This window comes from Cupriavidus sp. FW216-B1, assembly GCF_058789195.1.
In genome coordinates this window covers 83475-141145 of sequence record NZ_JBYTEL010000004.1, presented here as the reverse complement: position 1 = coordinate 141145, position 57671 = coordinate 83475, and the positions used below count along the sequence as shown (strand labels likewise).

Genomic DNA, 57671 nt, shown 5'->3' with positions numbered 1-57671 from the left:
CGGGGAGGCCGGCGCTTCCGCACTCATTCCGCGGTGATGTTGGCTTGCTTGATCAGCGGTGTCCATCGCTTGTCCTCATTGGTCAGGAATTGCTTGAATTGCTCCGGCGTGCTGCCGCGCGCTTGCGCGCCCAGCGCTTCGAACTTGCCCTGCACGTCCTTGTCGGCAAGGATCTGCCGCAGCGCGCCGGACAGTTTCTGCACGATGTCCTGCGGCGTGCCGGCCGGCGCGAGCAGGCCGGTGAAGGTTTCCACCGTCATGTCGGGGAAGCCGGATTCCTGGAAGGTCGGCACGTTGGGCAACTGCGGCAGGCGCTTCGCGGAGCCCACGGCGAGGGCGCGCGTGCGGCCCTGCTGGATGAAAGGCAGCGCGACGGAAAGCTGGTCGAAGTTGAACTGGACCTGGCCGCCGAGCAGGTCGGTCGTCGCCGGCGCGTTGCCCTTGTAGTGCACGGTGATCCAGTGCGCGCCGGTCTTGTGCTGCAGGTATTCGCTCGCCAGGTGGTTCTGCGTGCCGGCGCCGGGCGAGGCCATCGTCAGGTCGTTGCCGGGCTTCCTGGCGGCGGCGATCAGCTCGCCGACGGTCTTGAACGGCACCGCGTTGTTGACCTGCAGGATCACGGGCGTGAACGACACCGAGCTGACGGGAATGAAGTCCTTCTTCCAGTCGTAGTTGTTCTTCCTGTAGATCATGGGCGAGAACAGGATCGGGCCGTTGGCGCCCAGGAACAGCGTATAGCCGTCGGGCCGCGCTCTCGCCACCGCTTCCGCGGCGATCATGCCACCGGCGCCGGGCTTGTTGTCGACCAGGAACGGCTGCTTGAAGATCTCCTGCAGTTTCGCGCCGATGATGCGGCCGGCCGAGTCCACGTTGCCGCCCGGCGGATAGGGCACCACCACGCGGACCGGCTTGTCCGGCCATGCCTGCGCCAGTATCGGTGAAGCGAGGGAAGCCAGGATTGCGGCAACGGCGGCCCTGGCCGCGCTGCGCGCAAATTGCGCTTTGGTCATAGTGTCTCCGTTATGTCATCTGTTCGCCGGACGCTTCGATCCGGCCTGTGACAGCCTCACTTTACAAATCGGAGCGGATCTGCTGCAATGCAAAAACACCCAGATAGTCCATAAAGTGGACTATCGACGCATTGCGGGTTTCCGGCGCCACGGCCGCGTGGGCAGAATGGCCCCATTCCAACCCGAATGCAGGAGACAAGATGCAAGTCCTCGCCGAATCGCTCTCGCCGGAAGCCACCTACCGATTGATGAGCGGGGTCGTCGTGCCCCGCCCCATTGCCTGGATCACCTCGCAATCGCCCGCGGGCGTGGTCAACCTCGCGCCTTTCTCGTGCTTCACGTTCGTCTCGAACAAGCCGCCGCTGATCGGCGTCAACATCGGGCGCAAGGCCGGCGTGCGCAAGGACACCGGAGCCAACATCCACGCGAGCGGCGAGTTCGTGATCAACATCGGCGATGCCACGCAACTGCAGGCGATCCACCTGAGCAGCGAGGAACATCCCGCCGACGTGAGCGAGGTCGAAGTCCTCGGCCTGGCCACCGCGGCGTCCACCCTCATTCGCACGCCGCGCCTGGCCGACGTTCCCGTCAGCATGGAATGCAGGCTGGAGCGCGTCATCGCGTTCGGCGAGACCGGCGCCGAATTCGTCGTCGGCGAGGTCCTGGCGTTTCATATCCGCGACGACCTGTACCAGGACGGCAAGGTCGACACGCGCGGGCTGAATCCGGTGTGCCGCATCGGCGGCCCCAACTACGCGAGCCTGGGCGAGATCGTGACGCTGCGCGCGGTGGCGCAGACGGCGAAGTCGGTCTTGAGCGGGAATGGCCAGGCGGGCTAGCGCGGCGGCATCGGCGGCCGTGGCAACCGGCGACGGCGGCAACCGGAACATGGAGATCGAGGTGGTCGACGTGGCGGAGAAGGGCAGGGGCTCCGAGGGAGCGCAGAGCATCCGCCGCGCGCTTGCCATCCTGCGGATCGTCGCCGCGGGGCAGGAACGCGGCGTGCGCCTGATCGACGTGGTGACGAGCACGGGACTGAGCCAGCCCACCGTCCACCGGATTCTGCGCGTGCTGATCGAAGAGGGCGCGGCCGAGCAGAATCCGAAGACACGCCGCTACGCGATCGGCAACGAAGTCACGCTGCTGGGGCTGGCCCGCGTGGCCCGCTTTCCGCTGCGCGCGGCGGCCGAGCCATACCTGCAATACCTGAGCGAGACCCTGGGCGACACCATCTTCCTGACGATCGCGAACGGCGACGATTCCGTCTGCATCGGACGCTGGCCGGGCAGCTATCCGGTCAAGGTGCTGTCGATCGACGTCGGCGCGCGGCGCCCGCTCGGCGCCGGCGTAAGCGGGCTGGTGCTGCTGTCGTCCCGGACGGACAGCGAGATTCAGGCCATCGTCCAGCGCAACGCGAGGCGACTGGCCGCCCTGAAGGTCGATCCCGCCGCGCTGATCGAGCGCGCGCACGAGGTCCGCAAACAGGGCTACAGCTATACCGCCAAGGGCGTGGTGCAAGGTTCGAGAGCGGTAGCCGTGCCGGTCTACGACGGCACCGGTGCCGTCGTCGCCGGGATCGCGCTGGCCACCATCACGGCGCGCCTGCCCGCCAGCCGGCTCTCGCCGGTGATTCAGGAAATGCAGAAGCAGGCGGAACTGCTGCGGCAACGCATCGCGGAGATCGGGCGCTCGCGCATCTGAGCCGCGCTCCGGCCACGGAAGATCACGGAAGATGCTGGCCGGCATCGCGGGCGGGCTGGCGGTCTCGACGGCGCGCGGCGGGGCTGGCGGCGACTGGTTTTCACGAGCCGCCGAACCAGTTGTAGCCCTGGTCCACCCAATACCCGCCCGGATAGGTATTGGTCACGAACAGTTCCATGATGTGCTTGGGGTTCTTGTAGCCGAGCTTGGTCGGCATCCGCAGCTTCATCGGGTAGCCATACTTGGGCGGCAGGCGCTCGCCGTCGTAGGTGAAGGTCAGCAGGGTCTGCGGATGCAGCGCCGTGGCCATGTCGATGCTTTCGTAATAGTCGTCCGCGCATCTGAAGCCCACGTATTTCGCCGTGGTGTCCGCGCCGATGCGCCGGAGAAAGCCCGCGAACGGCGTGCCGCCCCAGCGCCCGATGGCGCTCCAGCCCTCCACGCAGATATGCCGGGTGATCTGCTCGGCCTTGGGCAATGCGTAGAGCGCGTCGAGCGTCCAGTTGCGCTTGTCCTGCACCAGGCCGCCGACCTTGAGCCGGAAGTCGTCGCCGTTCACCACGGTCACTTCGTCGATGCCGTAGAACGCATTGAACGGAAACGGGCGCGTGATCTGCGCTTCGGTGTAGGTGGGCGCAAGCCGGTTCGGGTCGAACAGCCAGCCCTGCACCTTGTCGTTGACGCGCGAGACGCGCGTGAGGAAGGTCTCGACCGATGCCTCGTCGCTCAGGCTGCAGCCGGTGAGCATGGCGAGGCCGCCGAGCGTGAGCAGGCGCTTGCCGAACAGCCGGCGCGCGGGCTGGTCGAGTTCGCGGCGCACGTCGATGATCAGCGACGCGCGGTCGATCGCCGCGCGCTTCAGCCCTGGAGGTTTCGGGTTCACGGTTCGGGCTCCTGTGTCCTGGGTGGCGATGCGGTGATGGGGCGGCGGGGCGATGGGACGATGTGGCGATGGGGCGTCAGCGTCCGCGAATCATCGTCAGCAGGCTGCGCGGCACCAGCGCCACCATCACCAGATGCACGACGACGAAGGCGGCCAGCAGCGACATGGCGCAGAAATGGACCACGCGCGCGAAGTCGTAGCCGCCCATGAGCTCGCGCAGCAGCGGAAACTGCACCGGCTTCCAGATCGCGATGCCCGACAGCACCAGCACGAGCAGCACGGCCATCACGAACAGGTAGGCCAGTTTCTGCACCGCGTTGTACCGGCTCGGGTCGGCGTGGGAGAGATGGCCCTTCAGCGCGGCCGCCAGATCGCGCAGCACGGCACGCGGCGTCACCGGAAAGAACTTCCTGGCGAGCCGTCCCGTGACGATGTTCATGGCCAGGTAGAACAGCCCGTTGAAGAACAGCAGCCACATGGCCGCGAAGTGCCATTGCAGCGCGCCGCCTAGCCAGCCGCCCAGGGTGATGCCGTCTGCAAAGCGAAAGCCCGGAAAAACCGGCGAAGCGTTGTAGATGCGCCAGCCCGACAGCAGCATCACCACCGCGGCCAGCGCGTTGAGCCAGTGCGCAATGCGCACCCAGCCGGGCTGGATCACGTGCGGGGCGGAGGGCGGGGCGATCGCGTGAGGAGCGGTTTCCATCTCGGTCTCCAGAGTCCGGGCGCCGCGCGAGGCCTGTCCCCGCGGCACCCGGTCCAGCTTGTTGGTCCTGCCTTACTTGCCGGCGCCGCCGGACATGGCGTCGCCGTCCTTGCCCATCTTGTCGTGCGGCTTCGACTTGCCCATCTTGTCCTTGTGCATGGCGTCCTTCGACATCGCGTCCTTGGCCATGCCATCCTTCGACATGGCATCCTTGGACATCGCGTCCTTCGACATGCCTTCCTTGGACATCGCGTCCTTGGCCATCGAGCCGCCGGTCTGGGCGAATGCCGGGGCGCCGCCCATCAGGAAGGCGGCGGAAAACACGGCGATTGCGATCTTGTTCATTCGTAACTCCTCATTGTGGTGACATCGGCCGGGACTGCCCCGGCCTCCGGAACGTCGCGCCGGCCAAAGGGGGGGCCGGGGCCAGATTCACACGCTGTCGTGTGCGTCTGAAGGGGAATTCGCCGCCGGCGCGCGGGCGGTTACAGCCGGCGGAAATTTTTTCGCGGGCACGCCGTCCGGCCATTTCCTGGTGAAGCGCCTCGCACCACACACGACGGCAAGTGCGGCGTAGAATTCGGGCAAATCAACCGGCCCGGTGTAACCAACGCGAGCGATGGACCGAACTACAGACCAGGGAGCACTGCAAAGGCGCGAGGCGCACCTGCAGTCTCTCTTCGCGAACGGTCTGGCGGGAGATCAGGCCGCCTACGCGCGCTTCCTGGCCGAGCTGGCCACGTTGCTGCGCGGTTATCTGCGCAACCGGCTGCGGCGGCAGCCCGAAGACGTCGAGGATCTGACCCAGGAGGTCCTGCTGGCCGTGCACAACGCACGGCACACCTACCTGCCGGGCCAGCCGCTGACGGCGTGGGTGCACGCCATCGCGCGCTACAAGCTGGCGGACCACTTCCGCGCGCACGCGCGCCACGACGCGCTGAACGATCCGCTGGACGAAGCGCACGAACTGCTGGCCGCCCCCGATCTCGAGCCGGCGCAGGCCCGGCGGGACCTGAACGTGCTGCTCGACGCGCTGCCCGACAAGCAGCGCCTGCCGATCGTGCACGTCAAGCTGGAGGGGCTCTCGGTCAGCGAGGCCGCGCGCATGACCGGCTTGTCGGAGTCGGCGGTGAAGGTGGGGGTGCACCGCGGGCTGAAGGCGCTCGCGGCGAAGATGCGAGGAACGCGATGAAAACGGACGACCTGATTTCCATGCTCGCCACCGGCGCCACGCCGGTGGAGCGGCACCCGCTCGCGCGCCGCTTCGGTACCGCGATCGCCGCGGGCGCCGCGATGGCGGCCGTCCTGGTCGCCGCCACGCTCCACGTTCGCGCCGACCTTGCCGAGGTCGCGGCCACGCCGCTGTTCTGGGCGAAGGTGGCGCTGCCGTTCTCGCTGCTGCTGGGCGCGCTGTGGATGGCCACCCGGCTGGCGCGGCCCGGCGTGGCGCCAGGCGCCAGCTGGCTCGGCATCGGCGTGCCGTTCGCGTCGATCTGGCTGGCCGCGCTGTACGTGGCCGCGCGGACGCCGGACGGCGAGCGGATGGCGGCGGTATTGGGGCAGACCTGGCGGGTCTGCCCGTTCAACATCGTCATGCTGTCCGTGCCGGTGTTCATCGCCGTGTTCTGGGCGCTGCGCGGCCTGGCCCCGACGCGGCTGGCGCTGACCGGCGCCGTGGGCGGCCTGCTGTCCGGCGCGGTGGCCACGCTGGCCTACTGCCTGCACTGTCCCGAGATGGGCGTGGCGTTCTGGGGCGTCTGGTACGTGCTCGGCATGCTGCTGCCCACGGCGATCGGCGCGCTGCTCGGGCCGCGGTTGCTGCGCTGGTGAGCCGGCGGCGGCGCCGGCCGGGCGCTGTCGGGCTTTGCGCAGATCATGCGCATCGCATGACGGCCGCCGGCGTGGCGGGAAGCGGATACCGCTAAGATACGGATGTTCTTGGCAAGGTATCCGCACATGACTACGTTAGCCGGTCGCCCCAACACAGCAGTCATCGTCATCGGTCTCGGCGGGGTCGTCGAACCCGTCGACGCCGGTTTCGCGCTCCGCGCTTCCTGACGCGAAGGCGTGACGACCGCATGACGGCTTCCGATTCCACCACCCAACCTCCCGCCATCGGCCTCGGCAGCGCGGCGCGCGACCTCTATCGCGCGCTCTGGCGCCACGCGCACGGCGTCCGGGCCCACATGCTCGGCGCGGCCGGCCTGCTGTCGGCGGCGCAGTTGCTGCGGCTGACCATGCCGTGGCTGGCGGCGCAGGCGATCAACGCGCTGCAGCGGGACAGCATGGAGACGGCCGGGCGCTGGATCCTCTACCTCATCGGCATCTATCTGTTGTCGTGGCTGCTCCACGGCCCGGGCCGGGTGCTGGAGCGCAACGTCGGCGTGCGCGTGCGCGAGCGGCTGGCCGACCAGCTTTATGCGCGCATCGCGGCGGCGCCGCTGGCGTGGCGCGACGGCCGCCATTCGGGCGAGCTGCAGCACCGTGTGGTGCAGTCCAGCCGGGCGCTGTCCGACTTCGCGCAGAACCAGTTCGGCTACCTGCAGAGCGCCTTCAACTTCGTCGGTCCGCTGGTCGCGCTGGCCTTGCTGTCGCGCACCAGCGGCGTGATCGCGGTGAGCGGCTACATGGTCATCGCGCTCATCATCCTGCGCTTCGACCGCGCGCTGATGCAGCTAGCGCGCGCCGAGAACGACGCGGAGCGCCACTATGCCGCCGCGCTGCTCGACTTCATCGGCAATGCCGGCACCGTGATCGGCCTGCGGCTGCAAGCCGCCTCGCGCAAGCTGCTGGACCGCCGCATGGCGGCCGTGATGGCGCCGCTGCGGCGCGCGGTCATGGTCAACGAAGGCAAGTGGTTTACCGTGGACCTGCTCGGCATGGGGCTGACCTGGATCCTGGTGGTGGTCTACGTGCTGCAGTCGCGCCAGCCGGGGCAGGCGGTGCTGCTGGGCACGATCTTCATGATCTACCAGTACGCGCAGCAGGCCGCGTCGGTGGTCGGGGCGATGGCCTCGAACTTCCAGAGCTTCGCGCGCATGCACACCGACTACGGCAGCGCCGGGCCGATCTGGGAAGTGCGCTGCGATCCGGATGCGCCGGTGCCCGCCGTGGTGCCCGACGCGCCCTGGCACACGCTGGAGCTGCATGGCGCCACCTGGCGCCACGGCGACGACGCGCGCGGCGGCCTGCATGGCATCGACCTGCTGCTGCGGCGTGGCGCGCGCGTCGCGCTCATCGGCCCGAGCGGCGGCGGCAAGAGCACGCTGCTGCGTTTGCTCGCCGGCCTCTACCGCCCGCAGCACGGCGAACTCCGGCGCGACGGCGCGGCGCGGGACTGGACCGAACTGCGCACGCTCGCCACGCTGATCCCGCAGGAAGCCGAAGTGTTCGAGGCCAGCGTGCGGGAGAATCTCACCTTCGGCGAGCCGGCCGACGCGGCGGCGCTGGACGCCGCGGTACACACGGGCGTGTTCGACGAGGTGCTGCAGCGCCTTCCCGAGGGCCTCGCCAGCGCGCTCAGCGAGCGCGGCGCCAACCTCTCCGGCGGCCAGCGGCAGCGGCTGGCACTGGCCCGCGGCGCGCTGGCGGCGCAGGGAAGTTCGCTGCTACTGCTCGACGAGCCGACCAGCGCGCTCGACCCGCAGGCCGAAGGCCGGGTGTTCGACCGCATGTTCGCCGCGTTCCCGGCGGCATGCATCGTGGCTTCGGTGCATCGGCCGGGCTTGCTCGCGCGCTTCGACACGATTGTCGTGGTGGAGGCCGGGCGCGTGGTCGATGCGGGGCCGCGGGACGAGGTGCTTGCCAGGCGCGCGGGATGACTGGCGGGATGGCTGGCGGGACAAGCGGGATGCGCATTGGGCGCGGCCCGGTCATCCACACCGCATCAAGCGCGCATCTGGACATCCTGTACTGACATCACGTGGAGTGGCGGGGCCGCAATCCACGCCGGAACCGAACGTCCCCGCGTATGTTCCGCTCAGTAAGCCAGCCGCGCCTGGATGTACACCATGCGGGGCGCGCCGACCATGCGGCCGCCGTTGGTGTCGACATTGCGCGAGTAATAGCGCCGGTCGAACAGGTTGTTGATGCCGAAGGCGAGGTCGCTGCCTTTCCTGCCCGGGATCTTGTAGTTCACCTGCGCGTTCCACACGCTGAAGCCAGGCACCCGGCCATTGGTTGCGTCCGCCGATTCCTGCACGGTGTTGGCCGTGTCGGCGTATTGGCTGCTCTGCACCGTGGCAAACACGTTGAGCGCCCAGTTCTGCCTGGTGTAGCGTCCGCCCCATGTCGCCGTCTGGCGCGAGTAGAACGGCACGTCCTTGCCGTCGAAGTCGCCCGACTTCTGAATCGCGCGCACATAGGTGTAGTTGGCGTACAGGTTCAGGCCGGCGAGAAGACTCGCCTTGTCGAAGTCGTAGTCGATGGCGAATTCCACGCCGTTGTGGTTCGTCGCGCCCAGGTTGCGGAACACGGCGGGGTTGGTGCCGGGAATCGAGAGGATCTGGTTGTCGAAGCGCAGGTCGAAGGCCGTCAGTTCGGAGTGGACCTGTTCGCCGGCGAAGCGCGCGCCGACCTCCACCGTCTTGGCGACTTCCGGCTTCAGCGGATTCGCCGCCGACATCGAGTTCAACTGCGTGTACTGCACGGCGCCGAACGACGTGCTGTACGAGGTGTAGAGCGTGAGCTTGTCGTTGACCAGGTAGGCGACGTTCAACGAGGGCAGCCCACGGCTATTGCCGACGTCGAAGGGGGTGTCGTTGGTGGTCCCGCTCGGTTGCCGGTCGCTGCTGATTTTCTCGTAGCGGATGCCGGGCGTGACGCGCCAGCGCCCGTAGGCGATCCGGTCGTCCAGATAGACCGAGTGCGCGTTGGTCCCGTTGTCGAAGACCTGCGACGGACCGACCTGGAGCCCGGTGGCCAGCGACGTGGCGTAGCGCGTGTCGGTGCCGCTCTCGTGGACATAGCGGTAGCCGACCGTGAAGTCGTGCGTGGTGGGACCGAACTGCAGGCGCTGCGTGTAGCGCGGCTCGATGCCCAGCACCTGGTTGTCGCGCGGCTGGAAGTCGTTGCGGCCCTGGTCCGGGTTGATCAGGGAGCTCTTGCGCGAGCTCTCGTAGTAGTAGCTGCGGATCTCGAATTCCTGCGTGTCGGAGATCGAGTTGACGTAGCCGATGTCGACCTGGTCGCGCTTGCCCCGCCAGGAGTCGGTGGGGTGGGTATTCTGGAACGGATTCTGCCGGTACTGCGCCGCGGTCAGGCCGCCGGGCGTCATCGACTTGACGTCGTAGTGCGAGAGCTTGCCGTAGACCTCGGAGGTCGGGCTGATGGCGTAGCGCCATTTCAGTGCCACGTCGTTGTAGTTGTCGTGGCTGCCGTCCCGCCACTGCTCGCCGTCCAGGCCCGAATAGAGCAGGGCCACGCCGAAGCCGTTGTCCATCTGCGTGCCGGCGAACGCGCTGTACTGCTTGTTGGATCCGCCGTGGCTGTAGATGTTGTAGCGCGCGGACCCGTCCGCGGTCAGGCCCGGCGCGTTCGGAATCGCGCGGGTCTTGAAGTTGATGATGCCGCCGACGTTCTGCGGGCCGTAGCGCACGGCGCCGCCACCGCGGACGACGTCGATCGAGTCGAGATTCCCCATGCTGACCGGCGACATGACCAGGTTGGGCTGGCCGTAGGGCGCCATGGCCAGGGGAATGCCGTCGATCAGCATGGTGGAGCGGAACGAGTTGCGGGGGTTCAACCCGCGAATCCCGACGTGCAGGCCGACCGAGCTGCCGGTGGCGCTGGTGCTGCCGCTGATTTGCACGCCCGGGATGCGGCGCAGCACATCGGAGATGTTCGACGCGCCGCTGTTGACGATCTCATCGCGTTTCACCAGCGTGCGGGCGCCGCCGAACGTCTGCACGCTGTTTTCCAGGCCGGTGCCGAGCCAGTCGCCGCTGACGGTGATGGCTTCGAGGGTGGAGACATCGGATTGGGGATTGGCCTCGGCGGCCGCCTGCGCGCGGGCGGCTCCGTTTGCCGGAGCCTGGCCGGCCTGGATCACGAAGCCTTCGCGAGCTTGCGGTACGGCCCGCAGGCCGGTGCCCGCCAGCAGCGCCGCCAGGCCCTCGGCCGCCGTGTACCGGCCCTGCACGCCCTTCGTGGTCAAGCGCGCCGCGTCCTCGGGGCGGAAAGACACCGTGACGCCGGCGTCCCTGGCGAATGCCGAGAGCGCGTCCGCGAGCGGGCCGGCGGCAATCCGATAGTCCCGGGTTTCCTGCGCGGCGGCCTGCGCATGCGCCTGCGGCGCGTGCATCGCGGTACCGGCCGTGATGCAGGCTGCAATTGCCGTCAGCGCGAAACGCCCGACGGTCTTTTTCCTGACGCGGCGTGCTCCGGCTGCGCTCCCAATGGCTTCAAAATGCGACGGCACCACTTCGTTTCCTCTCTGTGTACTTCGTTGACGCCCTGTATGCCGAACGACCGGGGCAAAAGGGGACACGAAGTCGGGCAGGAAACGAAAAAAAATCCGGGCGTCCTCCCGCTCACCGGGTATTGGATGTCACCGTGACCCAGTACGCGGTGCGTCGGACGATCCGCACGGGAAGCGTCTCGCCGATGATGTCGAGGATGTGGTCGGTATCCCCGAGCACGAACATGCCGGAGACCCGGAGGCTCGCCACCTCCGGCTCGCAGCGCAGGATCCCCGGGCGGTAGCGCGCCAGCTCCCGCAGGAAGGCGTCGAGCCGCGCGTTGTCCGCCTGCAGCATGCCTTTGGTCCAGCTTGGCGCGGCGGCGGACGGCTGGCCGGGAGGCTGCCGCGGGGACTCCGCCGCTTCGAAGGCCTGGTCCGAGAAGACGACGGTTTCACCGGCGCCGACGATCCTGCGCGAGCCGCTCGACTTCAATGTGATTTCGACGCGATGCTCCAGCACGGTCAACGCGGTCACGTCCTTGTCGCCCTGCGCCAGTTCCCTCACCACGAACCGCGTGCCCAGCGCGCGCAGGCGGCCCTGCCTGGTTTCCACCAGAAACGGCCGTGACGGGCTCCGGAGATCGGCGGCGGTCTCTATATAGATCTCTCCTTGCCGCAATTGCAGCACGCGAGCCTCGTCGGAATAGCGCACCGCGATGTCGGTCGAGGTATTGAGCTGCACCAGGCTGCGATCGGCCAGGGCGACGCGCCGGTTCTCGCCCACGGCCGCGCGGTAGACGTCGCCGGTTTCGCCGCGCCACAGGCTGGCGCCCAGCCATCCGGCCGGCGCCACCACGCCCAGGATCGCGAGCGTCTTCACCACGGCACGCCGGTTGACCGTGCCCTGGCGCGTGAGGACGGGCACGCCGAGCGCGGGAGATACCGCCCCGAACTTCGCGCTCAGCTTTTCGGCGCGCTCCCAGGCCCGTTCGTGATCCGGGCTGGCGCGGCGCCAGCGTTCAAACGCTTCATGGTCCGCGGGACCCGCTTCCCCGGAATGGAGGCGCACCAGCCAGCCCGCGGCCTCGCGGATGACGGCAGGGTCCAGCGCGGTGGTGGAATCGGTGGTGGAATCGGGGGTGGGCACGGCAGGTCAGCGCATCAAGTCAGCACATCAGGGTCAGGCACAACGTGAAGCCCTGCGCCATGTAGCGCTTGACGGTGCGGTCGCTCAGCCTGGTGCGATCGGCGATCTGCTTGTAGGTGAGGCCCTCGAGCTGCGACAGCACGAAGACCTCGCGGGCCTTGGGGGCCAGCTCAGCGAGCATGGCGTCCAGATGCTGCAGCTCTTGCTGCATGGATACCAGATTCTCGGGGGACACGGCCATTTCGACGGGCAGCGCGGCCAGCGCTTCCAGCCAGGCTTCCTCGAGGGAGCGCCGGCGCCAGTGGTCGTTCAGCAAGCCGCGGGCGATGGTGGTCAGGAAGGCGCGCGGTTCGCCGATGCCGGGGACTTCGTCCGGCCGGCGGAGCAACCGCAGGAAGGTGTCGTGCGCCAGGTCCACGGCTTCGTCGCGGCAATCGAGCCGGCGGCGCAACCATTGGCAAAGCCAGTCATGGTTGTTCTCGTACAGAACTCGAATGGTGGTGGACATGGTCGTTGACCGGAGACACGGTGCTGAGCGCTGGATAATATCGAGAATTGTTCTTATTTGCAATACGGGACCGGGGCGATTTGCTGGGACGATTCGGAGCGCTGCCCCGTGCTGGCCGCTCCCCGGCATGGTCGGAGCGGCACTCACTCCATCTCATGATATTTACATATTGACATATATCAATATGTAAATTAGAGTGAAAACACAGCGCATATGGATGGCGCTAGCTTCCTGGGCCCGGAACGGCAGAGCAGTCGGGGCCCTGTTCTCAAACTTCTGGAGGTACGCAGTGCAAACCTTGAAAGACATTCCGCCGAGCTATGTTCCGGACCGCAGCTATGGCCTGTTCATCGACAATCAGTGGGTTGATGGTGCAACGGGCGAGACGCTGGATAGCATCAATCCTGCCAACGGTGAGTTCCTTACCCGGATTCCGAACGCGTCTGCGGAAGATGTGGATCGTGCCGTGAAGGCGGCCACCCGTGCATTCCGCACGTGGCGTACAACCACAGCGATCGAGCGTTCCACCGCGCTGCTGAAGATCGCCGACCTGCTCGAGGCGGATGCCGAGCGTTTCGCCACGCTCGAAACGCTCGATGTGGGCAAGCCCATCCGTGAAAGCCGGGCTATCGATGTGCCGCTCGCCATCGATCATTTCCGATACTTCGCTGGCGTCATCCGAAGCCATTCGGACGAAGCGGTGATGCTCGATGAGAAGACGCTCAGCATTGTGCTGAGCGAGCCGCTAGGCGTTGTAGGGCAAGTCATTCCATGGAACTTTCCCCTTCTGATGGCGGCCTGGAAGATTGCTCCGGCAATTGCGATGGGCAACACCGTTGTGATCAAGCCGTCCGAGATGACGCCCGTCACCATCCTCGAACTGGCAAAGATCTTTGCCAAGGTGCTACCCGCGGGCGTCGTGAACATCGTGACGGGTACGGGTGTTTCGGCCGGCCAGCCGCTGCTCGACCATCCCGACATCAGGAAGCTGGCGTTCACTGGCTCGACCCGTATCGGCGAGGCCGTTGCCGTCGCGGCTGCAAAGAAGATCATTCCCGCCACGCTGGAGCTGGGAGGGAAATCCGCCAACATCGTGTTCCCCGATGCGAACTGGGACAAGGCCGTGGAAGGCGCCGCGCTCGCGATTCTCTGGAACCAGGGCCAGGTCTGCGAATCTGGCGCCCGCCTGTTTGTTCATGCGTCGATCTACGAGCGGTTCCTCGAAGAACTGAAGGAGAAGTTCCGGGCAGTGCGTGTCGGCGATCCGATGTCGCCGGAGACGCAAATGGGTGCTCAGGTCAGCAAGACGCAGATGGAGCGAATTCTCGGCTACATCGATATCGCCCAGGCTGAAGGTGCCCGCGTGCTCGTTGGCGGCGGCCGGCTCGTCGGTGGCGACCATGACGCCGGATATTTCATTCAACCCACCATCCTGGTGGACGTGCGAAACGACATGCGCGTTGCGTACGAGGAGATCTTTGGACCGGTTCTTTGCGTCATCCCGTTCAAGGATGAAGCAGAAGTCATCGCCATGGCGAACGATTCCGAGTACGGGCTGGCGGGGGGTGTCTGGACACAAGACCTCAACCGTGCGCTGCGGGTTGCCCGCGCCGTGGAAACCGGGCGGATGTGGGTGAATACCTATCATGACATTCCTGCTCACGCGCCGTTCGGTGGCTACAAGAAGTCCGGTCTGGGGCGCGAGACGCACAAGTCCATGCTGGAGGCGTACAGCCAGAAGAAGAACATCCTCGTGAGTCTGAGCGAGACGCCGCACGGTCTGTTCTAGGCAACGATGCTTTTCGACCCTAAACATCTATTATTCTCAATATCTAGGAATGTGAAAATGAAAGCTACCTCACTGTTTTCCGCGACGAGACTGGGGCCATACACGCTGAAGAACCGGATCGTGCTCCCGCCGCTGACGCGCTCGCGGAGCACGCAACCGGGCAATATTCCCAACGATCTGATGGCGACCTACTACCGTCAGCGCGCCGGGGCTGGTTTCATGGTCACGGAGGGTACGCAGATCGAACCTCGCGGCCAGGGCTATGCCTGGACGCCAGGCATCCATAGTCCCGCGCAGGTTGAGGGATGGCGGAAGGTCACCAAGGCGGTTCACGACGAGGGCGGCGTCATTTTTGCGCAGCTGTGGCACGTCGGACGGGTTTCGCACACCTCGCTGCAGCCGGGCGGCGAAGCGCCTGTGGCGCCATCGGCCATTCCGGCCCAACAGGTCAGTGTTTTCATCGAAACCGCCCCCGGGGCAGGCACGCTGGCGCCGCCTTCCGAGCCGCGTGCCCTGACCACCGCGGAAGTCAGGGAGCTAGTCCAGCTCTATGCGCAAGCCGCCCGCAATGCCCTGGCGGCGGGGTTTGACGGTGTCGAACTCCATTGCGCCAATGGATATCTGGTCAACCAGTTCATCTCCGCGCATAGCAACAAGCGTGATGATGAATATGGCGGCTCGCTGGAGAACCGTCTGCGGTTCCTGCGCGAGATCGTGACGGCCGTTGCGGAAGTGGTCGGCAAGAATCGACTGGGCGTGCGGTTCGCGCCGTTGTTCGAAAGCACGGACGAAGATCGCGTTTACCTGGGTCTTGTCGAAGCGGATCCGCATACCACGTACATCGAAGCCATCAAGCTCCTGGAGCAATCGGGCATTGCCTATCTGTCGATTGCCGAGGCCGATTGGAACAACGCTCCTGACCTGCCAGAAGACTTTCGGCGAGCAGTCCGCGAGACGTTCAGCGGTCGCATCTTCTACGCGGGCCGATATACCGCCGAACGCGGTGTGCGCCTGTTGGATGCCGGTCTCGCGGATCTCATCGCTTTCGGTCGCCCATTCATCGCCAATCCGGACCTGCCGGCACGCATCGCGAACAACTGGCCGCTGAATCCGGTAGATCCCGGCACCATGTACGGAGGCACGGAGAAGGGCTACACGAGCTATCCGACCTATCAGGAGTAAGAGCCGGGTCCTTGCCCTGCATCAGGGCAAGGACCCGATTGGGTTCGGGTCGGACCTCGAGCCATAGCCGCTTTTCGTGGAGACGTGGCGCCAAGAAGTTCGTAAGCAATCTGGTGAGGCGTACAAGTCTTTCCTGCAATCGTTCGACATCGATCTTGATACTTCGCCATCGTTGCCGCCGTTACCGATGCATTTGGGATATAGGGCCGGAGTGGAATATGTTTTCGAGTTGCCGGAGGCGTTTCGGAGCGTCGGCGTGGATCGTATTATCTTGAATCTAAAGTACGGTCGCCGGCCCGCGGATGAGGTCATGGAAAAAATGGTGCAAAAATCCTGCCCCGATTCCATAAGTCATTTTGAAATTGTTAATGATGACAGGATGTGATGCATCGTTTGCGCGGGCAAGGAGCTTGGCATTCTCATCCCGTTAGGCGGTTGCAGGTTGCTATCGCATTGCGATCATCAGCCGACATCGGGGCCGACAACGCGAGCATTGGGTAACGGTCGCTTCTGGTGAGGCCTGGCGCGGGGTTGCTGTCGTAATGGCACGCAGGCCGTCGTTGCCGTCCTCGGCGCGATGGTAGCGATGCCTGATACTATACAGTCCGGAGGGATGGTATCGATCCCAGGTTTATTTTTCTCAAGCTAATGTGCAACTTATGAGCATCGATGTCGGCGAGGTACTGAAGGCTCTGGATAATCCAACTCGTCTGGCGATATTGGGTTGGTTGAAAGACCCGGGGAAGAGTTTTCCAGACCAAGAGTTTGACGCGGACAAATATGGGGTCTGCGTGAGCAGCATTCAGGAGCGGGCAGGACTGTCCCAGTCCACGGTGTCCCTGTATCTCGCATCGTTGCAGCGGGCTCAACTGGTCACTTCGCAACGCATGGGCCCGTGGACCTACTATAAGCGGGAGGAGAAGAATATCGCCGCGTTTCTGAAGAAGCTCGGGGGATTAATCTGATGCCTAAGGGGCTTGCGAGCAGATGAGGCTGGCTGTCCGACATTGCCTGGGCGGAAAGAGAGCGCCATTCCAGGCGCCAGGCAAGCTGGCGAACTCCGACGACTTACCCATGACCAGTAGCCGGCTGCAAGAATGCCATTCGGAAAATGCCGTGTTGCTTACTCGGCTGTGACGCCTGAGCTTCGGATCACCGCGGCCCATTTGGTGACTTCCTGCCCCAGATGCTTGCGCATTGCCTCGGGCATCCCGCCTTCAGGGGACGCACCCAGGGCAGCCAGATTGCTGCGCACGGAAGCTTCCTGCAAGGCGGCATTGATCTGCTGATTCAGCGCGTTCACGATCGCCGGCGGCGTGCGGGCCGGGGCAAACAGCCCATACCACGACTTCACCTCGTAGCCCGGCAGCGCCGCACCGCTTACCGTTGGCACCTGCGGCGCAAATGCCTGCGGCTGGCTGCTGGTAACGGCAAGCGCGCGCAGTTTGCCACTGCGGATGAACGGCAGCACCGACGGTGCGTTGTCGAACATCACCTGAACCTGGCCGGCCATGAGGTCGGTAAGGGCCGGCGCACTACCTTTGTACTGGACATGCTCCATCTTGATGCCAGCCATCGACTTGAACATCTCCGCTGCCAGGTGCGTGGACGAGCCGATTCCCGAGGACCCGTAGTTCACGCCGTCCGGGTGCGACTTCGCGTAGGCGATGAACTCGCCAACAGTCTTCACAGGCAGTGCGGGATTGACCACCATGACGTTCGGGAAACTTGTCACCAGAGCGACGGGAGCGAAATCCTTCTGAATGTCGAAGGTAAGCTTCTTGTAGAGCGTGGTATTGATGGCATTCGCGTTGGACCCAAGGAACAGCGTGTACCCATCGGCAGGCGAGCGTGCGACGCCGCTGGCGGCGATGCTGCTAGCTGCTCCGGGGCGGTTCTCGACCACGAACGATTGTCCCATCTGGATCGAGAGCCGGTTGGCGAGCAGGCGCGCGACCGTATCCGCCGATCCGCCGGGTGCGTAACCCACTATGATCTTGACAGGTTTGGACGGGTAGGCGGGTTCGGCGCTTACGAGAGCCGTCGTGGTTGCGGCCAATACAGCCAATGCAATGCGGGAAACGTGCTTCATGGCGGGACGATGGATCTGATGTTGCAGGGGATGGGATGGAATGCGCGGCTCACGCCACAGGCAGGTATCGCTCGACCAGCCGGGCCCAGAAGGCGGCGCCAATCGGGAGGTTCGCGTCGTTGAAGTCGTAACGCGGGTTGTGGACCATGCAGCCTCCCTCGCCCATGCCCTGGCCGATGCCGTTGCCGAGTCGCAGGAAACACCCGGGGCGCTGCTGCAGCATGAACGCAAAGTCCTCGCTGGCCATGACCGGCTCGAAGGCCGCGTCGACTTCGGCATCGCCCACAAGCTCACGCGCCACTTCGATGGCGAAGGCAGTCTCGGCGTCGCTGTTGACGACGACCGGGTAGCCGAGGACATAGTCAATCTCGACCGTGGCGCCGTAGCTGTGAGCCTGGGCATTGGCCAGCGCTTCGATGCGCTGGCGCAGCAGTTCACGAACCCGCGGGTCAAATGCACGAACACTCAGTTCCAGCCTGGCCGAAGCGGGAATCACGTTGTTCGCGGTACCGGCCTGGAGCACGCCTACCGTGACCACCGCCGCGGCGCCCGGATCGACATTGCGGGCCACGACCGTCTGCAATGCCATGACGATGCTCGACGCCACGACAACCGGGTCCACGCTCAGGTGCGGGCGTGCCGCGTGGCTCCCTTTCCCGCGCACCGTGATGGTGACCTTGTCTCCGGAGGCCATGAACGGCCCGCTCCGAAACAGGAATCTGCCGGCAGGCTGGCCGGGGTGGTTATGCAGGCCGAACACCGCATCGCAATGGAAGCGCTCGAACAGTCCTTCGGCGATCATCCGCTCGGCGCCGCTGTTCACGCCGGCTTCTTCGGCCGGCTGGAAATAGAGACGCAGCGTGCCGTCGAAGCGACGATGCGTGGCGAGGTACTGCGCCGCACCCAAAAGGATGGTGGTATGGCCGTCGTGTCCACACGCGTGCATAACGCCGGAAACCGTACTCGCATAAGGCAGGCCAGTGGCCTCCTGAATCGGCAGTGCATCCATGTCCGCACGTATGCCGATGCTGCGGCCACCGTGGCCGGCTGTCAGGGTTGCCACCACGCCTGTGCCACCGATGCCGGTTGCTACGTCATAGCCCCATCGGCCGAGCAATTCGCCAACGAGCGAAGCGGTCGCGTGTTCCCGATAGGCGAGCTCGGGGCGTTCATGGATGTACCTGCGGAGACTCGTCAGAGCCTCCGCCTGCGACATGAGATCTTCCACCTGACATAGGTGCGCGTCGGGCATGGCATTTCCTTCTGCATTCGATGGCCGCTGTTGTGTACAGCATCATCGGTGCAACGGACCGTGCGATCAATGTATGATTTCGGTGAGTTTTGTTGCTCTAAAGTCAACAGTAGAGGTCGGCGCAATGACTGCGGGAACGCTGAATGAAAAGCGGCTGGGATATTTCTACGAAGCCGCCATGTGCGGATCGGTGCGGGGCGCTGCGGACAGGCTCAACGTTGAGCCGTCCGTGGTCAGCCGGCAGATCCAGTTGCTGGAACAGGATCTGGGGGTGGCGCTGTTTGAGCGCAAAGGCCGAGGGATCATTGCCACCGAGGCGGCTGCGCTGGTCATCGCGCATTGCCGCAATCGCATGGCGAGCGAAGAGGCGCTGCGGGAGCATATCGACGACCTTGCCGGGCTGCGGCGTGGCACGTTGAACGTGGTGGCCGGAGAGGGGTATATGGATCTGCTGATGAACGGCATCGTCGATGCGTTCGGCCAGCAGTATCCCGGGGTGCAGGTCAACGTCGAACTGGCGAGCGCAGCGGAGGCAGTGCGGAAAGTCGCCAGCGACGAAGCGCACCTGGGTATCGCCATGAATCCGCCAGCGCATCCGGAGGTTCAGATCGTGCGGGAGCAAAGCCAGCCGGTCTGCATCATTGCCTGGCCCGACCATCCGCTGGCACGGCGTCGTGCAACCCCGTCATTGCAGGACGCGAGCCGCTACTCGCTGGCGACGATGGGCCCGGGCTTTGGCTTGCATCAGTTGATCCGGTTGGCCGAGTTCGCGGAGAATCTTCAGCTTGCGCCGACGCTCACCAGCAGTTCGATCGAGTTGCTGAAGCGGTTCGTGATGAAGCGGCTGGGCTTGACCTTTCTGTCCGCGGGAGCCGCGGCCAGCGAAATCGCACGCGGCGACCTCGTTGCGATTCGCACCACCAACGCCGCGCTCGAATCCGCCAAGATGCGCGTGATCGTGCGAGCCGAGCGGATCCAGACCGCGGCAGCTCGCTGCATGCAGGAGCTCGTTGGGGCTGCGCTGGATGCACCGGCTGTCGCAAGGTCCGCGAGGAGAGTCAGGACCTGAGGAGGCGCTTATCGATGAGGTCGACGAGCAGCGTGCAGATGGTCCCGATGGCTTCTCTGTCCAGCCTCCCGTCGTCGTCTCGCGCATTGCGCTGCAAACCACCGGGCAGAAGATCGGCCATCCGATCGGCTGCCTCGAGCAGCGCGGTGACTTCCCGCTGGTACACCGCTGGAACAAGTTCGTCGCGCGTCGGGACGTGGCGGCAGGGCGTGGCGAGCTGACGTCCGCATCGCGTGTCTTCGAGGCCGACCCCCGAGCTTTCTTACGCTCGGGACGACTTGCGCGCCGTGGATCGTCCGCGCCCGCGCGGCGCCGGGGCCGCGAACATCGACATGTCGCGCAGGATGTGGTCCAGCAGCGTGTCCGCTGCCATGCCCAGCGGCCTTCCCGTTTTCACCAGCAACCGTGCCTTGGCAGCCTCGAACAGCGGATGGGCAATCGGTAGTGTCACCAGTTCGCCCGAGGCCAGTTCGCGATAGGCGGCAAACGCGCCGATCAGCGTGATGCCGTGATGGCGCTTGACGAAGTGCCGCAGCACGGCCAGTGAATTGGTGGTCAGCGTGGGACGGATCTGGATGTTCTCGGCATACGCCAGCATCTGCACGATCTGCCCGAGCCCGAACGCCGGCGGCATCATCGCCAGCGGATAGTCGGCCAGTTCCCGCACATCGACATTCGTGCCGCGCAGTGCCAGTGGATGTTCGGCATGGACCAGCAGTACCACCGGCTGCGACGACGTGGCCACCCAGCGCACGTCGGCATGCGAGGGCGGGTTGTAGGCCAGGCCGAGATGCGCCCGGCTTTCCGCCACCTCCTGCAGCACGTTGTTGACGGGCAGGACATCCACCGTGACATCGAGCCGCGGATACTGCGCGCAGAAGTCGGTCAGCACTTCGTCCATCAAGCCATCGACGTAGCCTTCGCTCGTGGCAATGCGTACCTGGCCGTGCTGCAGGCCGCGCAATGCCTGCAGGCGGTCTTCGAACAGCTCCTGCTGCGCGCGGCACCCCCGCCAGTATTCGAGCAGATGCAGAGCCACTTCGGTAGGCTGCACGCCGCGTGCGTGGCGGTCGAATAGTGGCGCGCCCACTTCCTCTTCCAGCAGGCGAATCTGGCGCGTGACGACCGATGGCGACGTGTTGATGCTGTCGGCCGCGCCCCGGATCGATCCGTGTGTGAGCACCTCGTGGAAATAACGCAGCCTGCGTTGGTTCAGTTCTCGCATATCGACGTCCGCCTGATGCATCGTGTTGCTGAATGGGCAACGATAACCGACTTAAGTTGCTCTTGCCATGTCGTTTTGTCTAACTCACGATGCTTGAAAACTAAAACACAGCGCCAGCACAACGTTCATCGCATCCACGAACGACCACGGGAAAAATCGTATGACTGCCACACTGCCCCCACGCACCACGCCGGCGCACGACAGCGCCGCGCAGCAGGCTCTGTACCGCAAGCTGAACTGGCGCCTGCTGCCATTCCTGCTGCTTTGCTACACCTTTGCCTACCTGGACCGCGTCAACATCGGGTTCGCCAAGCTGCAGATGCAGGGCGACCTGGGCTTTTCCGACGCCGTGTACGGGCTGGGCGCCGGCATTTTCTTCTTCGGCTACGTGCTGTTCGAAATCCCCAGCAACCTGCTGCTTCCCCGTATTGGTGCGCGCAAGACCATCAGCCGCATTCTGGTGCTCTGGGGCCTGACGTCGGCCTGCATGTTGTTCGTCCGCGACGAAACCACGTTCTACGTGATGCGCTTTCTGCTCGGCGTGTTCGAGGCCGGCTTCGCGCCCGGCATGATTTTCTACCTGACGTACTGGTACGGGCAGCAGCGCATGGCGCGCGTGATGGCCATCGTGATGCTGGCCGGGCCGCTCGGCGGCATCTTCGGCTCGCCGTTGTCGACGTGGCTGATGACCGGGCTGTCCGGCACGCATGGCCTGGAAGGCTGGCAATGGATGTTCCTGGTGGAAGGGCTTCCGTGCGTGCTGCTGGGCGTGTTGGCCCTGCGCGTGCTGGCAGATCGCCCGGCCGATGCCAGATGGCTGACCGACGAGGAAAAGCGCATGCTTGCCGCCGAGCTGCATACGCCCGGCGCAGGCCACCACTCGTTCGGCCAGGTGGCGCGCGACCCGCGCGTCTACCTGCTGGCCTTCGCCTACTTCACGATGATCTGCGGCATCTACGCGGTGAGCTTCTGGCTGCCTTCCATTCTCAAGGCAGATGGCGTTACCGACACGATGAAGATCGGCCTGTATTCGATGATCCCGTATATCGCGGCCGCCATTGCCATGGTCGTCATCGGCCGGCGCTCGGACCGGCGCGGCGAGCGTCGCCTGCATAGCGCGGTGCCCGCATTCATCGGCGCCGTGGCGCTGGCCGTGGCCACGCTGTCCAGTGGCAACCTGGCGGTGTCGCTGTCCTGCATGACGATTGCCACGGCGATGATGTGGGCGGCCTACACGGTGTTCTGGGCCATTCCGTCCCAGTACCTGAAGGGCGACGCCGCGGCCGGCGGCATCGCGCTCATCAACACGATAGGCCTGATCGGCGGCTTCCTGAGCCCGACCATCATCGGCTGGGTGCGCACGGCCACGGGCAGCATGCAGGCCGGCCTGCTGGTGATGGTGGCCCTGCTGGTGGCCGGCGCGGTGACGTTGGTGGCCAACCGCATGCCCGCGCCGCAAGGCAGCCCGGCGACGGCCTGAAGATAACCATGAAGATGGAGAGTCCTGTGGTACCCCAGATCCTGATTGCCGGTTTCCAACACGAAACCAATACGTTCGCGCCGTCCAAGGCCACCTACGCCAGCTTCGAGCGCGGCGAGGGCTTTCCGGCCTTGGTGCGCGGCAACGATGTGCTGGCGCTGCGCGATGTGAATATCCCCGCCGGTGGATTCATCCAGGCCGCGCAGCGCAATGGCTGGTCCCTGAGCCCGGTGATCTGGGCCGGCGCAAGTCCGTCGGCGCACGTGACCGAGGATGCGTTCGAGCGCATCGCGGGCGAGATCGTCGCGGCCGCCCGCGCGGGCGGCTTCGATGCCATTTACCTGGACCTGCATGGCGCGATGGTGGCCGAGCATGCCGACGATGGCGAAGGCGAACTGCTGGCACGGCTGCGCGACGTGATCGGGCCGGACGTGCCGCTGGTGGCGTCGCTCGACCTCCACGCCAACGTCACGCAACGCATGCTCGATGCCGCGGATGCGCTGGTGGCCTACCGCACGTATCCGCACGTCGACATGGCGGAAACCGGCGGGCGCGCCGCGGCACTGCTGAAGACCTTGCTGGCCGGCCCGCGCCGCTGGCGCGCTGCCGCCCGCCGCCTGCCGTTCCTGATTCCCATCAACGGCATGTGCACGATGCTGGAGCCGGCGCGCGGCTTGTACGCGGCGCTGGCCGAACTGGAGTCCGGCGCAGTGGCGTCGCTGTCGTTCACGCCAGGCTTCCCGGCGGCCGACTTTCCCGAGTGCGGACCTGTGATCTGGGGCTATGGCGAGGATGACGCCGCCGCCGAAGCCGCCGTGCAGGCGCTCTACGACAGGATGCTGGCCGAGGAGTCTGCCTGGGAGGTACCGTTCCTCTCGCCTGACGACGCGGTGCGCGAAGCCATGCGCATGGCGGAGGGGGCCACGCGTCCGGTGGTCATCGCCGATACCCAGGATAACCCCGGTGCCGGCGGCGATTCCAACACGATGGGCATGCTGCGCGCGCTGCTGCGCAACGGCGCGCGGGGCGCGGCCATCGGGCTGATCTGGGATCCGGCGGTGGCAGCGGCCGCGCATCGCGCAGGCGTGGGTGCGATGGTCGACGCGGCGCTTGGTGGCGTGTCGGGCGTGCCCGGCGACGAGCCGCTGCAGGCGCGCTTCGAGGTGCTGAGGCTGTCGGACGGCGTGTGCCGTTTTGGCGGCCCGATGATGCACGGCATGCAGGCCGATGTCGGGCCCGTGGCGCTGCTGGGCATCGAAGGCGTGCAGGTCGTGGTCAGCGGCGGCAAGGCACAGATGCTCGACCGCAATCTCTATCGCGTTGGCGGCGTCGAGCCCGAGGCGATGAAGATCCTGGTGAACAAGAGCTCGGTCCATTTTCGCGCGGACTTCCAGGGCATCGCGCACGCGGTGCTGGTGGCAAAGGCCCCCGGGCCGATGACCGCCGATCCGGCTGATCTGCCCTGGACGCGCCTGGCGCCCGGCATCCGCCTCAGGCCAATGGGCCAGCCGTTCGGCGGCTGACGTCCGGCGCAATTCCGATTGCACGCTCGCCCGGCCGATGCCGGATCGCTGGCCGGCGGAGCCCCCGGTGGCTCCGCCGGCATTGCGCCGTCGCCGGCCCGTGCCCAACGGTACTCCGGGAATGTCGTGCCGCTGTTGACCTCGTCATACGTCGCGGAGCCAGTCGCATAGACGAGGCTGCCGCCATGTTCGCGGCCGAGCTTGCTGCTGCCTCGTCGTGATGACAGACGTGGCAAGGCACCTCTGGAGGTCGGCACCTGTTCTGCATACTATGACCTCACTTTCAGAGGAAAAAATCATGCAGCGGACGACCTTGGAGAAGCAACTGAATTTTCTGAGAGAGATCGATCGGTTGAAGTCCGTCATGCGGCAATCACCGCTACTCGACAAAAGTCGAAAGGAGAATTCCGCCGAGCACTCATGGCACCTGGCAATGTACGCACTGGTGTTGAGCGAGTATGCCAATGGGCCTGTGAACGCGTACCGCGTGATACAGATGCTCCTGCTGCATGACGTCGTCGAAGTTGACGTCGGCGACTTCCCGATTCACGGGAAGGTGTGTGGAGAATTGCAGGCTGAACAAGAATTCAAGGCCGCGGTACGGCTGTTCGGGCTTTTGCCGCTGTCGCAACGAGACATGTTTCTCGATCTGTGGCAGGAATTTGAGCGTGCTGAGACTGAGGACGCGAAGTTCGCGAAGGCGCTTGATCGCTTTCAGCCGCTGCTCATCAACATATTCACCGGCGGCGGGACCTGGACGGAGAATGGCGTCTCGCTTGAGCAGGTTATCTCCCGATATGGTCCTGTCATCAAAAGGGGGGCACCCGAGCTATGGGACATTTGCGAGCGGTGGGTAACGCAACATTTTGCCGGACGTGGGGCGGGGAAAGTCGATGCGCTGCCCGGCGACGGAACCTGACATCGCAAAGCCACGTCCCGGAGGCCGCGTGACGTCATTCCGGTCGGGATGGATCAACAACGGCCATCCGAAGGATTGACACGGAACCGACCAACTAGTAGATTGGCTGGGTTGGTTGGGATAGCAAGCGCGCATGACACATTCCATGCGTGCATTATAAGTAACTCGGATGAGTGTCCATGAGCGTTGATCTGTCCCCCCGGGCGACCGAAATTGCAGAGCACACGAAGCAACTGCTTGTCGCAGGCGGCTATCACGGGTTCAGTTATGCGGATCTGTCCAAACTGGTGCACATCGGAAAGCCCAGCATCCATCATCATTTCCCGAGCAAAGCGGACTTGGTGCTGACGGTGGTCACGCGGCACCGGCAGCAGGCTCGGGAAGGATTGGCAGCTCTCGACCGGAACATCGAGGATCCCTTGGCACGATTGATGGCCTACGCCAATTATTGGGCCGAATGCATCCGCGATGGCACATCATCAATGTGCATTTGCGTCATGCTTGCTACAGAATTGCCCATGATCCCGCAAGAGATTGCGGACCAGGTCAGGGGTTATTTCAACGACTTGACGACCTGGATCGCCACGGTTCTGGACAGTGGTGTGGCAAGGTCTCAGTTCAAATTGTGCGACAGCGCGTTTGTTGAGGCTCAGACCTTCATGTCCACGATACATGGCGCGATGCTGACGGCAAGAGCCTTGGGCAATGCGGAGTCGTTTCAGGCCATTTCGAGAGTAGCAATAAGTCGCTTAAGCGCGGTCAGTTGAACATCCACCACCCATGCGGGCGCTACGGCGCCTAATTTTTGAATTGCTGTATCGACCAACTAGTTGGTTGTTTGTTTTGTAAGTCGTCATTGTCGCCCGTGCATTCATCCATGCTGTCGCCCGCGTTGCGGCGATCGGGGGGCCTTTCTTACCTTCAGAAGGAGTCATTGTCCTATGCCTCATCCCATCTCCGCGTTGGGCGCGAGTCACACCATTCTCAGCCTGGCGACTTTCGCAGCGGGTCTCTATAGCTTCGCCCGATATCAGAAAATGGATAGCACCAACCTGTCCACCAGGATCTACTTGTCCGGCATGGTGGTCTCGGTACTCACCTCGTTTGGCTTGTCCAGCACAGGCGGTTTCAATGTCGGCCACGCACTGGGCATCGTTGCGCTGGTTGCGATATTGGGCGGCGTATTCGTTCCGCGGATAGGAATCCTGGGGCATGCGCGGCGATACCTGTCCCAGTTCGCATTCACGTTCAGTTTCTTTCTGTTGTTAGTCCCCGGGATCAATGAGACGCTGACGCGGTTGCCTGTCAGCCATCCCCTGGCGAGTGGTCCTGAGTCCCCCGTCGTGCGTGGCGCGCTTGCCGCGTGGCTGGGAATTTTCTTGCTGGGATCGTTATTGCAGTTCCTGTTGCTTCGTTCGTATCGCGGCCGTGCATAAGCGGAGTCTTGCGCCAACGACATTTCCCGACACGATCTTGTCGGGAAATGAAGTGCGATCCATCGATCCTCTGGACTTCACGCTGCATCGATGCGGAGGCATGAATCTGGGAGCGAACCATGCATGCTGACAATGGCATAGTAGAGAACAACGGGAATCTGGAGAGCATGAAAATCATGCTTGACGATGACGAAGCTTTGGAGGGCGTGGAGGCGTGGCTGAATGGGCAAGGATTGACCATCAAACTAAGCGCAGGATACCCGGGGCGAAAAGCTGACGAGTACGTGGAGTCGTGCGCGGGTTGGTTGCTGCGCCTGGTACAACATGCGCGCGCGGCAAACAACAAATAGCTGGCTGGCGGCCCGGGCAACTACGTGTATTTCCGTATCTTGTATCAGGGTATTGGCTGTTTCCGATGCCGACAAAACGCCACTGGCGCGAGAATCGAATGCGCGCGTCTGGTCCACCGGAAAGACATGGAGTCTTTATGGAAGAATCGTCGGCACACGGGGCCTTGCGGGACGCCTCTGAGAGAGCCATATCGTACTTGCAGTCAGTAAAAAATCGGTCGGTAATCGCCTCGCCCGAGGCCATGCGCCGTCTCGACGAACTGAGGCATGCGCTACCGCAAAAGGGCGTTGATTCGATCGAAGTCCTGCGACGCCTCGACGAGATCGGATCTCCTGCGACTGTCGCCACCGTAGGTGGACGTTATTTCGGTCTGGTGATGGGTGGCGCTTTGCCAGTTACCGTCGCGGCGAGCTGGCTGGCGACGGCGTGGGACCAGAATGCCTGCTTCCGATGGACTTCTCCGATTGCGGCGACGCTGGAAGATGTATCGCTGCAATGGCTTCGCGACTTGTTCGGCATGCCGGAAGGCGTCGCAGGGGCGTTTGTCAGTGGCGCATCCATGGCCAGCCTGACCGGGCTGGCATCCGCGCGCCACGCGCTTCTTTCGCGTCTGGGTTGGGACGTGGAAGCCAAAGGCATTTATGGGGCGCCCGAACTCCGCGTTGTTGTCAGTGAAGAGGTTCACGTGACGGTGTTGAAGGCGCTCTCGTTACTCGGCCTCGGACGCGAGCGCGTTATCCTGGTCCCGACCGACCGCCGCGGGCGGCTCAAAGTCGATAGCATGCCGGCGCTCGATGGCCGCACAATTGTCTGCATCCAGGCTGGTAATGTGAACACCGGTGATTTCGATCCGGCGGCGGAAATCTGCCTTCGTGCAAGGCAGGCCGGCGCCTGGGTCCATGTCGATGGTGCTTTCGGTCTCTGGGCACTTGCGAATCGGAATTTCGATGCGTTGACGGCTGGCCTGGCCGAGGCGGATTCCTGGGCGACGGACGGCCATAAGTGGCTCAACGTTCCTTATGATAGCGGCATCGTCCTTGTTCGGAACGCAGCGGATCTACGGGCAGCAATGTCGGCGAATGCGGCGTACCTGGCCGAGGGTGCCGAGGAGGGACGTGAGCCTTCCCACTACACACCGGAATCGTCCAGGCGGGCGCGTGGCGTCGAGATATGGGCCGCGTTGCTGCATCTCGGCCGCGACGGTATTGCCGAGCTCGTCGGGCAATTCTGCAGCCTTGCACGTCAGTTCGCTGACGGCCTTTCGAGCCACGGATACGAAATACTCAATGATGTCGTGCTTAACCAGGTGCTCGTATCATTCGGATCGTCCGAGGCAACGCGAGCCGTCATCGATTCGCTCCAGGCAGAGGGCGTCTGCTGGTGTGGCGGAACATCATGGCAAGGCCGCACTGCAATGCGCATCAGCGTTGCGAATTGGGCAACGACCGAGACAGACGTCGACCTCAGCATTCAAGCCATGGTAAGGGCCGCGACAGGTTCCCCGCGCGTGTGAGTGCTTGGAGCCTGTTTCGAGATTCGAGGATGGGCGATTCTGCGCAGCGGCACACCGCCCATCGCGATGTAGCGCGTCGCCTCGGATACATCCGGGCGTCGCTCGCGGTTCCTCACGAGACGACGCCAACGCACCGTCTGCCAAGGCCAGAATTCCCCGGCAACATGCGCCAGCCGCAACCGGAGCGCACCAGGTAGCACGGTGCATTGATCACCTCGCACAGATAAGGCGAGTGTTTCGGGCGTTCTCATCAAATCGATCGTTGTCGTGCGCGCCCGGTGCGCCCTGGCGGGCCAAGACTTGCCTCGTCGACGACGCCGGCGATGCTGGACTCGTGGGAGTCGCTGGTTTCGAGCGGCATCCGGCCCCGATCCGCCGCCGCCAGTCCTGCGTCTGGCTCTCTTCCATGACGATGTCGCCGTGCGGCCGGCGACCGATCCCTCCCCGCGGGTCCCGGCCGCGATCAGGGCGTGCGGCGTGGCCGACGCCAACCTCTTCCTTGGGGAACGACTGCCGCCGGTGTGCTTCCACAAGCACAAGTGTCGCCATTCATGGGAAACGTTTCCTCAAAATGGTAGATGTCACTCAATTGGCCGCCATGCTGACTGGCGGAAGATCAGCACATACCCACGGAAATCGGCAATAAATAGGGGTAATCCCGGGCATCGTATGGTTTGACTTCCATGCCCGATGCGGCGAATATGAGAAAACGTTTTCTCAACAGGCTTTCCCCAGCCCAAAAAAGTCCCGATGCGTACCTCCCGCTTTCCCGCCGACACCCTTCCCCCCACTGGTAATCTGATCAACGGCAACTGGGTCGACTCCGGCGACCGCTTCGACGTGGACGACAAGTTCACCGGCGAGACCATTGCCACGCTGTCCTCCGCCACGCGCGAGCAGGTCTCGCAGGCCGTGCGCATTGCCAAAGAGGCGGTCGATGCCGGCCCGCAGGCGCCCTACGACCGCAGCTTGGTGCTGCGGCGCGCGGCGGATCTGCTGGAAGCGTGGCGCAGCCGCTTTGTCGATGCGATGACCACCGAAGCCGGCTTTACGCTGGTCGACGCCAACAACGAGGTCGACCGCGCCAAGGTCACGCTGACCCTGTGCGCCAACGAATCCACGCAGTTGACCGGGGAAGTGGTGCCGTTCGCCGCCAGCCCCGGCGCGCACAAGCGCATCGGCTTCACGCAGCGTTTCCCGGTGGGCGTGGTGTGCGCCATCACCCCGTTCAATTCGCCGCTCAATACCGTGCTGCACAAGGTGGGGCCCGCGTACGCGGCAGGCAACGCGGTCGTCCTCAAGCCGTCGGCCTTCACGCCGCTGACCAGCGCGCTGCTGGGCCAGGTGCTGCTGGAGGCCGGCATGCCGGCGCCGTTCCTGTCGATCCTGCAAGGCGAGGGCGACACGGTGGGGGCGTGGCTGCTGGAAGAGCAGGACGTGGCCTTCTACACGTTCACCGGCAGCACGCGCGTCGGCCGCATCATCCAGCGCGCGGCCGGCCTGCGCCGTACGCAGATGGAGCTGGGCAGCATTGCCAGCACGTTCGTCGCGGCCGATGCCGATCTGGATCGCGCCATTCCCAGGATCGCCAATGCCGGCCTGCGCAAGGCCGGGCAGGTCTGCACGTCCGTGCAGCGCCTGTATGTGGACCGCCGCATTGCCGACGAGGTCGCGCAGCGCCTGGTCGCGTTCGCCGGGACGCTGGTCGCCGGCGATCCGCGCGATCCGGCCACGCGCGTAGGGCCGCTGATCAGCGAACAGGCGGCGATCCGCGCCGAGACGTGGATCGGCGAGGCCGCCGCCGCGGGCGCGCGCGTGCTGTGCGGCGGCGCGCGCCGGCGCTCGGTCATCGATCCGGTGGTCATGACCGACGTGCCCGACGAAGGCCGCGTGTGGTGCCAGGAAGCGTTCGCGCCGCTGATCGCGCTGCGGCCGTTCGACGATTTCGACGCGGCGCTGGCCAGCGCCAACAGCACGCCGTTCGGGCTGGCGGCGGGCATTTTCACGCAGGACATCGATCGCGCCATGAAGGCGGCGGCAACGCTGCGCTTCGGCACGGTGCAGATCAACGAGACGTCGAGCGCGCGCTCGGACGTGATGCCGTTCGGCGGCGTCAAGGACAGCGGCTTCGGCAAGGAAGGGCCGCACTACGCCATGCGCGAGATGACCGAAGAGCGTCTCGTCGTCTTCAATCCTTGATGAGGCCCGCCATGACATCGCGCGCATCCGGCCGCCGCATGGTCCTCAAGGCGGGCGGCGCGGCGGCGCTCGCCTTGCTCTCGGGCGGCGCCTTCGCACAGACGTATCCCGCCAGGCCGCTGACGCTGATCGTGCCGTTCGCGGCGGGCGGGCCCACCGACATTCTCGGGCGCGTCATCGCCGAGGGCATGGCGCGCGATCTCGGCCAGCCCGTGGTCGTCGAGAACCTGCCCGGCGCGGGCGGCACGCTCGGCACGGCCCGCGCGGTACGCGCCGCGCCGGACGGCTACACGCTGGTGATCGGCAATGTCGGCACGCTGGCCGCCAACGCCACGCTGTACAAGTCGCTGTCCTACAACGTGCTGAAAGACCTGATCCCGCTGGCCTCGGTCGGCGACGCACCGCAGGTCATTACGGCGCGCAAGGATTTTCCGGCGATGGGGCTAGATCAGTTCGCCGCCTATGCGCGCCAGAACGCCGGCAAGATGAACGCGGGCGCGGCCGGCGTGGGCTCCGGCTCGTTCCTTGGCAGCGTGCTGGTGAATGCCAGGCTTGGCGTCAACGTCAATATCGCCAACTACCGCGGCGCGGGCCTGGCGCTCAACGATGTGGCCGCCGGCCACATCGACTACCTGGTCGACAGCACCACCACGTCCACCAGCTTCATCAAGTCGGGCATGGTCAAGGGCGTCGTCGTGCTGCGCCCCAGGCGGATCAGTGCGCTGCCCGACGTGCCGGCCGCCGGCGAGTCGGGCATCAAGGACCTGAACTACGACATCTGGAACATGGTCCTCGCGCCGAAGGGCACGCCGGCCCCGGTGGTGGCGCGACTCAACAAGGCACTGCGCAGCGCGGTGCGCGATCCGCAGACCCAGGCGCGGCTCGCGCCGGCCGGCGTGGAAGTGCCGGCCGAGCGCCAGCAGACGCCGGAAGGCGCGGCCGAGCTGCTGGCCGGCTCGGTGGCCACCTGGCGCACGCTGCTGTCCGGGCTCAACGTCACACTCGATTAGCATCCCCGGCCACAGGCCGAAACATAAGAAATTCTGGAGACAGACCATGATGCATTCCCTCAAGAAGATCGCGCGCACGGCAGGCGCATTCGTTGCGCTGGCCGCTGCGGCAGGTGTCGTGGCAGGTGTCGCGGCAAGTCCGGCCGTCGCCGCCGACTGGCCGACCAAGCCCATCACCATCGTGGCGCCGTTCACGCCCGGCGGCACCACCGACATCGTGGCGCGCGCGATCGCGGCGCAGCTGCAGCGCGAACTCGGACAAGCGGTGATGGTGGACAACCGCCCCGGCGCGGGCGGCACGCTCGGCGCCGCGATGGTGGCGCGCGCGCAGCCCGACGGCTACACGCTGCTGCTGGCGAACGTGGGCCACGCGGCGGCGCCGGCGCTCTACAAGAACCTGCCTTACGACTTCGAAAAGGACATGACGCAGATCACGACCGTCGCGGTCGTGCCGAACGTGCTGATCGTGCGCAAGTCGCTGCCGGTCAACAACGTCAAGGAACTGATCGCCTACATGAAGGAGCATCACGCCGAGGCGACGTACGGCTCGGCCGGCATCGGCACCACGCAGCACCTGTCCGCCGAGCTGCTGAAGAAGCAGGCGTCGTTCGATGCCGTGCACGTACCGTACAAGGGCGCCTCGCCGATGATGACCGACATCATCGGCGGCCGCGTGACCTTCGCGCTCGATTCCGCCGCCTCGGCCAACGCCCAGCTTGCCGGCGGCAACATCAAGGCGCTGGCGGTGACCACCGCGCAGCGCACGCGCTTCCTGCCGAACGTGCCGACGCTGAGCGAATCCGGCGTGCCGGGCTATCAGATGAGCACGTGGTACAGCCTCGCCGCGCCGCGCAACCTGGCCGCGCCGATCCGCGACCGCATTTACCAGGCCGTGGTGGCCAGCATGAAGGATCCCGCCATGCAAAGCACGCTGCAAGGCATGGCGGCGGAGCCGGGCGGCATGGCGCCGGCCGCGCTGACCACGTTCGTGCATGCGGAAACCAAGCGCTGGACGACCATCGCCGCCGGCTTCTCCGCGGCCGACTGATCGATCCCCATCGATTCCCTGTCGATTCGACTATCTTTTCATGTCCATTACCGATATCTCCACCTTCTTTTGCCCGACTCGCATCTACATGGGCGCCGGGTCCCATGAAAAAATCGCCACCATCGTGCGCGATCGTGGCTGCAAGCGCGTGTTCATCGCGGTGGATGCCGCGCTGCTCGCCAGCGATTTCTACGGGCGCGTGGCCGCGCTGCTGGAGCGCGAGGGCGTGGCCATCGCCACCTACTCGGAGATCGAACCCGACCCGAGCGCGCATACCGTGGCGCGTGCGCTCGAGGTCTGCCGCGCGCACGAGGCCACGGCCATCATCGCCATCGGCGGCGGCAGCACCATCGACGTGGCCAAGGCGGTCGGCATCGTGCTCGCCAACGGCGGCCGCATCCACGACTACGAGGGCATCGAGGCATTCTCGATCGCGCCGCCGCCGCTGATCGCGATTCCGACCACGGCGGGCACGGGCTCGGAGGTATCGGGCTCCTGCGTCATCACGGATACGGAAAAGAACCTCAAGATGTCGATCCGCCATGCCGCGCTCAACCCGGCGGCATTCGCGATCCTCGATCCGCTGGCACTGCGCACCGTGCCGGGCCACGTGGCGGCGCACTCCGGCATCGATGCCTTCGTCCATGCGTTCGAGTCGTACATCTCGCGCCAGTCCAACCTGATCACCGACGCCATCAATATCCAGGCGATCGAACTGCTGGCGGGGAACATCCGCCAGTTCGTGGCCGACCGGGAGAACCTGGAGGCCGCCACCAACATGCTGTGCGGCTCGGCGCTGGCCGGCATCACGTTCGGGCAGACCGGCCTGGGGAACGTGCACTGCATGGCGCGTTTCGTCGGTGCGGAGTTCCACCTGTCGCACGGGCTGTCCAATGCGCTGTGCCTGCCGGCGGTGGCGCGCTTCAACCTGATCGCCAATCCCGCCAAGTATGCGAAGGTGGCGGCGGCAATGGGACGGCCCGTGCAAGGGCTGCCGGTGCTCGACGCCGCGCGCATGGCGGTGGAAGCCATCGAGGCGCTTTGCGCGGACCTTGGCATCCCGCGCCGCCTGCGCGACGCGGGCGTGACCGGGGACAAGCTGGAGGGGATGGCGGAGTTGTGCGTGCAGGCCAACTATAATCGCTGGAATCCCCGGAAGACGACCCTTGCCGATTTCCGGAATCTGTTCCAAGAAGCCTTTTGATTCTGATCCGGAAGCCGATTTGACCAAGCGCGTGACTGTCCATGACGTCGCCCGCGCGGCGGGCGTCGCGATAGCGACCGTCTCGCGCGTGGCGAACGGGGTGCCTACCGTGGCGGAGGATGTGCGCGTGCGCGTCCAGGCCGCCATCGACGAACTGGGATGGAAGCCCAGCGTGGCGGCGCAGAGCATGCGGGGCGTGTCCGCGCGCATGATCGGCTTCATCTTCTCCGACATCCGCAACCCGATCTATTCGGCGATGGTCAAGGGTGCCGAAGGCATCCTCAGCGAACACGGCTACATGATCATGGTGGCCAGCAGCGACGGCAGCAGCGAGCGCGAACTCGCGCTGCTCGACCTGTTCCGGCAGCGCGGCGCCGACGGCGTCATCTTCGCGGTGCAGGACGAATCCAACGGCAAGGTGCTGGCCAACATCCGCTCCGGCAACCTGCCCGTGGTGCTGCTCGAGCGCGAACTCGACGCCCCGGTCAATGCCGTGGGCGCCGATCACCTCAGCGGCACCCGGCGCGCCGCCGAATACCTGATCAGCCTGGGGCACCGCCGCATCGCCATGATCACCGGCGGCAGCGGCACGCGCGTGGCGCGCGACCGCCTGCTGGGTTTGCAGCAGGCCCACGACCAGGCCGGCCTGGTCGTGGATCCGCAACTGCTGCGGCTCGACAGCTTCTCGACCGAATACGCATACCGGGAAATGCAGATGCTGCTGAGCCTGCCGGAGCCGCCCACCGCGGCGATCGTGCTCGGCATGCCGCTTCTGTCCGGCGTGCTCCCGGCCATCCGCATCAGCAATCGCCGCATTCCCGAGGATATTTCGCTGATCGCCTCGAACGACAGCGAACTCGCCCAACTGGCCACCCCGCCAGTCTCCGTGATCCGCTATGACGCCCACGCGCTCGGCAACGAAGCCGCGCGCATACTGCTGCGGCAGTTGAAGGGCGAGGTGCCGCCTGACCGGATCCGCATCCAGATTCCGACGGAGCTGGTCCTGCGCGGGTCGTGCGCGCCGCCGGGGGGATGATTCGGGTCTGTTTCGTGCGCATGATGACTCGGCAGCCGTTGGCGCATCTCTGGGAATGGCTTCGTGACCGGCTTACGCCACGTATCTTCTACGATGATCCGAAATCTTTGTGCGTGCGCGCTTCTTGTCACTGCGGTGATGATCCATTAGCAGGAATATAGGTTTCCGCGAAACGCTCGCTTTTTTCGGCCTTATTGCCGGGAATGCCGATGCTGACGCCCTGCTTATGCTTGTGCAACCCATTACTAATAGCCTTTTAAAGATAATTTTTTAGGCTTTATAAGTTATGTAAAAATCTGATTTAAGAAATTTTCAGATCAGGGCGGCAGGGGACTATGGAATGCATCGCTCCTGGATCAAATCCATTCACTTTCCTTATCCAGCGCGGCAGTGCGGGCGATCTCGGTTGCGGGCGCAACAAATTTGTGAGGATTCTCAGAGTTTACCTAGTTATAAAGGGGGGTATCAGCGCTTTGTACCGTACATTAAGCTGCGCGCAGTTTTTTGTTGTTACAAAAGGTTACAGCTGTAGTTGCGCGCGGTAGGACGGTGTTTGCCCCTAGGTTGCTGCGGATCTCAGCGCGTTGCCGCTAGACACGCCAGCTTCCCGGGTTGCCATGAATCGTCTTTGTTACCGCATTGTCTTCAATCGCACACGCGCCATGCTCATGGCCGTGGCGGAAACCGCTTGCAGCACCGGGACCGGCAGGGCCGCCGCCTCGCCGGCGGGAGGAACAGCGAAGACGAACTCCGGCGCAACCCGGATTGGTATCCCGGCGATCCAGCTTGCGGTGTGGGCCTGCATGGGACTGCCGATGGTGGCCGGGGCGCAGATCGTGGCCGACCCGAGCGCCGGCGCCAATCGCCCGGGCGTGATCCAGACCGCCAATGGTCTCCCGCAGGTCAATATCACGCGGCCCTCTTCGGCAGGGGTGTCGGTGAACCACTACACGCAGTTCGACGTCAACCGGCCCGGGGCGATCCTCAACAACTCGCCGGTGATCACAACCACGCAGCAGGCTGGCTACATCAACGGCAACCCCAATCTGCTGCCTGGGGGCTCGGCACGGATCATCGTCAACCAGGTCAACAGCACGTCACCGAGCCAGCTGCGCGGCTACCTCGAAGTGGCCGGGGGACGGGCCGATGTGGTGATTGCCAATCCAAACGGACTGCTGGTCGACGGCGCAGGCTTCATCAACACCAGCCGCGTGACGCTGACCACCGGCACGCCCGTCTACGGCGGCAGTGGCAGCCTGGATGCCTTCCGTGTGACCAGCGGCCAGATCAGCGTCGAGGGCGCCGGCCTCAATGCTGCGAGCACCGACCAGGTGGACCTGATCGCGCGTGCGGTCAAGGCCAATGCCGCGATCTATGCGAACAGGCTCAACGTGGTGGCTGGCGCGAACCAGGTCGACTACAACGCGCTGTCAGCTGGCGCGATCGCTGGCAACGGACCGGCCCCGGCGGTCGGCATCGACGTGAGCGAACTGGGCGGCATGTACGCCAACAAGATCCTGCTGGCGTCAACGGAGCTTGGTGTCGGGGTCTCGAATCGGGGTGTGCTGGCGGCGCAGGCCGGCGAGCTGACGCTGACCGCGCAAGGCAAGCTCGTACTGGCCGGCCAGACGAACACCACCGGCAATCTCGCGGTCTCGGCACGCGACGGCATCGACAATGGCGGCACGACGTATTCGGCCGGTGCTGCCTCGCTTCGCACCGACGGTGCATTCTCCAACGGTGGCACGCTGGCGGCGCAGCAGTCGCTTGGCATCCATGCGCAGAGTGTGGTATCGACGGGCACGCTCGCGGCTGGTTTGAACCCGGATGGCACGCCGGGCCCGGCAGCCGACCTGACGGTGAGCGCAACCGGGGTCGTGTCTGCCACAGGCCGGAACCTGGCAAGCGGGAACGCCACAATCCAGGGCGCCAGTGTCAGCCTGGCAGGCAGCCAGACCGCGACAAATGGCAATCTGGGCCTCACCGCAAGCGCCGGCAATCTCGATCTGACGGGGGCGACGGCTGCCGCGGGCGCGGCCCTGGTCGTCAATGCGCAGGGGGCGCTCGTCAACGACCGGGGCCAGATGTCCAGTGGCGCGGCCACCAGCCTGAGCGCCGGCAGCCTGTCCAACCAGGGTGGCCAGATCGTGTCGCAGGGCGCCACGACGATTCAATCGGCGGGCGCAGTCAACAATATGCAGGGCACGGTCCAGGCGGGCGGTGCGCTCACGGCCACGGCCGCATCGGTGGACAACACGGCCGGGCGCATGGTGTCGCTCAATGCGGATGGCCTGTCGATCCAGACGGCCGGCATGCTCATCAATACGGCTGGCACCACTGCCAGCGGCGCCCAAGGCGGCGTCATTGGCGGCAACGGGAACCTGCGATTGACCGCCGGTGGCCTGATCAATCACGGCCAGGTCAACGCGCAGGGCGATGCCACGGTGCATGCCGCCTCGCTCAACAACGACACCGGGACGCTCAGCGCGGGTGGCGCGCTCACGGCAACCGCCGCTGGCGGCATGAGCAGCCGTCAAGGCGTGGTATCGGGGAGCAGCGTCGCCGTCGCCGCCCAGTCGCTCGACAATACTGCTGGCCAGATCGAAGGCGGTCAGCTTGCCATCCAGGCGACGGGCGACCTGATCAACCAGGGCGGCAGTCTGAAGCAGTACGGTCAGGCCGATACCAGCATCACCGCAGGCGGCAAGCTGGACAACACGGGAGGCACCATTGCCGCCAATGGCCAGAACCTGACGGTCAATGCGGGCAGCCTGACCAACGACGGTGGCCAGGTCTCCCACGCCGGTGCAGGGACGCTGGCGATGGCCAGTCAAGGTCCAGTCATCAACGCGGGCGGTGTCATCCAGACCAACGGCGCGTTGACCGCACAGCTCGGATCGCTTGACGGCGCTGGCGGCACCGTATCGGCTCAGAAGGCGCTGGCGCTCACGGTACAAGGCGCGGTGGACAATACCAGCGCGACCCTGCATGCGGGCGATGGACTCACCCTGCAAGCTGCGGGCGCACTGACCAACGCGGGCGGGCGCATCGAGTCCGCCAGTGCGGATGGAGCGTTGTCCGTGTCGGCCGCAAGCGTTGACAACACCGGCGGACGCATCGCCAATGCGGGCGATGGCCTGACCCAGGTCACGGCGCGGCAGCAGATCCTGAATGCACCCGGTGCAACATCTGCGGCGGGGCTCATTGGCGGCAATGGCGCGCTGGCGCTGAATGCAGGCACATCCATCGTCAATCAGGGGGTGATATCCGCCCGGGATGACGCAACCCTCAACGCTCAAACCATCGCCAACGACACCGGCAGCTTGACCGCCGGTGGGGTGCTGTCGTTGGCCAGCACCGGGACAACGAGCAATCGTGGCGGTTTCATCTCGGCGGCGACCACGACGCTGGGCGCGGCTTCCCTGGACAACACAGATGGCTGGCTCGATGGCGACAGCGTCAACGTCACGACCGCAGGAGACCTGTCCAACCGTGGGGGCACGATCAAGCAGTACGGTCAGAATGACACAATCGTTACCGCCGGCGCCAAGCTCGACAACACGGGCGGCATCATCGCGGCCAATGGCGCCAATTTGACCATTGGCGCCGGCACCCTGGTCAATGACAGCGGGTCGGTGGCGCACGCGGGCACCGGTACGCTGGCAGTGGCAAGCCAGGGAACCCTCGCCAATGCCGCGGGCGCGATCCAGACCAACGGTAGCCTGCAGGCGCAGGCCACGACGCTCGACAACAGTCAGGGCACGATCACCGCCCAGGGTACGGCGACTGCAATCACGAGCGGCAATCTCGGCAACCGGCAAGGCAGCATATACGGCCAGACCGGACTCACACTAGCCAGCGGTGGCACCGTGGACAATACCGCCGGCTCGGCACAGACCGCCGGCAACCTCGCCGCGGTCGCGACCGGGGCCGTGGTCAACCAGGGCGGCAAGCTGGCGGCCAATGGCCTTCATGGGGAGGTCAACATCTCGGCCACCAGCGTTGACAATACTCGGGGCCTGCTGGTCAATGCCGGCGATGGCGTGACGACCGTGACGGCGACGAATGCATTCACCAACACCGCGGGCAAGCTCGGCGGCAACGGTGATGTCACCATCGGTGCGCAGGCGCTGGCCAACAACACCGATGGCACCGCGGGTGGGCTGGTGGCGGCAGGTGGCGCACTCGCCCTGAACATCACGTCGCAGCTCGACAATCGTGGTGGCACGCTATATGGCCAGAGCCTGACGCTCAACCAGGCTGGCGCGACGTTCAACAACGCCGGTGGCCAGGTATTGGGTAGCACGGACGTGAGGCTCAATGTGGCATCCCTGTCCAACCTGGGCGGCGCGGTGAAGGCGAACCAGGATGTCGTCGTGGGCGGTGCCGTGTCCGGCAGCGGGACAATGATCGCCGGGCGCGACCTGACGCTGAACGTGGCCGGGGATTACACCAACGATGCGAGCAATCTGCTGCGCGCCAACAGGGATATGCGGGTCGCCGCCAGCGGCACGCTCGCCAATACCGCGACCTTGGCGGCGGCAGGCGCCCTGACTGTCTCCGGGGCCAATGTGGTAAATGCAGCCGGCGCCGATATCAACTCTGCCAATACCACCGTCACGGCCAGCAACGTCGTGTCGAATGCCGGACGCATCGAGGGTGACGCAGTCCTGATCGGCAGCCCGACGGTGGTCAACACCGGCACGGTGATCGGCAACAACGTCCAGGCACAGGGAACGGACATCGTCAACAATGGTGCGGCGGCGCTGATGGCGGCGGTCCAGAACCTGAAGCTCTACGCGACCAACTCCGTCCAAAACCTCGAGGGGGCTACGCTCTACAGCGCGGGCAACCTGCAAATCGCCCGCGATGGCACGCGCGACTCCAACACGGGACTGCTGGCCAACCAGGTCAATACGCTCATCAATCGCTCGGCCAACATCGAGGCCGATGGCGATATCGACATCGCCGCCAATCAGGTCAGCAACACGCGAACGAGCATCGTGACCACGCCTGGCACGCCCGTGCAGACTGCGGTCCAGACACTCACGCTCTGGCAAGCGGGACTCATTGACATCGACCTGAACTCGCATTCCAGCGTCACCTTCCCGGGCTGGAACTGGAGTGCGCAGAACGCGCAGATCAGCACACCGCAAACCAACGCGCTGCGCGCGCCAGTCACGGTGACCGTGGACAAGTCGACGGTGACGAGCCTGAACACCACCAGCCAGACGCTGTCCTTCACGCAATCCCCGATCGAGGAATACAACGGCATGCCGACGGGGGCGAACTGTGATCCGAGTACGCTGATCTGCACGCGCCCGCTGACAGTCAATCCGACACAGTACTACCAGTCGATCACGGACAACGGTACGACCTACAGCATTACGTTCTGGCCTGACTGGGACCCGAACGTCAATATCCGCCCGGATCTGGTGCGGCAGGCGAACTTCGGGCACGACTACAACGAGATCTCCCGCACCACCGTCACCATGACGGCAACGGACCAGCTCGTCAGCGCCACTGACCCGGCGAAGATCCAGGCGGGCGGCAGCATCCGCATCAATAGCAATGGCGGCAATATCCTGAACCAGTCCTCGACCATGGCGGCGGGCGGGAATCTGGTCCGGGTGGCAGCCAATGGCGGGGTTCAGGATGTCGGTACGGTGCTTCAGCAGACGGTGACGACCGAGGACACCTCGACTTTCTACTGGCACCAGCGTACCGGCGGCAGCCAGGACATACAAGTTGTGGCGCTCCCCGGCGAGCCGCAGGCGCCAACTACGGTGATGGCGCTGCCCGCCATTGCCACGGCCAATCAGACGGTGCAGACCACGGCTCAGAACGTGACCGTGGCGTCGGTCAATGCCGTGGGTGCGGCCGTCACCGGTAGCAGTGTCACGGGGGGAGGTGCAAGCGGCACGCAGCTGGCAGGCGTCTCTGGTAGCGCAGGCGGCGCGGCTGCGGTCAGTGCGGGCGGGGCTAGCGCGGTGACAGGTGTGACCGGGCAAGCCCGGCCCGCGCAGACGCTCGGGACGGCCCGGGGCGGGATCCCGAACCTGAGACTGCCGACCAACGGCCTCTATACCATCCGCACGACGCCGGGCGACACGTACCTCGTCGCCACGGACCCGCGCTTCACGCAGTACACGAACTTCATCTCCAGCGACTATATGCTCAACGCGCTGGGGCTCGATCCGCAGAAGGCGCAGAAGCGCCTCGGCGATGGCTTCTACGAGGAGAAGCTGATCCGCGATCAGGTCACGCAGTTGACGGGCAGGACGTTCCTGGCGGGCTACACCGACCAGCTCGAAGAGTACAAGGCGCTGATGAACAATGGCGTCACCTATGCCAAGACCTTCAACCTGACGCCGGGTGTGGGCCTGACCGACGAGCAGATGCGCCAGCTCACCACCGATATGGTGTGGATGGTGTCGCAGGACGTGACGTTGCCCGATGGCACGACACAATCAGTGCTGGTGCCGAAGGTGTATCTGGCACAAGGCAACGGTGTGGACCTGCAGTCAACGGGCGCGCTGGTCGCCGGCAATGCCGTGTCAATCAATGCTGCCGGCAACGTGGAGAACAGCGGAACGATCGTCGGTGACATCGCCACGCAGGTGGTGGGTACCGATATCGTCAATCGGGGCAGCATCGGAGGCACCGGTACGACCGTGGTGAGCGCGACGCAGGACGTGCGCAACCTGGGCGGCCGCATTGGCGGACAGGATGTGGTGGTCGCCGCCGGCCGCGATGTCGTCAATGAATCGCAGACGATCACGAATACCACCGTGCTTGCCAACGGCAATAGCGCGAGCGCCACCGGGATTGGCGCGGTGGCGTCGATCTCGGGGACGAACAATGTGGCCGTGATGGCCGGGCGCGACCTGACGTCGACGGGCGCCACGCTCGGCGCCGGCAACGACCTCGCGCTGGGCGCGGGCCGGGACATGCGCTTCGGTACCGTGGCGACGGGCACCACCCAGGATGCCACCGCGCATGGCGGACAGGACTATCTGCACGACCAGACCGTCGTCAATCAGGGCAGTACCGTACAGGCCGGCCAAAGCGTCACCGCCGTCGCCGGCCGAGACATGACGCTGACGAACACCAACGTCCAGTCGGGTGCCAACGCGGCGCTGGTTGCCGGGCAGAACGTTGCCATCGTCAATGCGACCGATGCGCATACGCACAGCGAAGCGGCGCAATCGAACCGGCAGCAATCGAGCTACACCCAATCGTCGTATGACGAAACGGTGCAGGGCAGCAACGTCCAGGCGGGCCGCAATGTCTCGATCGGCGCGGGGCAATCCACGCTGGCCGCCACGGCTCTCGCCGCGAACGGCATTACTGCGGCGTCGACGACCGGGTCGGGCAGCGTCGCGATCACGGGTAGCGCCGTGTCCGCAGGTAATGACGGCAAGGGCGGCGGCACGCTGGCGGTTGTGGCAACGGACGGCGTGACAGTGAGCGAAGCCCGCGAGGTACACGATGCCGCGTCGGAGAGCCGCACCCGCAGCAGCGGTTTCCTTTCGCGCAGCTCCACGCACGACCAGAGCAGCAGCCATGAGGACCTGGGCGTGGGTAGCACGCTCGCGGGCGATAGCGTTGGGTTGAAGGCCAACAACGACGTCACGATCCGTCAGAGTGCGGTCATTGGCTCGGATGCGGTGAATCTCCAGTCCACCCAGGGCAACGTGGTCATCACGGCGGGCCAGAACGTGCGGGAATCCAGCGTCTCGCACGAGGAATCGAAGTCTGGCGTGTCCGCCTTCGCGGGAGCCGGCGGCATCGGCGTGTCGGTGGGCAGCAGCGGCGGCAGCGCAAGCGGCCATGTGCTGGCGGTGACGCAGAGCGACGCGCGCTCGACGGTCGGGGCGACCGATGGCAACGTGACCATTAACGCTGGCAAGAGCGTGGCCATTATCGGCAGCGATGTGATCGCCGGGGCGACGCCCGGCAATTCTGTCGCCGGCAATATCGATATTCAGGCGCAGAACATCAACGTGACGGCCGGAGTGGATCACGTCAGCGAGCAGACCAGCCAGAGCAGCCATTCCAGCGGCTTCGGCGTGGCGCTGGTGGGCACGCCACTGGACACCGCGCGGAATCTGTCGGCCGCACAGAAGAGTGCTAGTGGGGTGACGCGCGCCAAGCAGACCCTGAATGAGATCGGTGCCTCGGCGGCAACAATGCCGCAGCTTGCGATCACGGCAGGCAGCAGCCACAGTGACAACTCGGCCAGCACGGATTCGGTGACGCACCAGGGCAGCAGCCTGTCCGGCGCGGGGAACGTGACGCTGCGCGCGACTGGAGATGGCCAGACCGATACCGACGGCAAGGCGCTAAGCGGTGACATTCTGCTCTCCGGCAGCTCCGTCACGGCGGGCGGGACAGCCACGCTCGACGCGCAGCGCAACGTCAATATTGCGACTTCGATAGATACCTTCCAGTCGTCATCGGCCTCCAGCAGTGGCGGTTGGCATGCCAGCACGGCCGTACCGAGCCTGGGCGATATCGGGCGGAACATTGGTGGCGGGCCGAACAACAGCGGCGTGGGTCTGTTCCCCTATGGCTCGCAGTCGGCCAATGGCAGTGGCGATTCGTCCGCGACCAGGCAGAACGCCAGCCTGGTGACGGGCAAGGATGTCACAGTGACCAGCCGCACCGGCGATATACAGATTACCGGCAGCGGCATTGCGGGTACCAACGATGTCTCGCTATCGGCCACGCAGGGCAAGATCGACATCCTGTCCGGCCAGGACAGCCAGAGCCAGCGGCAGGACAGCTCCAGCCGTCAGATCGGGGATCTGGGCGGTAGCGGCTACGCCGGCACGGTAGGCGTGCAGACGAGCTCGCATCACCTGGATACCGCGCAGACCAGCCAGAACACGATCCGCAGCCAGATCGCCAGCAATGGCGGTAGCGTCTCCATCGTCGCGAGGGACGATATTACGGCCAAGGGTGCGGACATCTCGGCTGGGCAGAACGTGACGATGGTCGGCAAGAATGTCGTGCTCGATCCGGGCACCGATACCAGCGCCACCAACCAGCGGGACAAATCCAGCCAATATGGTGTGACGCTGGCGCTCTCGGGCTACAGCGTGCAGGCAGCCCAGGCGGCGGAGAATGCCGCACGCGCGGTAGAAGATGGCAAGAGCGACAAGGTCGCTGCGCTGTATGCCACGCAGGCTGCCATAGCAGGGCTGAATACGTATAACGCAGCCTCAGGTGCGAAACCGGTCGGGGTAGACAAGACCGGCAATCCCGGCAACAGCAACGGCGGCAGCGCGCTCATCAAGGCAACGGTGAGTATTGGTGGCGGCAGCCAGCAAAGCGAGTCACATACCCAGAGCAGCAGCGTGCAGGGGACGACGGTGACCGGGGGCAATAACGTCACCATTGTGGCGACCGGTTCGGGGGGCACGGGCACGGATGGCTACGCCACCGATGGCGATATCACCGGTCACGGGGCGCAGATCGAGGGCAAGAACGTTACCCTGTCGGCAGCGCGCGACGTGAATCTGCAGAGCGCGCAAGACGCCTCCAGCCAGAACAGTTCCAGCAGCGGATCGAGTGCGAGCATCGGGGTGGGTTTTGGGCTGGGCGGTCAGCAGAACGGCTTCACCATTGAGGCGGCCGCGAGCCAGAACCACGGCAATGCCAACGGCGATTCGGTCACGCATCAGAATAGCCACGTGACGGCCGGCGATACGCTGACGGTATCGAGCGGGCGCGATACCAACCTGCAGGGCGCACAGGCCATCGGCCAGACGGTCGTGGCCGACGTGGGCCGCAACCTGAATATTGCGAGCCAGCAGGACACCGACAACTACCATAGCCAGCAATCCTCTTCCGGAGCCCAGGTCAGCCTCTGCGTGCCGCCGCTGTGTGCCGGCACGACCGTCAGCGGCAGCGCCAGCACGAGCAAGGGCAATACCGACAGCACGTACACATCGGTGGTGGAGCAAAGCGGCATCTACGCGGGTAACGGCGGCTTCAATGTGAACGTCAAGGGCAACACGGATCTCAAGGGGGCCGTGATTGCCAGTACTGCCGATCAGACGAAAAACCAACTCATCACCGGCACGCTCACGACCAGCGACCTGCAGAATGCTGCCGATTACAGGAGCGACAGTTCGACGATTGGGGGGAGCTTCGATAGCAGTTCGACCTTAACCCAGAACCTGACGAATTCCGCCATGACGACGGTACTGGGTCAAGCGGTTGCGCCCAGCACCGGATCGGCTTCCGGCGTGACGCGAAGTGCCATCGCGTCGGGTACTGTGACCATTACGGACAACGCTGGCCAGGAAGCCATGACCGGCAAGACGGCAGACCAGACGGTTGCCAGCCTGGACCGGGACACGGCCAACGCCAACCAGAGCATCGGCAAGATCTTTGATGCACAGAAGGTGGCGGACCAACAGGCCGAGCGCCAACTGGCAGCGCAGACGATCCAGCAGGCGATGCCGCTCCTGGATAAGGCGGTTGGCGATCTGCTCAAGAACCAGTCTGAACCGATCAAGGTGGCAGTGCACGGGCTGATCGGTGGGCTGCTAACGTCGCTGGTGGGTGGGGATTTTGCGAAGGGTGCAGCGGCGACCGCAGCGGGGACTGCGGCCATCGCCGTGCTCGATGAGAGCCTGGGCACGCTTGGTCTTGACAAGCCGACTCGCGATGCCGTGTTGCAGGCTGTTGGGATGGTGGCGGCAGGGGCGGTAGGTGGTGGTGGTGCGAACGGCGCGGCTGCTGCGGGGGCGACTGGTCTGGCGGATGCCTACAATCGGCAGTTGCACAATGTGAGCGATGCGGACCTGCGTATCAAGGCGGCCGAGCTTGCCAAGGATCCAAAGTACGCAGAGATGACGCAGGACGAGATCTACTACGCGATTCGCGTCGTGTATCGAAATGACCAGGTTGGTACGGGAGACCTGAAAAGCTTTGATACGCAGGCACAAGCCAATGCGGCCGGGGTGCCGGTGTCCTATGATCAGACGACAGGCAAATGGCTGGAAGACCCCGAAGTTGCCACGGCGCGGCTCAATGGTACACAGCGCACCCAACTGGACAGTCGGCTACGCGAGGACCTGTGGAACACCGGCGGGGCCTTCCGGGCGGAACTGATTGAGGCGAGTAAGCCGAGTATGGCAGCTGGAGCGGATGCTGTTTTTGGTGCAGCAATGACAGGGTTGGCTGGCAGACTCGGAAACGTACGCGTTGACGGCAGTAACTCTGTGCCGGCAGGATCTGTGAAAGACGTGAATCCTACTGGCTCGACGCAGAACTGCACCAATTGCGTATATGTTGTTGACAATCAGCTTGCGACCGGAGCAAAGGCAAGTGCGCTACCGCGTTCCGAACCTCTTCCATTTAATGAGTTGAACGGCCTATACAACACCAAAATGAGTGGCTGGACGACAAGGACAAACGTTGAAGACACTCTGCTTGGCGCAGGAGAAGGGACCCGGGCGGTGGTCTATGGGATGGATACCCAAAGAGCAACGGCTCATGTCTGGAATGCAGTAGTTCAAGGCGGCAAGGTAAACTATATAGATGGGCAAACAGGTGGTTCGGGCGCAGCTAACTTTAGCAGGTTCCCGAATATCCGCTTTGGGGTCATCAACTAGGGGAATTATTATGGGTGTTGCAGAAGCCAGGAAGATCGCTGAGAAATATCTGCAGGAAAAGATGACTCCTCCCAAGGATGATCTGTATGTGATCGTCGACGCCGGGATTCGGGAGGCCGATGGGGGATGGTACTTTCCATATCAGACACGTCGCTTCATCGAAACAGGTGATATTGATTACTCTGTTGTCGGGAATTGGCCCATCTTTGTTAGCCATGATGGAATCTGCCATGGCGCGAGACTGCCCACATAGATTTGCACACGGCGTACTGTGCCGCTTGGTAAAGAGCGAGGATGGTGGAGACCTGTGGAACTCCGGTGGGGCTTTCCGGGCGGAACTGATTGAGGCGAGTAAGCAGAGTGTCGCGGCTGTAGCAGATGCTGCTCTTGGCGCTGCGATGTCAGGAATGGCCGGGAAGAACATCGGGAATGCCGCGCAAAAGCCGAGTGCAAGTGCTCCAGGAAAGCTGATCGGTTCGGTTGATGGGCTAACGGCGGCAGAACAGAGCTTTGCAGGCAAATTGGTTGCAGGTGGCCGAACGGTTCAGGTGACACCTTCGTCCAATGCTGGAAGGGCGGCGGGTTTCCTCATTGAGGGAACGACGTATGAGTTGAAGACGATGACGGGTGTTGTAAGTCAGACATCTGACGGGTTGTCGAAGGCGATATCCAGTACAGCAATGGATGCACGCGGGCAGTCTCCGGATATTATTTTGACGCACGAAATCAGCCAGGCATGACGGCTGATATTGCCTAGTGCAGAGTAAATCGTGCATATTCTGCGGATTCCAGATCCGGCGCCAAGATTCAGAGCGTTACGATCATTACTCATCAGGGGGAAATATACGTTTGAGGTTACCACAATGACAGCTATGATTAATGGATATCCAACGGAAATCGAGTTGCGTGAAAGGATAGAACGTCAACATGCAAGGCGGCGAGCAACCGAGACCGTTGTACTGATCTGGCACGGCTATCTATCCGGCTTGCTAGAATAGGGGCTAATTGAAATAGACGTATTTGATCGGCTTTGCGAATTGCTTCCAAAAACCTGACGAATTCCGCCATGACGACGGTAATGGGCCAAGCGGTTGCGCCCAGCACCGGATCGGCTTCCGGCGTGACGCGAAGTGCCATCGCGTCGGGTACTGTGACCATACGGACAACGCTGGCCAGGAAGCCATGACGGGCAAGACGGCAGACCAGACGGTTGCCAGCCTGGACCGGGACACGGCCAACGCCAACCAGAGCATCGGCAAGATCTTTGATGCACAGAAGGTGGCAGACCAACAGGCCGAGCGCCAACTGGCAGCGCAGACGATCCAGCAGGCGATGCCGCTCCTGGATGGCGGTGGTGCGAACGGCGCGGCTGCTGCGGGGGCGACTGGTCTGGCGGATGCCTACAATCGGCAGTTGCATAAGGATACCAAGCCGGCAAAAGACGAAGAAAAGGAATCAGAATGAATTCGGTGGTTTGATCACGACGCAACAGCAGTTTGCTGATCAGATTGAAAATATACTCAATAACCCTTCGGCGAAGAAGCAACTGAGCAACGGTCGTTCTGCATATTGGGACGATGTTTTCGGTATGGTTGTCATTCGGAACCCTAATGCGGCGGATGGCGGAACCGCATTTAAGCCGACGAATGGGAAGGCGTATTTTAATAACTTGAGATAACTATGAAGATAAAACGAATTTCCGACGATGTCGAGGTCGAGCTTAGCCAAGATGAATTGCTTGTTCTCAATGCGGCTCTTAACGAGGCTTGCAACGGCATTGACGTATTTGAGTTCGAAACACGGATCGGTGCTTCGAGAGCCAATGTAGAGCGTCTGTTGGCGGAGATTCAAGCGGCGCTTGATCAGATCGACGAGAGACAGAGGATTCGTAAGCTGTCGGTGGAGGCGTTCGCACACAGTCAAAACTTGTCGCTACAAACGGTGCCAGCGGGATGAGTCCCAAGGTTTGTTGTCGCCACGCAGGATGTACTCTGCGAGCTTAAGAAGGCGGTCAAAGGATTCGAGGCGCGAAGCGGTGATGGCAAACCTTTCGACGACGATGACCTCGTCACCGATATAAGATCAGTTCGAGATACGTACTTGGCGAAAGTTTGATCCTCTGTAGATTGATTTATTTGTTGTCCCCCTGCCGTGAGTCAAGGATGTTCCCGCAGGGTGTCCATCCCATTCTGGAAACCGCGCGTCTATTCTACGTGCCACGGCATTGGCGGTGCAGAAATTAATTATCCGAGGAATTTTGAAAAAATCGGGCGGAATAATTAGTCCAACGGCGATACAGTTCAAAACGCAATGAGAAAAATTGGATTTCATGGAGGTCATTCGATCTATGAACTCGGACCTGCTCCGGATGTGGCACTGTTCTTTGGTTGCTTGAAGACCTACGCAGAAAATGACCACCAGGAACAGGACTGGAGTCTCCTCACAGATCGGCTGTATCGCCGCTATCTTCGGCGAGAGGAGCTTGACGAGACGTTGGTGCTGATGGAACAGGTGCGGCAGATTTTTGCGCAGGTTCCTGCCAAATCGGGCGTCAAGTGGGATTCGAAGATGATAGGTGATCCCCAAAAGAGCTGGTTAGATCCTTATCAGCCGACCTTGGCGGAAGTATTCAGCAGATTCTTCGAGAATTTCGTGAAAGCATGTGGTTCGGCAAAATCTTTTGTCGAAGTCTTTAATATTTATCAACCAGTGAGGGTGGTCATCTCCGACCTACCAGGATTCGCTCGTGACAAGAGTAAGCCTCTGGAAGATTACGACGCCCTAGAAGGCGAGCCGTTCTGGCTACGGTAACTGCAAGACATAGCGCCTAATCGCACCGCACGCGGATGCGTGGAAATCTTCCTCACGACCTACGGCAAGGCAAGGTGCTGAGCCGGCAGGACATGCTGGACCGTGGCCTGTTGACCGGCCAGTTCCAGCCTAGGTTTGGTGGTCAAGAGAGCCTTGTCAACCAAGCGCAGAGCCAAATTAACCAGTCCAATGGGTTGTTGCAGAGCCTGCTGCTGCCACGGCTATGCAGCACCTATTCGAACGCAACGGTGTGAATGGCATCAAAATCGTCATTCAGCCACTACAGTAAAGGATACGACGAAAGTGGAATCTTTTTACTCCGCAGCGTATTGGGGCGCACGGCAAGAGAGCGTGGAATCCTGCGCGGCCAGAACCCAGAGGCTTCTGGCCGCGATTGAGATCGTATCACCCGACTTTAGTTGTTGGCGAAAGAGAGGGCAAAGCAAGAAAGATGCACTGGCTTCTGAGCGCATCACGGCAGATTCGCTAGAAGCGTTAGTGTCCTTGCTTTCAAAGGGAGGAAATCGGAGGGATATCGGCGGCGACGTTATTGATGAGCTTGGATATTCCATGTCGGCTTGGAATGGAGGAGATAAAGAGAATGTTTCTGGCCTATCAATCAAATGTGGCCTGTATTCTTCCGTAGGTGGCTGCCGAATGCTGTGATACTTGATCTTCCACAACGATTCGATGGTGGTTCGAATGAGAAAGTCTGCAATCTCTTGCGCGCATTTGCCGAAGCTTGGGAGTCAGATTGGGCAATTGTCACATCGCATTCCGCGCGGGCTAGGCGGACCGAGCATGGTCCATACCTGGATTGTGCACTGTACATCAGTACCACCACGCCAGCGCCGTCCGATCTTCCTGTTGCGGCCACCCAGCACGTGCTGCTCGGCGGCACCTTATACATCGCATAGTTCGAGTAATACCGCAAGTGTCCCTGGCCGTGCGGAACATGAAGACTGAACGCACTGCGCGCGAATGTGCAGAGATCGTTCTGGCTGCTCTTCGTCAGAGCAAGGCGTTAGGTCGTCAGAATATTTTGGTACGGGGTTGCCGATCGCTCGCGACGCCGACCGTGTTTTCTTTCGTTCGAGTTCAGCAGTTGGTACATCAGGGGCATAGGCGAGATGGACAGTAGAAATGATCAACACCCCTTCGATATAATCCGTGGTGCTTACGATCGTGCATGGAAATAAAGTTCCAATAGGAGTGTGTCGATGCTGTCCAATGCTCAGTATGAGTTCATCGCGGAGGGGTGCGAGGATATGGAGCTAGATTCCATCTGGGATTATTTTTCGTCTCCGTTCGGGAGCAAATTCTTGCCGCACCGTTTGCAGTCATTTGAAGAAAGGCGCGATGGCTTTCTTTGGGTTTTGAATAGGTTACTTTCTGAAAAACGTATAATTTTGATGGATCTGACGACGCATGCTTCTCTTCTGGGCAGCACTGAAGCGCAAGTTTATTTGTTTCGGAAAGCATTCCCATCGAATGACGCGGAAATGGACGGAGGGCTGTGGTTCTTCTCACCAGCCTGTCCTGGCGGTGCATCTTGGCAACGGTAGCATACCCACATCCCAGGCGCGCTTTCATGAGACGATGCACGCTAGTCGAATCATTTCTTGCTGCTGCATACTGGGGCACTCGAAAAGAAGGCATGGAGTCTTGTGCCACGAGAGTTCAGCGCTTCTTGAGTGAAGTTGCGACTTTGTCGCCTGACTTCACTGGTTGGCGAAAGAGGAGACATTCCCGAAAGTAGGTACTTAGTGCTGATCGGCTTGCGGGAAGCTCCCTTGATCACTGGTTGCCCTGCTGCCGAAAGGAAGGCATAGGAAAGACGTTGGTGGCGACGTCATTGAGGAACTGGGGTACTCCGTATCCGCCTGGAACGGAGGAACCAGCGAGCCGGTCTCTTTCGTGTCTATTTCATGCGGCATGTATTCCCCAAGTAGCTGGCTTGTCCAATGCTGTGGTGTTGCATTTGCCGAAACGATTTGAGATTGACTCGAACGATCAAGTGTGTCGTCTTCTTGGCGAATTTGTAGAAGCGTGGGAGCCGCGGTGAGCAATTTAGATATCCAAGGCAACTGAGTCGCCACAAGCCAGCTTCGCCTGCGTCACGTTCTAGAGAAGCGTATCCGTTCTGGCTCCTTGTTGATCAAATCCATTTTCCGTTGTTTGAGCGGGTGCAAAGGCATCCGCCGGGTCTTCATTACTCCGATGTCTTTCAAACCGCTGCACATTGCAACTGCTGCATCACTCGCGATGGGTCTTTCGAGTATCCCGTCGCATGTGATGGCTCAGGTTCCACCCAGCCCAGGACAGGCCGCCGCGCTGTCTAATGCCGAACAAGATCAACGCACTCGCCAGCAGCAGGAAGCGCGCGAGCGCGCAGCGCTCGTGCAAAAGCCGACGGTCCGAGCCGAAGCGATTGCCCGCGCGGAGTTTCCTGAGCTGCCGACGGAGACGCCGTGCTTCCGCATCAGCCAGTTCTTGCTCGAAGTCCCACGGGATCTGCCCACAGATCTTCAGGCGCGCGGTGCGTCGGCGCTGCCGATGGACCCGTTTGCGTTTGCGCTGCAATGGCTCAATCACTATCAGGGCGAATGTGTCGGCCAGCAGGGCGTGGAGATGCTGGTCAAGGGTCTATCGCAGACGATCCTGTCGAGGGGGTATGTCACCACGCGGGTACTGGTGCCTCAGCAGGACCTGTCCTCCGGTGCGCTCAAACTGGCGTTGATTCCGGGGGTGATCGGAGAAATTCGCTTTGCGGAGCCGGATATCTGGGGCACGTGGAAGACCGCGTTCCCGACCTCCCGGGGTGAGCTGCTGAACCTGCGCGATCTTGAGCAGGGGCTCGAGCAGATGAAGCGCGTGGCGAACCAGGACGTCGATATGCGGATCGTGCCCACCTCTGTGCCGGGCCGCAGCGATGTCGTGATCGCGGTGAAACGCAACAAGCCCTGGACGCTGGTGGCCTCGGTCGATAACTCGGGCTCGCGTTCCACCGGAAAGTGGCAGGGCAACCTCAGCGTCGGTATCGACAATCCCCTGGGCCTGAACGACATGTTCAACGTCGGCTACAACCAGGATCTGATGTTCAGCAACAAGGCGCACGGCACGCGGGGCTGGAATGGTTTCTATTCTGTGCCGTGGGGGTACTGGACGGCCACGCTGTCCGCCTATAGCAGCAATTACTTTCAGCAGATTGCCGGCGTCAATACGACGTTCGTTTCCAGCGGGCAATCAGAGACCGTCGACCTGAAGCTGCATCGCGTGCTGAGCCGGGGCCAGAACGATGTGTTCGGCATGCAGGTGCGCCTGACGCGTCGTTTCGGAAAGAGCTTCATCGAGGATACGGAGATCCCGCAGCAGCACCGGAACAACACGATGCTGGAATTTGGCGTCACGGATCGCCATTACTTCGGCCAGTCGCAGCTCGACGCCACGCTGGCATTCCGCCAGGGCATCGGCGCATTCGGTGCACAATCCGATGCGCTGGCCGCCGACGATGGTCCGACGTGGCGCTTCCGCATGATGGTGCTCGATGCCAACCTGTCCGTGCCGTTCAAGGTGGCCGACCAGCCGTTCCGGTATGTGACCACGCTGCGCGGCCAGTTCACCAACGACCGACTCTATTACATCGATGACTTGACCATCGGCAGTCGCTATACCGTGCGTGGCTTCGATGGCGAAAACCAGCTCGCGGGCGAACGCGGGTTCTACTGGCGCAACGAACTGCAGGCGCCGCTCGGTGGAAGCGGGCAAGCATTCTATGTCGGGTTGGACTACGGAAGGGTGCACGGACCTTCCACGCAGGGCCTGGTTGGCACGCAACTGGCAGGCGCGGTCATCGGCATGCGGGGCGCTATCGGAACGCGGAAACTCGGAGGGGCTTCGTATGACGTGTTCTTGGGCACGCCCGTGTACAAGCCTGCTGCTTTCCATACAGCGGGTGTCACGGCTGGCGTCCAACTGACGTACCAATATTGAGTTGGACAATGGAGACGCACGAACCAGGAGAGAACGGCGGAACGCGCGAGAGAGAACGGGTCCGGCTGCTCGCCAAGCAGCCGTCCGGAGCAAGCAGATCGCTTTGGCCGGGTCCGAGCGTGACGACTGCTTCCTGCCTCCAGGCACCCGTTGGCGCAGCCGTGCGGCCAGACTATCCGCCAGCTTCCCGGAGCACCTCCCTGCTTCATCCTGTCTCCAGCCCGGCATGCCGTTCTCCGCAAAGGTGATTTTCCCGACGAGCGCTTCTGGCGAAGGGCGCGGATTCTTATAGTGGCTACCAGACGCTGGCGATGGCCGGCGGACTGTCCGGGGATGCCGGTTGTCGTTTCCCCGGACCTTTTTGGGAGCTACTCATGTTGGACCGTACCGCAATTTCTACCTTGAACCTCGACGCGCCGGCGACTACCGAAGACGCCCGGTATTTCGAATACACGTCCTCGGCCAACCCGATCGGCGCGAAGCTCATTTCGCGCGTGCCCTACCGCTCGTTCCCGGCGTCGCTGTATGACGGCGGGCCGACCCGCGTCGTGCCGCTCGACCTCGCGGCCGAGCTCGGCTGCGAGGGCCCGGCGACGGGCCCCGGCCTCTGCGCGAACTTCGTGCGGGTGCTGGCGGGCGAGAAGGTTTCGCTTGAGCCGAACGCAACGTCGCTCGTCTTCTATGTCGTCGACGGTTCCGGCATCGCGTCGCAAGACAGCACGGGCCTGCGCTTTTCCAAAGGCGACTTCTTTACCTTTCCGGGCGGACAACGCGTGGAACTGGCCGCCGATTCGACGGCGCGTCTTTACTACGTCAACGACGCGCCGCTGCTCGCCTATCTTGGCGCGAGCGCGACCGCGCGGCGCTTCGTCCCGACCCTCTATCCGGCCACCCGTGCCGAGGAAGAGCTGCGCAAGGTGTTGAAGGCGCCGGGCGCCGGCCAGCGCAACCGCGTGAGCATCCTGCTCGGCAACGCCAACTTCCCGCAGACGCGCACCGTGACCCATACGATGTGGGCGATGTTCGGCGTGGTCGCGCCGAAGACGATGCAGAAGCCGCACCGCCACCAGTCGATCGCGCTGGACTTCATCTCGGAATGCCAGCCGGGCTGCTATACGCTGGTGGGCACGGAACTGGACGACCACGGTAATATCCGCAACCCGCAGCGGGTGGACTGGGAGCCCGGCATGGTGTTCGTCACGCCGCCGGGATACTGGCATGCGCACTTCAACGAGTCGTCCGAGAACGGCTACGTGATCCCCATCCAGGATGCCGGGCTGCAGACGTACCTGCGCGCGCTCGATATTCGATTCGCGCATTGATGCGCCGCCGGGCCAGCGCCGCCGGGCCGGGCGCGCGGCCCGGCGCGCAGCGACGCGCCACCAGCGACAGGCGCGGGCCTGCCGCGCGGCAAGCCCGCATCGTGCATCGGTCCCGCGGGAGCGGGCTGGCTAGCTGCCGCCCCGGCCGTTCGGCGGGGCGTCTTCGTCTTCATCCTTCAAGCGCTCGGCGAAGAAGTCCACGAAAGCGCGCACCTTGGAGGAAACCACCTTCTTGGGCGGATAGACCGCCCAGATCGCCGGCGCGGGCTGGCCTGCTCCGGCCTGCCAGCCGGGGAGCAGGTGAACGAGCTCGCCGCGGGCGAGCTCCGTGCCGATACTCCATGCGGGCAGGAGCGCGACGCCGCACCCGGCTACCGCCAGGGCAATCAGGGCGTCGGTGTCGTCGGCCCTGACCTGGCCGACGACCGGAACCGCGCATTCCCTGGGTGTCTTGCCATCGGCACGGGCGAGAGTCCACTTGTCGTCGTGGGCGCGGGAAAAGCGCAGCGCCGTGTGCCGGGTCAGGTCGCCGGGTTCCGAAGGCTCGCCATGCGCGGCGATGTATGCCGGGCTCGCGCAGACGATGCGCCGGTGCGAAGCGAGCCGCCGCGCGACCAGCCGGGAATCGGGCAGCACGCCGATTCTCAATGCGAGATCGATCTCTTCGTCGATAAGATTGATGACGTCATCCGTGAAGACGAGATCGACGCTGATGCGGGGGTACTGCCCGATGAAGGCGGGCAGATGTCTGACCACGTGCTTGCGGCCGAACGACGTGGGCACGGTGACGCGCAGCGTGCCTTGCGGCGAGGCGTTCAGGGACGACGCCATGCTGCGGGCTTCCTCCATCGCTTCCATCGCCACCATCGCGCGCTCGCGGAACACGCGCCCGCCCTCGGTCAGCACCAGGCCGCGCGTGGAGCGATTGAACAGGGCAATGCCGAGATCCGCCTCGAGCTCGGACACGTACCGGGAGACGGTCGATGTCTTCAGCGACATCTGCTGCGCGGTCTTGCTGAAGCTCTGGAGATCGCCGGCGAGGAGAAAGGCGCGGACGGCCGAGAAGTAATCCATGAGTCGGGGGCGGTGGTATCGGGCGCCGGTGTCGGGGGCTTGTATCGGGCGCATCACGTGGCCCAATGTTACCCGCATCCGCTCGCCTCGGGCCCGTCGGAATTCCTCCAGTCGGTTGCCGCGGCGCCGCCAGTTTCGCATTTGGACTGGTTCCCGCGGCGTTCCATTAGAATCACAGGCGCCGACTACATCGCGACGCGAATCACGCAACATGAACAAGAGGCTTACCAGTATCGATATCGCTCGCCTGGCCGGTGTGTCCCAGACCACCGTGTCCCGCGTGCTGCAGGATCTGCCGTCGGTAAAGCCCGCGACGAAGGCGCGCGTCCTGAAGGTGATCCAGGACCACGAATATTCGCCGAGCGCGGCCGCGCGGCAGATGAAGACGCGCCGCAGCGGCACCGTCGCGGTGGTGGTCGCCAGCCTGTCGAATCCGCTGTACCCGCTGCTCCTGCAGCTCCTGGTCGAGCGGCTCGCCAGCCGGGATTTTCGCACCACCGTCTGGGAGGTTGACGGAAAGATGGACGATGCGACCGTGCGCGCGCTTGCGGAAAGCGCGACGGACGGCGTGATCTTCGCCGCCGCGCTGGACGAATCCCGGGAGATGCTGAGCCGCGTCGCCGCCGAGAAGCCGATCATCCTGATCAACCGCTCGGTGGGGACGGACCTCTTCGACACCATCGTCAGCGACAACCATGCCGGCGGCCGGCGGGTCGCCGAGTACTTCCTGTCGGCGGGCCGGAGGTGCATCGGGCTGATTTCCGCCGATTCGGGCCGGGGCTCCAAGGCGAGCACGATTCGCGAGCGGGAGAGGGGGTTCATCGAGGGGCTGGGCGGCCAGTTCAACAGCCGCGCTTTCGTGCGTGCCGATGCCACCGACTTCGGCTACGAGTATGGATTGCGGGCGATGCAGACATTGCTCGCCGAGCGCCCCGAGCTTGATGCCGTGTTCTGCACCAACGACATCGTGGCGATCGGCGTCCTCGATGCTGCCAGGCGAACCGGGAAGCAGGTCCCCGACGATCTCTGGATCGTCGGATATGACGACATCCCGATGGCGCGATGGGATTGCATCAGCCTGAGCACCGTGCAGCAGCCGCTGCCCGCGATGGTCGAGCAGGTGGTGGAGCGGCTGGAGCAGCGCATGGCGGCACCGGACCTTCCGCCGCACACGTTTGTGCTGCCGAACGACCTTGTGCTGCGCCGCACAACATCTTGAGGTTGGCAACCGTTTTTTTTTCTATAAAATGACTACGTAACCATATGGGTTCAGGGCGCGATCGAACCAGCATCATCTGGGATCGCGCATTTCTTTGGAGATAAAATGACTACGTATTCATTTGGCGTGGTATCCGAGCCAGCCCGGTCCACGCCAGTGTTCCGCACCGCCGACGTCTGCGTGGTGGGCGGCGGTGCCGCCGGCGTGGCGGCCGCCGTCTCGGCGGCACGCGCGGGCGCCAGGGTGCTGCTGCTCGAGCGCGAGGGTTTCCTGGGCGGCACGCTGACATCGGTCAGCCTGGGCAGCATCTGCGGCCTGTACGCCGTCACCGAAACGCAGGTCCGGCAGATCGTGGGCGGCTTCTGCAACGAAGTCATCGAGCGGCTGCGGGGGCTCGACGGCCTCGGGGCGCCGACCCGGTGGCTGGAGACGGCATCGCTGCCCTACGACCTGTTCGCCATGAAGATCGCCCTCGACCAGCTTGTCCAGGAGGCAAAGGTCGAGGTGCTGTTTCACGCGATGGTGGCCGGCGTGGCGATGAACGGCCGCGAGGTCGATGCCGTGCTGATCGAGACCAAGGAAGGGCGCCTGGCCATCCGCGCAAAGGCGTTCGTCGACTGCTCGGGAGACGCCGACCTGGTGAACTTCGCGGGCGCGCCGTGCGAGGTATCGGCGGGCGATCTCCAGTTTCCGACCACCATGATGCGGTTCGGCGGGGTGGACACCGACGCGCTGGCCGGCTTGAGCCGCCCCGCGCTGCGCGAGCGGCTGGAACAGGCCGTCGCCGACGGCTATGACCTGCCCCGCACCGCCGGCGGGGTGTTCGCGGAGCGTCCCGGGCTCGCGCACCTGAACATCACGAAAGTGGCGGTGGACGGCAAGTCGCCCGATCCGTTCGACCTGAGCGTCATGTCGCGCGCGGAAATCGCCGGGCGGGAACAG

47 protein-coding genes and 1 pseudogene (2 of these 48 cut by a window edge) are annotated in these 57671 nt (G+C 63.9%); 35 read left to right on the top strand and 13 right to left on the bottom strand.

Annotation, left to right across the window (positions count from 1 at the left end):
* Together AC3WXD_RS12940 and AC3WXD_RS12935 are read right to left on the bottom strand one after the other, a co-directional pair.
* Window positions 1-27 carry the beginning of a RidA family protein gene (locus AC3WXD_RS12940; RefSeq protein WP_020200695.1) on the bottom strand. 381 nt of this gene lie to the left of the window's left edge, so 27 of the gene's 408 nt are visible here — the first part of the coding sequence; the start codon lies at window positions 25-27; its stop codon lies beyond the left edge, outside the window.
* A complete protein-coding gene (locus tag AC3WXD_RS12935) occupies window positions 24-1010 on the bottom strand; it encodes a Bug family tripartite tricarboxylate transporter substrate binding protein (RefSeq protein ID WP_020200694.1) in 987 nt (328 codons plus the stop codon). Before AC3WXD_RS12935 ends, AC3WXD_RS12940 begins: the two co-directional genes overlap by 4 nt.
* A 200-nt stretch (window positions 1011-1210) precedes the next feature.
* Between AC3WXD_RS12935 and AC3WXD_RS12930 the strand changes: the two genes are divergently transcribed.
* Together AC3WXD_RS12930 and AC3WXD_RS12925 are read left to right on the top strand one after the other, a co-directional pair.
* Complete coding sequence (locus tag AC3WXD_RS12930) at window positions 1211-1849, top strand: flavin reductase family protein (RefSeq protein ID WP_492323869.1); 639 nt, start codon at window positions 1211-1213, stop codon at window positions 1847-1849.
* Between the two features lie 49 nt (window positions 1850-1898).
* Entirely contained in the window at window positions 1899-2711 is an 813-nt protein-coding gene (locus AC3WXD_RS12925) for an IclR family transcriptional regulator (protein WP_492323897.1), read from the top strand.
* A 100-nt stretch (window positions 2712-2811) separates the two neighbouring features.
* Here the strand turns inward: AC3WXD_RS12925 and AC3WXD_RS12920 are convergent, their stop codons facing one another.
* The 3 genes from AC3WXD_RS12920 to AC3WXD_RS12910 form a co-directional block, all read right to left on the bottom strand.
* Window positions 2812-3594, bottom strand: coding sequence for a molybdopterin-dependent oxidoreductase (locus AC3WXD_RS12920; protein WP_492323868.1), 783 nt, complete (start codon window positions 3592-3594; stop codon window positions 2812-2814).
* Between the two features lie 76 nt (window positions 3595-3670).
* On the bottom strand, window positions 3671-4297 hold the full coding sequence (locus AC3WXD_RS12915; RefSeq protein ID WP_020200690.1) for a cytochrome b/b6 domain-containing protein: 627 nt from the start codon (window positions 4295-4297) through the stop codon (window positions 3671-3673).
* Window positions 4298-4369: 72 nt separating this feature from the next.
* The gene (locus tag AC3WXD_RS12910) at window positions 4370-4642 is read right to left on the bottom strand and encodes a pentapeptide MXKDX repeat protein (protein WP_059413685.1); all 273 of its coding nucleotides are present in this window, start codon (window positions 4640-4642) and stop codon (window positions 4370-4372) included.
* 274 nt (window positions 4643-4916) lie between these two features.
* Here AC3WXD_RS12910 and AC3WXD_RS12905 point away from each other — a divergent pair, with 274 nt between their 5' ends.
* The 3 genes from AC3WXD_RS12905 (at window position 4917) to AC3WXD_RS12895 (ending at window position 8118) form a co-directional block, all read left to right on the top strand.
* On the top strand, window positions 4917-5489 hold the full coding sequence (locus tag AC3WXD_RS12905; protein ID WP_454732846.1) for a sigma-70 family RNA polymerase sigma factor: 573 nt from the start codon (window positions 4917-4919) through the stop codon (window positions 5487-5489).
* Window positions 5486-6127, top strand: a complete 642-nt coding sequence (locus tag AC3WXD_RS12900; RefSeq protein WP_492323867.1) for a DUF1109 domain-containing protein — start codon at window positions 5486-5488, stop codon at window positions 6125-6127. Before AC3WXD_RS12905 ends, AC3WXD_RS12900 begins: the two co-directional genes overlap by 4 nt.
* A 248-nt stretch (window positions 6128-6375) precedes the next feature.
* Window positions 6376-8118, top strand: a complete 1743-nt coding sequence (locus AC3WXD_RS12895) for an ATP-binding cassette domain-containing protein (protein WP_492323866.1) — start codon at window positions 6376-6378, stop codon at window positions 8116-8118.
* Window positions 8119-8276: 158 nt separating this feature from the next.
* Here AC3WXD_RS12895 and AC3WXD_RS12890 read toward each other — a convergent pair whose 3' ends face one another.
* The 3 genes from AC3WXD_RS12890 to AC3WXD_RS12880 all read right to left on the bottom strand — a co-directional run bounded on the left by AC3WXD_RS12890 (window position 8277) and on the right by AC3WXD_RS12880 (window position 12352).
* Window positions 8277-10598 (bottom strand): TonB-dependent receptor family protein, encoded by a 2322-nt coding sequence (locus tag AC3WXD_RS12890; protein WP_492323865.1) that lies wholly within the window; start codon window positions 10596-10598, stop codon window positions 8277-8279.
* A gap of 229 nt (window positions 10599-10827) precedes the next feature.
* Complete coding sequence (locus AC3WXD_RS12885; RefSeq protein WP_492323864.1) at window positions 10828-11844, bottom strand: DUF4880 domain-containing protein; 1017 nt, start codon at window positions 11842-11844, stop codon at window positions 10828-10830.
* A 19-nt stretch (window positions 11845-11863) separates the two neighbouring features.
* Window positions 11864-12352, bottom strand: coding sequence for a sigma-70 family RNA polymerase sigma factor (locus AC3WXD_RS12880; protein ID WP_029043115.1), 489 nt, complete (start codon window positions 12350-12352; stop codon window positions 11864-11866).
* A 289-nt stretch (window positions 12353-12641) separates the two neighbouring features.
* On the opposite strand from AC3WXD_RS12880, the gene AC3WXD_RS12875 reads away from it, so the two are divergent.
* From AC3WXD_RS12875 to AC3WXD_RS12860, 4 genes are all read left to right on the top strand, one after another.
* On the top strand, window positions 12642-14141 hold the full coding sequence (locus tag AC3WXD_RS12875; RefSeq protein WP_492323863.1) for an aldehyde dehydrogenase family protein: 1500 nt from the start codon (window positions 12642-12644) through the stop codon (window positions 14139-14141).
* Between the two features lie 57 nt (window positions 14142-14198).
* Window positions 14199-15323, top strand: coding sequence for an alkene reductase (locus AC3WXD_RS12870; protein WP_492323862.1), 1125 nt, complete (start codon window positions 14199-14201; stop codon window positions 15321-15323).
* 76 nt (window positions 15324-15399) lie between these two features.
* The gene (locus tag AC3WXD_RS12865) at window positions 15400-15708 is read left to right on the top strand and encodes a hypothetical protein (protein WP_492323861.1); all 309 of its coding nucleotides are present in this window, start codon (window positions 15400-15402) and stop codon (window positions 15706-15708) included.
* A 280-nt stretch (window positions 15709-15988) separates the two neighbouring features.
* Window positions 15989-16288 (top strand): ArsR/SmtB family transcription factor, encoded by a 300-nt coding sequence (locus tag AC3WXD_RS12860; protein ID WP_441602927.1) that lies wholly within the window; start codon window positions 15989-15991, stop codon window positions 16286-16288.
* Window positions 16289-16446: 158 nt separating this feature from the next.
* On the opposite strand, the gene AC3WXD_RS12855 is transcribed toward AC3WXD_RS12860, so the two are convergent.
* Together AC3WXD_RS12855 and AC3WXD_RS12850 are read right to left on the bottom strand one after the other, a co-directional pair.
* A complete protein-coding gene (locus AC3WXD_RS12855; RefSeq protein ID WP_492323860.1) occupies window positions 16447-17415 on the bottom strand; it encodes a tripartite tricarboxylate transporter substrate binding protein in 969 nt (322 codons plus the stop codon).
* A 49-nt stretch (window positions 17416-17464) separates the two neighbouring features.
* Entirely contained in the window at window positions 17465-18667 is a 1203-nt protein-coding gene (locus AC3WXD_RS12850; protein ID WP_492323859.1) for a M20 aminoacylase family protein, read from the bottom strand.
* A gap of 73 nt (window positions 18668-18740) precedes the next feature.
* Between AC3WXD_RS12850 and AC3WXD_RS12845 the strand changes: the two genes are divergently transcribed.
* Window positions 18741-19736 carry a LysR family transcriptional regulator gene (locus tag AC3WXD_RS12845; RefSeq protein ID WP_492323858.1) on the top strand — a complete coding sequence of 332 codons (996 nt, stop codon included), beginning with the start codon at window positions 18741-18743 and terminating at the stop codon, window positions 19734-19736.
* Between the two features lie 262 nt (window positions 19737-19998).
* Here the strand turns inward: AC3WXD_RS12845 and AC3WXD_RS12840 are convergent, their stop codons facing one another.
* Window positions 19999-20961: a LysR family transcriptional regulator gene (locus tag AC3WXD_RS12840; protein ID WP_029043113.1), complete on the bottom strand. Its 963-nt coding sequence runs from the start codon at window positions 20959-20961 to the stop codon at window positions 19999-20001.
* 160 nt (window positions 20962-21121) lie between these two features.
* Here AC3WXD_RS12840 and AC3WXD_RS12835 point away from each other — a divergent pair, with 160 nt between their 5' ends.
* From AC3WXD_RS12835 to AC3WXD_RS12805, 7 genes are all read left to right on the top strand, one after another.
* The gene (locus AC3WXD_RS12835) at window positions 21122-22441 is read left to right on the top strand and encodes an MFS transporter (protein WP_020200674.1); all 1320 of its coding nucleotides are present in this window, start codon (window positions 21122-21124) and stop codon (window positions 22439-22441) included.
* 26 nt (window positions 22442-22467) lie between these two features.
* Complete coding sequence (locus tag AC3WXD_RS12830; protein WP_492323857.1) at window positions 22468-23964, top strand: M81 family metallopeptidase; 1497 nt, start codon at window positions 22468-22470, stop codon at window positions 23962-23964.
* A gap of 298 nt (window positions 23965-24262) precedes the next feature.
* Window positions 24263-24883: an HD domain-containing protein gene (locus tag AC3WXD_RS12825; protein WP_454732858.1), complete on the top strand. Its 621-nt coding sequence runs from the start codon at window positions 24263-24265 to the stop codon at window positions 24881-24883.
* Between the two features lie 179 nt (window positions 24884-25062).
* Window positions 25063-25650 carry a TetR/AcrR family transcriptional regulator gene (locus tag AC3WXD_RS12820; protein ID WP_020200671.1) on the top strand — a complete coding sequence of 196 codons (588 nt, stop codon included), beginning with the start codon at window positions 25063-25065 and terminating at the stop codon, window positions 25648-25650.
* Window positions 25651-25824: 174 nt separating this feature from the next.
* The gene (locus AC3WXD_RS12815) at window positions 25825-26319 is read left to right on the top strand and encodes a hypothetical protein (RefSeq protein WP_020200670.1); all 495 of its coding nucleotides are present in this window, start codon (window positions 25825-25827) and stop codon (window positions 26317-26319) included.
* A 119-nt stretch (window positions 26320-26438) separates the two neighbouring features.
* Window positions 26439-26669 (top strand): hypothetical protein, encoded by a 231-nt coding sequence (locus AC3WXD_RS12810; RefSeq protein WP_492323856.1) that lies wholly within the window; start codon window positions 26439-26441, stop codon window positions 26667-26669.
* 242 nt (window positions 26670-26911) lie between these two features.
* Window positions 26912-28183: a pyridoxal phosphate-dependent decarboxylase family protein gene (locus AC3WXD_RS12805; protein WP_492323855.1), complete on the top strand. Its 1272-nt coding sequence runs from the start codon at window positions 26912-26914 to the stop codon at window positions 28181-28183.
* 110 nt (window positions 28184-28293) lie between these two features.
* On the opposite strand, the pseudogene AC3WXD_RS12800 reads toward AC3WXD_RS12805, so the two are convergent.
* A pseudogene (locus tag AC3WXD_RS12800) lies at window positions 28294-28406 on the bottom strand (transposase); the annotation flags it as partial.
* A gap of 527 nt (window positions 28407-28933) precedes the next feature.
* On the opposite strand from AC3WXD_RS12800, the gene AC3WXD_RS12795 reads away from it, so the two are divergent.
* The 16 genes from AC3WXD_RS12795 to AC3WXD_RS12720 all read left to right on the top strand — a co-directional run bounded on the left by AC3WXD_RS12795 (window position 28934) and on the right by AC3WXD_RS12720 (window position 54436).
* Window positions 28934-30382 (top strand): aldehyde dehydrogenase family protein, encoded by a 1449-nt coding sequence (locus tag AC3WXD_RS12795; protein ID WP_454732861.1) that lies wholly within the window; start codon window positions 28934-28936, stop codon window positions 30380-30382.
* 11 nt (window positions 30383-30393) lie between these two features.
* Window positions 30394-31392: a tripartite tricarboxylate transporter substrate-binding protein gene (locus AC3WXD_RS12790; RefSeq protein WP_492323854.1), complete on the top strand. Its 999-nt coding sequence runs from the start codon at window positions 30394-30396 to the stop codon at window positions 31390-31392.
* A 46-nt stretch (window positions 31393-31438) separates the two neighbouring features.
* Window positions 31439-32440, top strand: a complete 1002-nt coding sequence (locus tag AC3WXD_RS12785) for a tripartite tricarboxylate transporter substrate binding protein (RefSeq protein ID WP_454732863.1) — start codon at window positions 31439-31441, stop codon at window positions 32438-32440.
* Window positions 32441-32480: 40 nt separating this feature from the next.
* Complete coding sequence (locus tag AC3WXD_RS12780) at window positions 32481-33644, top strand: iron-containing alcohol dehydrogenase (protein ID WP_043365039.1); 1164 nt, start codon at window positions 32481-32483, stop codon at window positions 33642-33644.
* A gap of 19 nt (window positions 33645-33663) precedes the next feature.
* Window positions 33664-34680 (top strand): LacI family DNA-binding transcriptional regulator, encoded by a 1017-nt coding sequence (locus AC3WXD_RS12775; RefSeq protein WP_492323853.1) that lies wholly within the window; start codon window positions 33664-33666, stop codon window positions 34678-34680.
* Between the two features lie 662 nt (window positions 34681-35342).
* Complete coding sequence (locus AC3WXD_RS12770; protein WP_492323852.1) at window positions 35343-46310, top strand: hemagglutinin repeat-containing protein; 10968 nt, start codon at window positions 35343-35345, stop codon at window positions 46308-46310.
* Window positions 46237-46563 (top strand): YrhB domain-containing protein, encoded by a 327-nt coding sequence (locus tag AC3WXD_RS12765; protein WP_082079837.1) that lies wholly within the window; start codon window positions 46237-46239, stop codon window positions 46561-46563. The genes AC3WXD_RS12770 and AC3WXD_RS12765 overlap by 74 nt, the downstream gene beginning before the upstream one ends.
* A gap of 25 nt (window positions 46564-46588) precedes the next feature.
* The gene (locus AC3WXD_RS12760) at window positions 46589-47050 is read left to right on the top strand and encodes a hypothetical protein (RefSeq protein WP_492323851.1); all 462 of its coding nucleotides are present in this window, start codon (window positions 46589-46591) and stop codon (window positions 47048-47050) included.
* A 442-nt stretch (window positions 47051-47492) separates the two neighbouring features.
* Window positions 47493-47774 carry a hypothetical protein gene (locus tag AC3WXD_RS12755; RefSeq protein WP_492323850.1) on the top strand — a complete coding sequence of 94 codons (282 nt, stop codon included), beginning with the start codon at window positions 47493-47495 and terminating at the stop codon, window positions 47772-47774.
* A 216-nt stretch (window positions 47775-47990) separates the two neighbouring features.
* Window positions 47991-48266 carry a hypothetical protein gene (locus AC3WXD_RS12750; protein WP_492323849.1) on the top strand — a complete coding sequence of 92 codons (276 nt, stop codon included), beginning with the start codon at window positions 47991-47993 and terminating at the stop codon, window positions 48264-48266.
* 354 nt (window positions 48267-48620) lie between these two features.
* Complete coding sequence (locus AC3WXD_RS12745) at window positions 48621-49121, top strand: hypothetical protein (protein WP_492323848.1); 501 nt, start codon at window positions 48621-48623, stop codon at window positions 49119-49121.
* A 303-nt stretch (window positions 49122-49424) separates the two neighbouring features.
* Complete coding sequence (locus tag AC3WXD_RS12740) at window positions 49425-49787, top strand: Imm52 family immunity protein (protein ID WP_492323847.1); 363 nt, start codon at window positions 49425-49427, stop codon at window positions 49785-49787.
* 554 nt (window positions 49788-50341) lie between these two features.
* Window positions 50342-50686 (top strand): DUF596 domain-containing protein, encoded by a 345-nt coding sequence (locus AC3WXD_RS12735; protein ID WP_492323846.1) that lies wholly within the window; start codon window positions 50342-50344, stop codon window positions 50684-50686.
* 26 nt (window positions 50687-50712) lie between these two features.
* Window positions 50713-50880 (top strand): Imm52 family immunity protein, encoded by a 168-nt coding sequence (locus AC3WXD_RS12730; RefSeq protein ID WP_492323845.1) that lies wholly within the window; start codon window positions 50713-50715, stop codon window positions 50878-50880.
* A 536-nt stretch (window positions 50881-51416) separates the two neighbouring features.
* Window positions 51417-53114, top strand: a complete 1698-nt coding sequence (locus AC3WXD_RS12725) for a ShlB/FhaC/HecB family hemolysin secretion/activation protein (protein WP_492323896.1) — start codon at window positions 51417-51419, stop codon at window positions 53112-53114.
* Window positions 53115-53488: 374 nt separating this feature from the next.
* Window positions 53489-54436 (top strand): cupin, encoded by a 948-nt coding sequence (locus tag AC3WXD_RS12720; RefSeq protein ID WP_492323844.1) that lies wholly within the window; start codon window positions 53489-53491, stop codon window positions 54434-54436.
* A gap of 129 nt (window positions 54437-54565) precedes the next feature.
* Here AC3WXD_RS12720 and AC3WXD_RS12715 read toward each other — a convergent pair whose 3' ends face one another.
* The gene (locus AC3WXD_RS12715) at window positions 54566-55510 is read right to left on the bottom strand and encodes a LysR family transcriptional regulator (RefSeq protein ID WP_492323843.1); all 945 of its coding nucleotides are present in this window, start codon (window positions 55508-55510) and stop codon (window positions 54566-54568) included.
* A gap of 211 nt (window positions 55511-55721) precedes the next feature.
* Between AC3WXD_RS12715 and AC3WXD_RS12710 the strand changes: the two genes are divergently transcribed.
* Together AC3WXD_RS12710 and AC3WXD_RS12705 are read left to right on the top strand one after the other, a co-directional pair.
* Entirely contained in the window at window positions 55722-56729 is a 1008-nt protein-coding gene (locus AC3WXD_RS12710; RefSeq protein ID WP_059413653.1) for a LacI family DNA-binding transcriptional regulator, read from the top strand.
* A gap of 105 nt (window positions 56730-56834) precedes the next feature.
* Window positions 56835-57671 carry the 5' portion of an FAD-dependent oxidoreductase gene (locus tag AC3WXD_RS12705; RefSeq protein ID WP_492323842.1) on the top strand. It continues 498 nt past the right edge of the window, so 837 of the gene's 1335 nt are visible here — the first part of the coding sequence; the start codon lies at window positions 56835-56837; the stop codon falls past the right edge of the window.

Excerpts from the sequence above, each read along its gene's own strand:
- AC3WXD_RS12935 (WP_020200694.1), bottom strand. The coding sequence starts at position 1,010 with ATGACCAAAGCGCAATTTGCGCGCAGCGCGGCCAGGGCCGCCGTTGCC.
- AC3WXD_RS12930 (WP_492323869.1), top strand. The coding sequence starts at position 1,211 with ATGCAAGTCCTCGCCGAATCGCTCTCGCCGGAAGCCACCTACCGATTG.
- AC3WXD_RS12925 (WP_492323897.1), top strand. The coding sequence starts at position 1,899 with ATGGAGATCGAGGTGGTCGACGTGGCGGAGAAGGGCAGGGGCTCCGAG.
- AC3WXD_RS12915 (WP_020200690.1), bottom strand. The coding sequence starts at position 4,297 with ATGGAAACCGCTCCTCACGCGATCGCCCCGCCCTCCGCCCCGCACGTG.
- AC3WXD_RS12910 (WP_059413685.1), bottom strand. The coding sequence starts at position 4,642 with ATGAACAAGATCGCAATCGCCGTGTTTTCCGCCGCCTTCCTGATGGGC.
- AC3WXD_RS12905 (WP_454732846.1), top strand. The coding sequence starts at position 4,917 with ATGGACCGAACTACAGACCAGGGAGCACTGCAAAGGCGCGAGGCGCAC.
- AC3WXD_RS12900 (WP_492323867.1), top strand. The coding sequence starts at position 5,486 with ATGAAAACGGACGACCTGATTTCCATGCTCGCCACCGGCGCCACGCCG.
- AC3WXD_RS12895 (WP_492323866.1), top strand. The coding sequence starts at position 6,376 with ATGACGGCTTCCGATTCCACCACCCAACCTCCCGCCATCGGCCTCGGC.
- AC3WXD_RS12890 (WP_492323865.1), bottom strand. The coding sequence starts at position 10,598 with ATGCACGCGCCGCAGGCGCATGCGCAGGCCGCCGCGCAGGAAACCCGG.
- AC3WXD_RS12880 (WP_029043115.1), bottom strand. The coding sequence starts at position 12,352 with ATGTCCACCACCATTCGAGTTCTGTACGAGAACAACCATGACTGGCTT.
- AC3WXD_RS12870 (WP_492323862.1), top strand. The coding sequence starts at position 14,199 with ATGAAAGCTACCTCACTGTTTTCCGCGACGAGACTGGGGCCATACACG.
- AC3WXD_RS12855 (WP_492323860.1), bottom strand. The coding sequence starts at position 17,415 with ATGAAGCACGTTTCCCGCATTGCATTGGCTGTATTGGCCGCAACCACG.
- AC3WXD_RS12850 (WP_492323859.1), bottom strand. The coding sequence starts at position 18,667 with ATGCCCGACGCGCACCTATGTCAGGTGGAAGATCTCATGTCGCAGGCG.
- AC3WXD_RS12845 (WP_492323858.1), top strand. The coding sequence starts at position 18,741 with ATGATTTCGGTGAGTTTTGTTGCTCTAAAGTCAACAGTAGAGGTCGGC.
- AC3WXD_RS12840 (WP_029043113.1), bottom strand. The coding sequence starts at position 20,961 with ATGCGAGAACTGAACCAACGCAGGCTGCGTTATTTCCACGAGGTGCTC.
- AC3WXD_RS12835 (WP_020200674.1), top strand. The coding sequence starts at position 21,122 with ATGACTGCCACACTGCCCCCACGCACCACGCCGGCGCACGACAGCGCC.
- AC3WXD_RS12825 (WP_454732858.1), top strand. The coding sequence starts at position 24,263 with ATGCAGCGGACGACCTTGGAGAAGCAACTGAATTTTCTGAGAGAGATC.
- AC3WXD_RS12820 (WP_020200671.1), top strand. The coding sequence starts at position 25,063 with ATGAGCGTTGATCTGTCCCCCCGGGCGACCGAAATTGCAGAGCACACG.
- AC3WXD_RS12815 (WP_020200670.1), top strand. The coding sequence starts at position 25,825 with ATGCCTCATCCCATCTCCGCGTTGGGCGCGAGTCACACCATTCTCAGC.
- AC3WXD_RS12810 (WP_492323856.1), top strand. The coding sequence starts at position 26,439 with ATGCATGCTGACAATGGCATAGTAGAGAACAACGGGAATCTGGAGAGC.
- AC3WXD_RS12805 (WP_492323855.1), top strand. The coding sequence starts at position 26,912 with ATGCGCCGTCTCGACGAACTGAGGCATGCGCTACCGCAAAAGGGCGTT.
- AC3WXD_RS12795 (WP_454732861.1), top strand. The coding sequence starts at position 28,934 with ATGCGTACCTCCCGCTTTCCCGCCGACACCCTTCCCCCCACTGGTAAT.
- AC3WXD_RS12790 (WP_492323854.1), top strand. The coding sequence starts at position 30,394 with ATGACATCGCGCGCATCCGGCCGCCGCATGGTCCTCAAGGCGGGCGGC.
- AC3WXD_RS12785 (WP_454732863.1), top strand. The coding sequence starts at position 31,439 with ATGATGCATTCCCTCAAGAAGATCGCGCGCACGGCAGGCGCATTCGTT.
- AC3WXD_RS12780 (WP_043365039.1), top strand. The coding sequence starts at position 32,481 with ATGTCCATTACCGATATCTCCACCTTCTTTTGCCCGACTCGCATCTAC.
- AC3WXD_RS12770 (WP_492323852.1), top strand. The coding sequence starts at position 35,343 with ATGCTCATGGCCGTGGCGGAAACCGCTTGCAGCACCGGGACCGGCAGG.
- AC3WXD_RS12765 (WP_082079837.1), top strand. The coding sequence starts at position 46,237 with ATGGGCAAACAGGTGGTTCGGGCGCAGCTAACTTTAGCAGGTTCCCGA.
- AC3WXD_RS12755 (WP_492323850.1), top strand. The coding sequence starts at position 47,493 with ATGACGGGCAAGACGGCAGACCAGACGGTTGCCAGCCTGGACCGGGAC.
- AC3WXD_RS12750 (WP_492323849.1), top strand. The coding sequence starts at position 47,991 with ATGAAGATAAAACGAATTTCCGACGATGTCGAGGTCGAGCTTAGCCAA.
- AC3WXD_RS12745 (WP_492323848.1), top strand. The coding sequence starts at position 48,621 with ATGAGAAAAATTGGATTTCATGGAGGTCATTCGATCTATGAACTCGGA.
- AC3WXD_RS12735 (WP_492323846.1), top strand. The coding sequence starts at position 50,342 with ATGCTGTCCAATGCTCAGTATGAGTTCATCGCGGAGGGGTGCGAGGAT.
- AC3WXD_RS12730 (WP_492323845.1), top strand. The coding sequence starts at position 50,713 with ATGAGACGATGCACGCTAGTCGAATCATTTCTTGCTGCTGCATACTGG.
- AC3WXD_RS12725 (WP_492323896.1), top strand. The coding sequence starts at position 51,417 with ATGGCTCAGGTTCCACCCAGCCCAGGACAGGCCGCCGCGCTGTCTAAT.
- AC3WXD_RS12720 (WP_492323844.1), top strand. The coding sequence starts at position 53,489 with ATGTTGGACCGTACCGCAATTTCTACCTTGAACCTCGACGCGCCGGCG.
- AC3WXD_RS12715 (WP_492323843.1), bottom strand. The coding sequence starts at position 55,510 with ATGGATTACTTCTCGGCCGTCCGCGCCTTTCTCCTCGCCGGCGATCTC.
- AC3WXD_RS12710 (WP_059413653.1), top strand. The coding sequence starts at position 55,722 with ATGAACAAGAGGCTTACCAGTATCGATATCGCTCGCCTGGCCGGTGTG.